Raw genomic sequence first — 57,671 nt, 5'->3', positions numbered from 1 at the left:
GCTCAACAAGGCGATTGAGGGAGAAAACCTGAACATTCTGGCTGGCAGCCGCCCGGTGCGTGCGGACGAAGGGGACAACCTCTTCAAACTGAACACCATGCGGTTGATTCATGAGAAATACGGGATGACGGAAGAGGATTTCGTCTCCGCCGATATTGAATTTGTCCCGGCATTCAAGGCGTCGGACGTCGGGTTTGACCGCAGCATGGTCGGCGGATACGGCCAAGATGACCGCGTCTGTGCGTACCCGTCCCTGATGGCGGTGCTGAATGCGAAGAATCCGCAGCACACCATTATCACGGTTCTCGCGGACCGTGAGGAGATCGGCAGCGACGGCAACACGGGCCTGAATTCCGAGTTTATGCGGTACTTCATCGCAGACCTGGCCCAGGCGGAGGGCTTGGAGCCGCGCCATGTGCTCAGCAAGTCCAAGTGCCTTTCCGCAGACGTCACGGCTGCATACGATCCGACCTATGCAAGCGCTTATGAGAAGACCAATTCTACTTTCCTGAACAACGGCATTGGAATGAGCAAATACACCGGTTCCCGTGGGAAGAGTGGCACTTCGGAGGCTTCGGCGGAGTTTGTTGCAGAGATCCGCAGCCTCTTCGAAGAGAACGATGTGCTTTGGCAGATCGGCGAGCTGGGCAAGGTCGATGGCGGCGGCGGCGGAACGGTCGCTATGTTCATTGCCAACCTGAATGTGGATGTGCTCGACGTCGGCGTGCCGGTGCTTTCCATGCACTCCCCGTTTGAAATTGTCTCGAAGACGGACATCTATATGACCTATAAGGGGATTAAGGCGTTCTTCGAGTCTAAAGTGTAAGGAAAGGGCCGTTGCGCTGCCCGGTTTTTAAAAGGGTTTAGGTGAACGCTAAGCTCTAAATAGATCAACCCCCTGGGTTCCATCTGAACACAGGGGGTTGATGGGTAAAAGAAGGAGCTCCATTTCATAGAGAAATGGAGCTCCTTCTCTTTGGGTGTATGGAAATCACAGTGTGATGGAATCAAGGATGCCGTTTAGTTTGGCCAGAAGGACGCCATAATTGGTGATGGGGACCTGCGCTTCCTCTGCACGCGCAATGCGCGAGAGCAAATATTTGCGGTTGAACATACAGCCGCCGCAATGGACAATCAGATCGTAGGGGGTGAGGTCGTCCGGGAAATCCGCGCCGCTCACCACCTGAATGTCCATATCCTTTCCATACTTTTTGCGCAGAAGATTGGGAATCTTCACACGCCCGATATCCTCGCTCAAAGGGGCATGGGTACACGCTTCCGCGATGAGCACATGGGATTGGCCGTTCAGGCGCTCTACGGCTTGTGCTCCGCGCACATAGGCGTCTAAATCGCCCTTATAGGCGGCAAATAGCACGGAAAAGGAGGTCAGCTTGCTCTCCTTTGGCGCCTTCTCATAGACCGTTTTGAAGGCCTGGGAATCGGTGATGATAAGATCCGGCGGCGCTTTCAGCGCGGCCAGTGCGCCCTCCATCGTGTCCGGCGTCACGTTGATGGAGATACAGCGGTTGTCCAGCAGGTCGCGGATGGTCTGCACCTGTGGGAGGATCAGCCGCCCTTTGGGGGCTTCGCTGTCCTGGGGCATCACCAGCATCACCACGTCGCCGTCCTTTACCAGGCGTCCGGTAATGCTCTCCGCACCATATCCCTCCGGCAGCGCGCGCGTCAATTCCGCCAGCAGTGCAGGGATCCCCGTGCGGTCCACGGCGCTCACCGCCAAGGGGGAGAGGGAGAGTTCGGTCCGGATGCGCTCCATCAGCGGAGCGGGGTCCTGTAAATCGCTCTTGTTGACCACGGCGATCACCGGGACGCCGCTGCTTTTGAGCGCTTCCAGCCAGGACTTTTCCAAGGAAAAATCTGTGTCGCTGAATAGCATAATGGCAATATCGGCTTTGGGAAGCGTTTCGCGCGTCTTCTGCATGCGCAGTTCTCCCAGCGCGCCTTCATCGTCAAAACCGGCGGTGTCGATAAATACGCAAGCCCCCAACCCGCGGACCTCCATCGCCTTGTAGACCGGGTCGGTCGTTGTGCCGGCGATGTCCGATACCAACGCCACCTGCTGGTTGGTGAGTGCGTTAATCAACGAGGATTTCCCGCTGTTCCTTCTGCCATAGATGGCGATGTGCAGCCGGTTCGCATTTGGGGTTTGGTTGAGATTGTTCATAAGAATCCTCCTACAGAGAGATCAAGTCCGTATCGCGGTTGCGCTCCGGCTGTAATCCAGACGCAAACGGGATTAGAAGCGGAAATCGCGAAGGCCCTCGTCGAGTCCATGGAGATTCTTGAGCGCGATTTCGCGCACTTTGTCGTTGGGAATGGTTTGGACTTCCTTCTCGATCATTTCCAGGGCAAGGCGCTTTGTCTCCGGGCTGGCATAGTCCTCCGCATATTCTTTCAAGGTCATCAGGGCGTTGGGGAGGCAGCAGTTCTTAATCTGCCCGGCCTTCACAAGGGTCATAAAGCGGTCACCCGTGCGTCCTTCGCGATAGCAGGCCGTGCAGAAGCTCGGGATATAGCCCAGCTTCAGCAACCAGTTGACAACTTCGTCCAGCGTGCGGTGGTCGCTCACTTCGAACTGGGCGGAATCCTCTTCCATGCGGTCCTCCTCAGCATAGCCGCCGACGCTGGTGCGGGAGCCGCCGCTGATCTGGGATACGCCGTATTTGATGACCATTTCGCGGGTGCGCTGCGATTCGCGCGTGGAGACGATCAGGCCCGTATAGGGGACGGCGATACGCAGGATGGCCACGATCTTCTGGAAGAGCTCGTCGGAGATGGCGTTGCTGAAGTCGTTCACGTCGATGTCATCCGCATTGCGCAGACGGGGGACGCTGATCGTGTGCGGCCCGACGCCATAGACCGCTTCCAGGTGTTCAGCGTGCATCAGAAGGCCGACAAAATCATAGCGGTACAAGTTCAAGCCAAACAGGACGCCGCATCCCACGTCGTCGATGCCGCCCTGCATGGCGCGGTCCATCGCTTCGGTGTGGTAGGCGTAGTTGCTCTTCGGCCCTGTGGGATGCAGCTTTTCGTACTGCTCCTTGTTATAGGTCTCCTGGAACAGGATGTATGTACCGATGCCCGCCTCCTTGAGTTTGCGGTAATTTTCCACCGTGGTCGCTGCAATATTGACGTTTACCCGGCGAATGGCGCCGTTTTTATGTTTGATGGAATAGATCGTCTTGATGCTCTCCAGAATGTATTCGATCGGGTTGTTGACAGGGTCTTCGCCGGTTTCCAGCGCCAGGCGCTTGTGGCCCATGTCCTGCAGCGCGATGACCTCGCGGCGGATCTCCTCCTGCGTCAGCTTTTTGCGCGCGATATGGCCGTTTTTCTTATGATAAGGGCAATAGGTGCAGCCGTTTACACAGTAGTTGGAGAGGTACAGCGGTGCGAACATCACGATGCGGTTGCCGTAGAACTCCTGCTTGATCTTGGCAGCCTGTGCAAAAATGCGCTCCAGCGCGTCCTTGTCCTCGCAGGCAAGCAGGACGGCCGCTTCCCGGTGCGTCAATCCCTTGAGTTCGTCGGTCTTGTCGATCAAGCGGTTGATCAATTCCAGGTTGTCTTTGTTTTCGTCCGCATAGCGGAGCGTATCGCGAATTTCTTGATCGTCGATAAATTCGGTTGCAATGGTGGACTTTGGATTATACATATTCCATCTTCCTTTCAATCAGTTGAAATCCATACAGAAAAATTTGAAATTATACAGGCGTCCGCTGCATCGAACGGATTTCCGCTTCGGTTTCACGCCGGCCGGTGCGGATATCCACATCGGAAAAAGACGCCGGATAGATTTGGTAGAGTTTTTTGAGGTTGTTGGGGGTCACTTTGCGCATGATGACGTTGGCGCCGCAGGAGAAGACGTTCTCCTTTTGCGCGCCGTCCAACACGCCGAGGGCGGTCGTAGCGGGAAGATTGGCCTTTGGAAGCAGCAGGCGCGCCAATGCCACAGCGCGCTTGGTCAGTTCCGTACTGCCGTGCGGTGCATCGTGGAGGGGGGTGTCCGGATGGGGGATAAACGGGCCGATCCCCGCCATGTCGCACCCGATGTCCTGCAAGAGGAGTAGATCCCCCGCAATCGTAGACAGCGTCTGCCCAGGAAGCCCGATCATAAAGCCTCCACCGGTCTCATAGCCGAGCTTTTTTAACGTTCGCAGGCACGCCACGCGCGCGTCCAGGGAGCTATCGGGGTGCAGGGAGGCATAGAGCGCTGGGTCGGATGTTTCGTGTTTAAGCAAATAACGGTCCGCGCCGCAGTCCCGCCAGTACTGGTAGACGTCTTCCGGAAACTCCCCACAGCTCAGTGTGATGGCCATGCCGGTTTTTTTGATCTGTTTGACGATGTCGCCGATCCGATCCGGCGTGTACCAGGGGTCCTCGCCCGATTGCAGGACGATGGTTCTGTAGCCCGCCTGGGCAGCTTCCTGTGCGGTGGCGATCATATCGCGGGGGTCCATACGAAAGCGGGAGAGCTTTTGATCGGTCGCATTCAGCCCGCAGTAGGTACACAGCCGTTTGCAGTGGTTGGAGAACTCCAGCAGTGCGCGGATATGAACCACATCGCCCACCGTTTCCCGGCGGAGCGCATCTGCCTGTGCGTAGATGTCATGGAAATCCTCCAATGCGAGAAGCGACTCCAATTGTTCACGTGTATAGGTCATTCTGCCTGCCCAGCCTTTGAATAGATGGTTTTGACACTGAGGCCCTTGAGCATTCCCAGTTTGCCGGAAATAGTGCTGATGACATTCATCGGGGCGTCCACAGCAATGCTGATGATAGAGATCCCACGGCAGCGGTAGGGGATCCCCATGCGCCCAATGATATAGTCGCCGTATTCATGCAGGATATGATTGAGCGCTTCGACGCTCTCTATATCCTCCACCACGATGCCGATTAAGGCTACACGCTTTTCCATATCGTTTCCTCCCAGAAATCAAAAAGCTCCGCGCAAAAAAGCGCGGAGCTACCCTGATCCTTCAGTCATAACAACCGCCTTCTTTCTCGGGAAACCTCCCTCGTAAATCAGAACGTATTTGTGTTTTGGTCCATCCTCGCCCGCGGAAAGACTCCTTGGGGTAGGAAGTTTGTTTCATTCTACCAAGATTGCGAAAAAAAGTCAATAGACAGTAGAAAAACAATACAAAATTTGTCTATTTCAAATGAGAGCCGTTTCCCTTCGGCATGATCTCGTCCGTATCCAGCGGGATGGTGACGGGGCCGTCGTTTTCGATGGAGACGAGCATGTCCGCTCCAAATTCACCGGTGGCGGTGCGGATTCCCTGCGCCTGGATCTGCGCGATAAAACGCTCGTAAAGGGGGATGGCCTTTTCCGGGCGCGCTGCGCGGACAAAGGACGGCCGCCTTCCTTTCCGGCAATCGGCACAAAGAGTAAACTGCGAAACAATCAGCATTTCGCCTTGGATATCCAACAGAGAACGGTTCATTTTGCCTGCGTCGTCTTCAAAGATGCGCAGCCCTGCAATTTTATCCGCAAGATAATCGCATTCCCGTTCCGTATCGTCTTCCGATACGCCGAGCAGGACCATCAGTCCCTGCCCAATTTCCCCAACCATTTTTCCGTCGATTGTCACGCTGGAACGCTTGACGCGTTGGACAACTGCTTTCATAAAAGAAGTTCCTCCCTGCTACAAAGTTACTGTTATTGTAGACTGCAACGGAGAATTTGGCAAGTGCGGGCTCTTTCTGGTAAAAATTGCACGGGGTAGATTCGGCAAAAAAAGTAGCTTTTTTGCAAGGCAATGTAGTATAATAGAAATGTTCGCGAATGGGTCGCTTTGTTAAAAAGGAGTTTTTATCTATGTGGAATAGCAGCAATCGAATGCTTTTTCGTGCTTGCATTGCGGATTTGATCGATACGCCCAGTGTGCAGGCCATGCGAAATGTCAGCCAGCATGTGGATATCAACTGTCTGGAGCACTGTGTTTTTGTGGCATATGTGAGTTTCCTGATTTGCCGGCGCATGGGATGGGATTTTCGTGCGGCAGCGCGGGGAGGGCTGTTGCATGACCTGTTCCTCTATGATTGGCACCAAAAGGGAAGCCACCAAGGATTGCATGGGTTTACACATCCGGAGGCGGCGCTGCGCAATGCCAGCCAGATTTGTGTGTTGACCGAGGTCGAACAGGACATCATTGTGAAACATATGTGGCCTTTGACTTTGCGGAAGGTGCCAAAATATCGGGAATCGTTTGTAGTCAGCAGTGCGGATAAGATCTGTGCGTTGGCGGAAATGTTGCAGATCTATCGCTTGATGCGCGTGGCGAAAAAGCTAAATGTCTGTTGCAGCCAAGCGTGAGGAACGCTTGGCTGTTATAGCACAGAGATTGGCCGGTCGAGCGCAGTGGAAGTATATGAATTGGACCATTCGAAATCTCCAAAAATTGGACCTGCAAAAAAAATTCCATTTTTTTTAAAAAAAGACTTGCTTTTTTTGAAATGGTGTCATATAATAGTCAAGGCGATTCGCTCCAAGGGTTTTCAAAGAGAGTGAATTGTGGACAACTTCATAATGCGGAATTGTGTAATGGTAGCACGGCAGACTCTGACTCTGTTTGTGAGGGTTCGAATCCTTCTTCCGCAGCCATCGAGGTGTGGCTCAGTTTGGTAGAGCGCTACGTTCGGGACGTAGAAGCCGGAGGTTCAAATCCTCTCACCTCGACCAGCAAAAAGCCGAGTACAATCTGTACTCGGCTTTTTGCGTCTTGATTTATAGGCTGTATGGCGCTGCTCGTTTGGTTATTTGTTCAGATAAAAGGCGGTTTGGTAGGCCAAAAATAGAGAGGATACGCTCTCGCAAAGTTTAAATGTAATCGGGATACAAAAGTCCTTATTGGCTGGCGAATCGGAAAGGCATTCATTCACATAATGTTTAGATTTGAAAATGCACATCCGCAAGAATAGACAAGAAAATCGAAGGATTTCGAAAAATCAAAAAGATAATTTAAAAAATCCGCGAATTTTACAGAAAAATACAATCATATATTGACAAATGACGGTTTTACTACTATATTAGATTCGTTGCGTTTGCATCTAATACGGCGCGATGCAAATGTCCGCGCGGCGTCCTGCGAAGGGTGCCTGCTTTTGCGGCGTTTGTATGGGGCCGGAGGGGATGGGGCAGGTTGCCGGCATTCCCGAACCGTCAGCCTCGCTTCATTGCCGCAGTCATGTTTGATTGTGAAAAATCCTTTGCGGAGGGCAATGGGAACGGCACGGCTGCGCTTGCGTTTAGTACCGTGAATCATTTTAATCGTTGTTCCGGCTTTCACGCAACGAATTTTACCGCAAAGGGGATGCACTTTTCCAATGGGAGAGACACCAATCATCGAATTAAAAAACATCGCCGTTTCCTTTGATGGCGAGGCCGTTCTGAAAGATTTCAATCTCCGTATCCGGGGAGGCGAATTTGTCACCCTGCTTGGTCCGTCGGGATGTGGAAAGACCACTACCCTGCGGATTGTCGGCGGCTTCGTTCATCCGGACCAGGGCGATGTTTTTTTCAATGGCCAGAAAATCAACGATGTTCCACCGCACAAGCGCGAGGTCAACACCATTTTCCAAAAGTATGCGCTGTTCCCGCATTTGAATGTTTATGACAATGTGGCGTTTGGAATGCGGGTCCATGGCAAAAGTGAAAAGGAAATCAAATCGACCGTGAAGAACATGCTGAATATGGTCAATTTGAATGGCTTTGCGCACCGCAATGTCAATCGCCTGTCCGGTGGCCAACAGCAGCGCGTCGCCATTGCCCGTGCGTTGGCAAACCATCCGAAGGTTCTTCTTCTGGATGAGCCGCTGGGCGCGCTTGACCTCAAGCTGCGCAAGGATATGCAGGCCGAGCTCAAGAAGATTCAGCAGCAGACGGGCATCACCTTCATTTTTGTCACGCACGATCAGGAAGAGGCGCTTTCGATGTCCGATACCGTCGTGGTGATGGATAAAGGAGAGATTCAGCAGATCGGTTCTCCGCAGGATATTTATAACGAGCCAAAGAACGCGTTTGTGGCAGACTTTATCGGGGAAAGCAATATTTTGGACGGCGTGATGGTTGACGACTATCTAGCCGAGTTTGCGGGGCAAAGGTTCCGCTGTGTGGACAAGGGGTTTGCGAAAAACGAACCCGTGGATGTGGTCATCCGCCCGGAGGACATCGATGTGGTGGCGCCGGACGAGAGCCCCCTCTCCGGTGTGGTGACCAGCGTGACGTTCAAGGGCGTGCATTACGAGATCATTGTGGATGTCGCAGGGTTTAAATGGATGATTCAATCGACCGACTTCCAGGAGGAAGGCAGTAAGATCGGTTTGCTTTTACAACCCGACGATATCCATATCATGAAAAAATCGGAATATTCCGGAATGTTCGGAGATTATACGACGTTCAGCGATGAGATGGATGAGGATATCCTTGCATCTCAGAGGGAGGAGGCGGAAGAAGAGGATGAGATCTAAAACCGCTTCCATCCCATATGGAATTTGGATGGCTATTTTTATTGTTGTCCCCATGATTTTGGTGGTGATTTTCGCATTTACCGATAAAAGCGGCCGGTTCACGCTGGAAAATATCGCAGCTGTAGGACAGTATTCCAATGTTTTTTTGCGCTCCATTTGGCTGGGTGCAATCGCCACAGGGATCTGCCTGCTGGTGGGGTATCCGCTGGCCTATATCATCTCACGCACCGGCGCACGTGTGCAAAGCGTACTGGTGATGCTGGTGATGCTGCCCATGTGGATGAACTTTTTGCTGCGCACCTATGCGTGGATGACGCTCTTGGAGGACAACGGCATCATCAATACGGCGCTTGCCACGCTGGGATTGCCAAAGCTGCATATGATCAATACGTCCGGCGCAGTGGTGCTGGGCATGGTCTATAACTATATCCCCTATATGATCCTGCCGTTGTATTCCGCCCTGGCCAAGATGGACCATTCCGTCATCGAGGCGGCGCAGGACCTCGGCGCCAACCAACGCCGTGTGTTCACGAAAGTGATTTTCCCGCTCAGCATGCCAGGCGTCATTTCGGGGATTACGATGGTGTTCGTCCCCGCAGTGAGCACCTTCATCATCTCCAAGATGCTGGGCGGCGGATCAAACCTGTTGATCGGCGACCTGATCGACATGCAATTCCTTGGAAGCGCGTACAATCCCAATTTGGGGTCGGCTATTTCCCTGGTGCTGATGGTGCTCATCCTGATTTGTATGGGTATCATGAATCAGTTCGACGACGGCGAAACGCGCGGGGGAGGGCTGATGATATGAAAGTTGCATCGAAAGTATATACCTTCCTGGCTTTTCTCTTCCTATACGCGCCGATTTTTGTCTTGATTATTTTCTCCTTCAACGATTCGGATACAATGAGCCGTTCGGTGTTTTCCGGCTTTTCCCTGCGGTGGTACGCCCGTCTGTTTGAAGACCGCATGATTATGGATGCGCTCAAAAATACGCTGATCATTGCGGTTGTTGCGGCCGCGGTAGCGACCGTACTTGGCACGGTTGCGGCCATTGGGCTCAATGGGATCCGCAACAAATGGGTCCGCCGCATGATGATGAATGTCACCAACCTTCCGATGGTCAATCCGGAAATTGTAACAGGCGTTTCCCTGATGCTCTTGTTCGTCTTTGTGGCTCAAAGCTTGGGAGGGCTTTCTCTCGGGATGTTGTCCCTGATTTTGGCGCATATTACGTTTTGTACGCCCTATGTGGTGTTGTCCGTCCTGCCAAAATTGCGGCAGATGGACCCGCACCTCTATGAAGCGGCCCAGGATCTGGGCTGTGACCCGCGGCGGGCGTTTTTCAAGGTGGTCCTTCCGGAGATTATGCCGGGCATTGTGACTGGCATGATTATGGCTTTCACCCTTTCCATCGATGACTTTATCATCAGTTACTTTACAAGCGGCACCACCCAGACGCTGCCGATCTATATCTATTCGATGACCCGGAAGCGGGTAAGCCCGGAGATCAATGCACTTTCCACCTTGCTGTTTGTGGCCGTTTTGTTTTTGCTGGTGATTGTCAACCTGCGCCAGGCAAGGGACAAGCGCGCACAGGAGAGAAAGGAGGGCCTGGAACCGTGAGTTTCAAAAAGCGTTTTCTGGCTCTTTCTGCGGCGGCGCTCCTTTTGCTGGGCATGTCCGTCCCCGCTGGGGCTTCCTCTGAGGAAGAGGAACCGGCTGCACCGAAGCGCGGTGTCACCATCAATGTCTACAACTGGGGGGAATACATCTCCAACGGTGTGGAAGGGACGTTGGATGTGAACGCGGAATTCACCCGCCGCACGGGGATTGACGTGAACTACACCACCTTTGATACGAACGAATCCCTCTATTCTAAGCTGGCCGGCGGCGGGGCCAATTACGATGTGATTATCCCTTCGGACTACATGGTTTCCAAGCTGATCGAAGAGGGGTATTTAGAGAAGCTGGACTTCGATAACATCCCCAACTTCCAGTACATTGACGAGCAATACCGCAATCCCGATTACGACCCGACCAACGAATATTCCGTGCCTTACACTTGGGGTGTCGTGGGAATTTTCTATAATAAGAACTATGTGAAAGAAGAGGTCAACAGCTGGAAGATCCTGTGGGATGAACAGTATGCAGGAAAGATTTTGATGTTTGACAACCCGCGGGATTCCTTTGGCATTGCGCAGAAACTGCTGGGATACTCCTTTAACTCCACGGACGAGCGCGAGTGGCAGGAGGCGGCCATGCTGCTGAAAGAGCAGAAGCCGTTGGTGCAGGCGTATGTGATGGACCAGATCTTTGATAAGATGGCGAACGGCGATGCGTGGTTGGCGCCGTACTACGCGGGAGATGCGGCCACGCTTGTGGAGGATAACCCAGACATCGGTTTTGCGATTCCCACCGAAGAGGGGACAAACTTCTTCGTGGATGCACTCTGCATCCCAAAAGGGGCTGCTCATAAAAAAGAGGCCGAAGAGTACATCAATTTCCTCTGCGATCCGGAGATTGCCGCCGCAAATGTGGATTACATCGGCTATTCAACCCCGGAATCGGCGGCAAAGGAGTTGCTTCCGAAGGAGACCGTAGAGAACCCGATTTTCTATCCGCCGCAGGAGATTCTGGACAATTCCGAGGTGTTTGTCAACCTTCCGGAGGAAACCAGCTTACTGTTGGATTCCCTCTGGGCAGAGGTAAAGATGGGCGGTCCTGGAGAGACAGCCACGCTAGTGGCAATATTGGCAGGTTTTTTACTGCTCTATATTGGGATTGTCGTCTATAAAAAGATCAAGGCAAAGCGAGAATTGCAATAGATATATCCCCCGGCTTTGGCTGGGGGATTTCCATTTTGGAAAAGGCTTTCCGGCAGGATCCTGATTCCTGCCGGGTTAGAAGTCGTACGTTTGAAAGGATGGTACAACATGGAGCGATTGACCAAGAGAGAACTCCCTGAAAGCCCTTGGCGGGTAGAGCCCGCCGCAGTGGAGCGCACGGAATTCGGCTACAGTGGGACGGCAATCGAACGATTGGCCAAGTTTGAAGACATCTTGGAAGCGGTTTTGGAGGAGCAGGGGCGTTTAGGGCCGAAACTGGAACAAATGCGCATCGATGGAAAGACCCATTCGTATCAGTTTAAGGAAATGATGGGAAAAAAGCTGATGAATGCACATCTGTTGGCGCTTTTCAAAACACATGGGATTATGGACTGAGAAAGAGGATTGCGGTTTCTATAGGAGAATGATACAATAAGAGGGACAAGACGTGTAATGGGGCGTTTTCCGGCCGCCCAAAAGACGCGCGAAATTAGAGAAAGGGGAAGGAACCATATGCGCACAAAGATTCAAAACAAAACGGCCAGTGCAGAGATCGAGTCCCTGGGTGCCCAGCTGATGAGCCTCAAAAATGCGGAGGGGACGGAATACCTCTGGCAGGGAGACCCTGCATTTTGGAGCAGCCGCGCGCCGGTGCTGTTTCCTACCGTGGGAAACGTACGCGGTGGGACAACGATTATCAATGGAAAGCCCTATGCGCTGAAGCGCCATGGGTTTGCCCGCAATCTGGAGCACTCGGTGTTGGATTCCGGCGCAAATTTTATTGCGTATTCCCTCAAAGACTCAGAGGAGACAAGAAAGCTATATCCGTTTGTCTTTGAACTGCGGGTCACTTACCGGTTGATCGAAAACGGACTTACAACGGAATTTGCGGTGTTTAACCGGGGGGATGAGGAGCTGCCGTTTGGGATCGGCGGCCATCCGGGATTCCGTTGCCCGCTGGTTCCGGGGGAGCGCTTTGAGGATTACCGCATCCTGTTCGAAAAAGAGGAGACGGCCGATTGCCCGACCATTGACATCCAGACAGGTTTGATCGACTTCAATAAGCGCCATACGGTTCTGCGCGGGGAGCGGGAGATCTCCCTGCGGCACGATTTGTTTGTCAACGACGCGCTGGTATTTGATGCGCTTCAATCCACCAAGGTGAAGGTGGTCAGCCGTGTTTCGGGCCGGGGAGTAGAGATGGATTTCGCTGGCTATCCGATGTTGGGCATCTGGTCGCCGTTGGGGGAGGCGCCGCTTGTTGCGCTGGAGCCCTGGGCGGGATGTGCGACGGCCAAGGATGAGGACGACGTGTTTACCCATAAACGTTATCTAAACGTATTGGAGCCGGGAGAGAGTAAAGTCTTCACCTTTACGGTCAAGCTTTTATAAAAATTTGAAATTTGGATAGATTATCCCTGCCATTTTACAGAAATTCCTGTAAAATGGCAGGGATTTTTGATGTACCTTCTCTTTCCCGCAAAACCAATCCCACCCAAAAACCTCCTGAGAATGCCGTAAACCTGCGCCGCTTTGCCAAATTGTGACGGAATAAAAGAATATTGCTAACATATCTTTCACGCAGCGAGGCAAAGTAAGAGATGCCGGTTCGGATAAGAGCCGGCAGGCGGCGTCGAAGGAGGTGAGACCAATGAGACCGTCAAGGAAACATTATGGGAAATATCTGGTTTTTGCGCTGACCGTGACAACCGGTCTTTTGGTGAGTATGGTCGGCGTTGCGCGTTATTTTACCCCGAACGAATATTATGTGAAACGAGGAAACCAATTGCAGTGGGATTCACAGTGGATTTCCCTGGAAGACCCTTACAACGAAGGCGATTTGCCAGCGGGGACAGCGACTTCGTCGAACGAGACCTATCGTGCGGAGTTGATGCTCTTTCACACGGTTCCGGTTAAAACCGTGGACGTAAAGGTGGTGGAAGATCGGGAAGTAGCGCTTTGCGGCACACCGTTTGGGATCAAGATGTTTACCAATGGTGTGATGGTTGTCGGCGTGGCAGATATCCAAGGGGAAGACGGAACGGCGAATCCCGGGACGGACGCCGGATTGGAAGCGGGCGACATCATCACCGCTCTGAATGGGCATCCGGTTAACCGAAACGAAGAAATCGCACAGGCGATGGAAAAGAGCGCGGGAAAGCCTGTGAAAATTGCTTTTCTGCGCGAGCAGGAATCTATGGAGACGACGCTTCTTCCAGTCCGCTCCAAAGTAGATGGGACCTATAAGGCAGGCCTTTGGGTCCGCGACAGCACGGCGGGAATTGGTACGCTGACCTTTTACGATCCCTCCACGCAGGAGTTTGCAGGCCTTGGCCATGGAATCTGCGATACGGATACCACCGAGCTGATGCCTCTGCGCAACGGGGAGATCGTACCTGTTACCATCAATGGCGTGGTTAAGGGACAAAAGGGCGCCCCAGGAGAGCTGCGCGGATATTTCAATACGGATGTCCCCATGGGGACACTGCACGCCAATCTCGATCAGGGGGTCTACGGGCAATTGAATAGCGGCGCTGTGGAAGAACAAAAGCTGGCCGGGGATACGGTCTGCGTTGCCATGAAGCAGGAAGTTCAGGCCGGGGCCGCGCAGATTTTGACCACTGTGGACGGCGGCGAGCCGCAGTTTTACGATGCTGTGATCGAAAAAATTAGTTATCACGATACGGAAAGCAGCAAAAATATGGTCCTCCGGATTACGGACCCCACCCTTTTGAGCACCACCGGAGGCATTGTGCAGGGGATGAGCGGAAGCCCGATCGTCCAAGATGGCAAATTGGTGGGCGCCGTTACCCATGTATTTGTCAATGATCCGACACGCGGATATGGGATTTTTGCAGAGAACATGCTCGGCACCTGTCAGAGCGTGTTGGGAGAGGTAGAAACAACGGTTGCGTAAACGAATGTTTCCAGAGTATATTTCCCCCTAATAAGAAAAATATTTTTACAAGCTATTGCCAATTTTACCAATATATGGTATTATATCAGCACAATCAATCTATTAGGGGGATTTCGTATGGAAAAGCGGTTAAAGGTATTGGTTTCAAATGACAGTGTAGAATTTCAGCAAGAATGCGGCCAAGTTCTGGAGGATTCCGGGATGGAATTGATTTATACGCAAAAAGATGGCGTAAAATTGCTGGAGAAAATCGAAGCAATCCACCCCGATGTGGTCCTTGCCGATCTCTTCATGCCCCGTCTGGACGGCATCGGTGTGATGCATGCGGCGGACAAATTGGGACATCAAAAGCCATTATTTGTAATAATTTCCAATTTTACCAGCCCAACTTTAGAGCGTGAAGTGATGACCTCCGGCGCTGCGTATTTTGCGGTTTCTCCGTTTAATGCATCGGAACTTGCAGAACGCATCGTTCAGATTGTTGGTTTGACGGAAGGTGCCCTTCAACCGGAATCGGAGCCATCTTTGGAAATCCAAGTCACGGAAATTCTGCACCAGATCGGCGTTCCCGCCCACATCAAAGGATACCATTACCTGCGTGACTCCATTATCATGGCAATTGAAACACCGGAAATTATCAATGCGGTGACGAAGCAGCTCTATCCAAGTGTTGCAAAGAAATACGACACGACCAGTTCCCGCGTAGAACGCGCCATTCGCCATGCGATCGAGGTTGCATGGGATCGCGGAGACGTCGATATTCTCAACAGCTATTTCGGCTATACCATCCACAACACGCGCGGGAAGCCAACCAATTCGGAATTTATCGCAATGATCAGCGACCGTCTACGCCTGCATATGAAATCTGCCAGCTAAGTTGCGAATACTCGCTTTTTGGGGATAAGTTGTATTCAAAAAGGCCCTCTCTTCTGTGGAAATCGTCCACGAAGGGAGGGCCAAACTTTTTAAATTGGACAGTTTTATGGTTCTTTGATGGCTTCCATCTTTTGATAAAGCTCTGGAAAATGTTTTTTCATACTCATGGGACGGAACGTTTTGGCGTTGACCCAAGCGTGGAGGGTGGAGCCGGTATTGATCGGCTTGTCCTCGCCCTGCTTGAAGACGCGGTAGGCAAAACGGATTCTGGATGGGGTCAATTCGGCGATGGATGTTTCGACCGTCAAGACGTCCTCATAGCGGGCGACTCCGATGTACCGGCAGCTGAGTTCCACAAGCGGCGTCATTACCCCCATGCGCTCCAATTCCGAATACGTGATGCCCGTCTCTTTAATGAGGTCCGTCCGGCCGATTTCATACCAAACCGGATAATTCGAATGGTGTACAATGCCCATCTGGTCCGTTTCCGCATAACGGACGACCACTTGGCTTTTGCTAATCATAGAATCCCTTCTTTTATCAATAATTTCAAGATTACGATCCGATTTTATCATATTTCCCCGTATGGAATCCAGTATAAAATCTATCATAAAAGTGATATTTCCTGTTGGATATTTTGTAAAGGGAGGTCCAAAAAGTAAATAGGAATCCGGCAAAAGATAATCGCATAATAAGAATATAGATTTATAAATATAATGAAATAATTATAATTATTGACTGTTTTACTATAATATGTTAATGTTTAACTGTATGAAAAGCTGGTAAAATATTTTTTACGAGGTCTCAAAAGAAAGGAGGTACTTGGGATCTCAACTTTGCGAATTTTTAAGAAGAAAGGGGAAATTGTATGAAAAGGTGGAAAAAATTTATCAGCTCCATACTCGCAATTGCCATAGCCACCAGTACCCTTCCAGCTTCTTTCGTATCCTTTGCACAGGATAATTCCTTTAAGATTGAAGCGGAGACGGGCTATATGGTGGACCGCGACGGCGAGAAGCTTGATCAGGCACCTGCAACGGATGATCAACATGCCAGCGGAGGGGCGTACTATGGTCATTTTGATGACGGTGCTGGCAGAGGGCTTATCCTGGAAAATGTATCCGAGACGGATGCAACATCGCTTTCCATCAAGTATGCTTCTTATAACCAAGGGACCTTCGATATTTATATCAATGCGTCCGAGGAGGCGTACCAACTAGCATTTATCGCTACGGGTGACTGGTATATGGACACCGGGAGAGAGGTTTCTGCGAACATAGAAATTCCGGCCGGTGCAACCATTAAGATTGTCCCCAGCCGGCCCGCCAATATCGACTACATAACGTTGGGGAGCCGGGCGGCGGACTCCGAGTTGATCGAAGCGGAAACAGGGTATATGGTCGACCGCAACGGCAATCAAATAGATCAAGCACCTGCTACAGATGACCAATATGCCAGCGGCGGCGCCTATTACGGCCATTTTGACGACGGAGAAGAGAGAGGCCTTGTGCTGGAAAATGTGACCGATACCGCAAAGACATCTCTTTCTATCGGATATGCTTCCTACAATCAGGGGACCTTCGATATTTATATCAACGATTCGGAAAGCGCTTATCAGCTTTCTTTCACCGCGACAGGCGATTGGTATATGAATACAGGAAGGGAAGCCTCCGGCCGCATTGAAATCCCTGCTGGTGCAACCATTCGAATTGTCCCCAGCCGTCCTGCCAACATCGACTATATTGTCTTGGGAACCGAGACCGATCTCCCTGCCATTCCCAATGAGGATGACTTTGTCTTGATTGAGGCGGAGACGGGCTACATGGTGGATCGCGGTGGTAATCGAATCGACCAGGCCCCCGCGACCGATGACGAGTATGCCAGCGGTGGCGCGTATTACGACCACTTTGACAGCGGCGAGCGCAAAGGTTTGATTTTGGAAAACAATACCGGCGAAGATAAGACTTCCATTGCGATTCGGTATGCTTCCAAAGGGTATACGGGAACCTTCGACCTCTATATCAATGATTCCAAAACCGCGCGCCAGCTCGCATTTACGTCGACCAGCGACTGGTATATGAATACGAGCAATATCGTTTCCGGCCGCATCGACATCCCGGATGGCGCAACAATCAAGATTGTCCCGAGCAATCCGGCGAACATCGACTATATCGTTCTCGGAAATGACGAGACGCTCCCGGTGATCCCGGAAGAAACGGTTTCCCGTGAGCAGGAGCTTGCCCGTCAGATGGAAACCGAAAGCATCGTCCTGGCCCAAAATGACGGCGTCCTGCCGCTCTCTGAGGACACCAAAATCGCGGTATTTGGAAGCGGACAGCTGGCGCCAGCTACCGGCGGTTCCGGCTCAGGAGCAGTCAACGGGGAATACACCTCCAACTTTATTGATGGGCTGTATGAACTGGGGATCGAACCGTACCAGGAGCTTTTGGAGTATTACGAAGCGCGCGTCCACTCCAACAACGACATTGACCATGGCTGGGATACCAGCACAGAATATCCGGACGAATGGGGTACCCCTGTGTATTCCGGGACAAGCTGGTCGCACGCCGCAGGGGTCAATACGCCCGACGTCAAGTTGGATAACGGGGAAATCACCGACGACGGAATCGTCGCAAGGGCTGCGCAAGAGAGCGATGTCGCCATCGTCTACATCACCCGCACTACCGGCGCAGAAGAGATGGACCGCATCGAGCAACCGGGCGACTGGAACTTGAACGCATCCGAGCGGGTGCTTCTGGAACAGGTTTCGGACAAATTCGATCGGATTGTCGCCATTCTCAGCATCAATGGGCCGATCGAAATGTCGTGGGTGAAGGAATACGGCGTGGATGCCGTCATGATCTCCTATGCAAGCGGTTCCCAGAATGGGTACGCCATGGCGGACCTCGTTTTTGGCAAAGAGAACCCGAGCGCCAAGCTTGCGGATACCATTGTCGAGACTTATGACGAACATCCTACAGCGGATACCTTTGGCTACATTACATATTCGGAGATGGGTCTGGATGGCGAAGCCAACCATACTGCGTTTGGCGATGAGGACCCGATCAGCCCCTATCTGGAAAATATTTATGTCGGCTACCGTTACTTCGATACCTTTGGCAAAGAGGTGCTCTATCCCTTCGGAAGCGGGCTTTCCTATTCGGATTTTGCCTTTGAGGATATGGACGTCGGCTTGAATGCTGCGGACAAGAGCATCACTGTCAGCGCGACGATTGAAAATGTCACGGAGGACCCGTCCATTGTCCCCGGCAAAGAGGTAATGGAGGTCTACGTGTCCATTCCAGACGGGAAACTGGAACAGCCCTATCAGAAGCTGGTCGATTACGAAAAGAGCGAAGAGCTTGCAGCGGGCGAATCCCAGCGGATCTCCATCAATGTCCCGCTGAAAGACCTTGCCTCTTATGATGAGGAACGCGCTGCCTATATCCTCGAGCCCGGCACCTACTATCTGCGTGTTGGTTCCTCTTCGCGGGATACCCATATCGCAGGCGCGTTTACAATCGAGGATACCATCGTCGTCGAGCAGTTGACCAATCAATTGGTCATGTCCGACGATGCAAAGGCGTTGTTTGAAGAAAAAGCGTTGACAAAAGAAGAGGCGACCCCCATCACGTATGACGGCGAAGCGGAGGAGATGCGGAAGGCGGAGGCAGAAGCGTTTACCGTCACCGCAGACGATGTGGAGGTAAGCCTGGAAGTCCCCACAGTCACGGAACCAAGCTTCCGTGAGCTTCCGGAGGATGAACCGGTCCATAAATTCTCCGAAGTGCAGTCCGGGGACATTTCTCTGGAAGACTTTGTCGCGCAGATGACCGAGGATGAGCTCATCACCTTCCTGTCCGGCGGCAACTACCGCAAAGACGATGGCGTGGGCTATTCGGACGACAGCGGCATCCCGGAGAATTTTGCTTCCAAGGCTTCCGGCGTTGGCGGCGCAGGGCAGACCCGCAACATCGAACGCTTTTCCATCCCGTCCATCACCTTTGCCGATGGTTCGGCTGGAATTGGTTACAGTGCGATCCCAGGCGTCCGCGATAAAAACATCGGCTGGCCGCGCGCAGCAGCGATGGCCTGCATCTGGAACAAGGAGCTTCTGCGGGAATTCGCGGTCGAGATGGGTAAGGCGATGCTGGACATCAATGTCGATGTATGGCTGGCACCGAGCATCAACTTGCACCGCAATCCTCTGGGAGGACGCGGCAACGAATACTATTCGGAGGACCCGATCCTTTCTGGCCTCGTTGCATCGGTCGTTGCGGAAGGCGTGGCAGAAAGCGGTGTGACAGTCTGCTTAAAGCATTTTGCTGGAAACGACCAGGAGTATTACCGCCGCGGCGTCATCAACGATACCACAGAACAGAATGGCACCAGCCGGGATGCCATCAACGTGATTGCCACCGAACGGACCTTGCGTGAGATCTATTTGAAACCGTTTGAGATGGCTGTAAAGACCGGCAAGGTCATGAATGTCATGTCCGCCTTTAATAAGATCAATGGACAATACTGCGCGTCCAATGAAGGCCTTCTCACCGATATTCTGCGCGGGGAATGGGGCTTCCAGGGCTTTGTAGTGACCGACTGGGGCGACTATGACGTCCTTGCGCATGAAGGGCATGCTTTGGCGGCCGGCAATGACTTGAACATGCCGGGCGGCCACAGCCGGTACTGGATTACAAATAAATACCGCGAGAGCTTGGCGGATGGCAGCCTGACGCTGGATCAGATGCGGCGCAGCGCCTATCGCCTGTTGAACACCATTCAATCGAGTGCACTTTCCTCCATGCCGGAAAAGCACAATTTTGCAAGCAATCTGTCGATTCAATCCACAACCTTGCCCGATGCAAAGATCGGGTTTGAATATTCGGAGAGCAAGGTCAACCCGTTGATTGCCGCCGGAGGGAAAGGCTCGCGCTATTCCTTCCAGGTTGCTGCGGATTCCCCGGCGCAATTGCCAGAGGGCATCACGCTGCGGCCGAACGGAACGTTAACCGGCATTCCCGCCGCTGGGACGGAGGGAAGCTACGACATTAAATTCCAGGTCACGGATAATACCGGCGCCTCGGCAACCAAACAGCTTACCCTGACGGTGAACGGCGAGCTTTCTATTGCTCCGGAAGAACTGCCGGTTGTTGTGCTGAACGAAGCTTACGAACAGAAGCTCACCGCAAGCGATGCGCAGGGAAATCCCGTGGATGCGATTTTTACCACCACGGATGCTCTTCCCACTGGATTGACCCTTTCCGAGGATGGCACGATCCGCGGAACCTGCACCGATATTGGCGACGGGGTATTTGATATCACCATTTCGGTCGTTTCCAAGGACGGCAGCAAAACCGGAACGGTGTCCTATAAGTTGGACGCCATTTCGAGCACGGCGCAGATTGCCACGGAGTCCCTCGAAGATGCCGTTCCCGGCGAATTCTATAGCTTTGCGCTGTCGGCGGACGGGGGCGTCCAGCCCTATACCTGGGAAGTGAGCGCTCTGCCAGAGGGCTTCGTCCTGCACGACGGCGCCATCAAGAGCGGAAGATTGTCCGGAAAGGACTTCTTGGAGCAGACGGTTCCGGAATCTGCCGAAGGTGTTTATGAAATCGAGGTCAAATTGACCGATTCCATCGGCTACGAGGATACCAAGACTTTCCTGTTGAAGGTTGGAAACCCGGACGAAGAGGCCTTTGCGATCACGACCGGCTCCCTGGAAACTGGACGGGTTGGCGCCAGCTATGAAACGGTGTTGACTTCGATCAATGGGGAAGGAGACGTTCGCTATACCTTGGCGGAAGACAGTGATTCTTTGCCAGATGGAATGACTCTTTCAGAGGATGGAATCCTTTCCGGCACACCGTCCCTGTTGTCTTCCAATCTGTATCGCATCGTCATCCACGCAACCGATGGGAGCGGCAGCACCTGCGATCGAACCTATTCGCTGTATATTGCAGGCCAGCTTACCGCCGATCCTGCCGCCTTCCAAGTGCTGAATGCATCGGAAGGAAAAGCGTTCAAGCAGAGCTTTTCCGCGACCGGTGGGTATAACAATGAGTACAAATTCGAACTGGCGGAAGGAAGCAGCGCGCTGCCGGCCGGCCTGTCGATGACTTCCGACAGCTCCGGTATGACCATTTCCGGAACGCCAGAACCGGGAACCGCCGGCACGTATGAGCTCCTCATTTTGATGGATGCTGCGGAATTTGGAGGAAACCCGGTCACCAGCGTGATCCCCTACACGCTAGTTGTGGAGCCGGAGGAGATCAATCTGGCACTCGAAAAAGACGTCTATGCCAGCTCCTACATCGACATGCCGCCGGAATGGGCGGTCGACGGCAATATGGGTACCCGCTGGTCCTGCTACTGGCAGGATGGGGACGTTGACACGCCGTGGCTGACTGTAGACTTGGGCGCAGACTATGCTATCTACCGGGCTGTCATCTACTGGGAGACCGCACAGGCGAGCGAATACGTGATCCAGGTCTCGGACGACAATGAGACGTTCACCCCGGTGGACGTGGTCGGGCGTTCTCTCAATGGCAACACCCATACGTGGGAAATCGAGGCTACCGGCCGCTATATCCGGATGCAGAGCATCAAAGCGGCTACGAAGTGGGGATCGTCCATCTTTGAATTTGAGGTGTACGGAACTCCGGCGGAAGAAACGGATTATAGCATTGCCTCAAAAACCTATGCGATAGATGCAGAAAACGCCATTGTTTCTGGCATCCCGGCGAAGACGACCGCAGAGGATGTCCTGTCCGAATTGACTTGCCAGGCACAAGATGCAACGATTCAAATAGTTGATGCGTCTGGAGAAGCCCTAGATGGCGGTGGCATGGTTGCTTCTCAGATGAAGGTACAGGTTGTCGCTCACAATGAAGTCAGAAAGGAATATGTGGTTTCCGTGCTAGGCGATTTGGATGGATCTGGCGGCCCAAGTGAGGCGGCTATCGAACAAATCCAATCTTACATCCTCGGGGATGCTTCTTTGAATCTTCTCCAAGCATTGAGCGCGGATGTCAAGCCGGATGGAAAGATCAATGTGCAGGATCTTGTTTTGATAAAAAAATCGATCTTGCTCGGCCAATGACTCTTGCAAATCCTAGTTAGATAACCTTTAAATGGCCCCTAAGCCCCTTATACAAGGCTTGGGGGCCAGCTGAATGAAGCAGACCAATGACTATGCGGCGATTCCCTCTAAAATAGAACATCCAGATATGGAAAAAAGGCGGTATTCCGATCCCGTGCGAAGGGCACATAACCGGAATATCGCCTTTTCTTTTGAAGTTGATAGGAGAGAGGGCTGCTTTAAAAAGATCCTTGCTGTTTGTTGCTGGCACGCACGATTCCTTCCAGCGTGGCCAATCCATCGGATACCATGAGACCATTTCGTGGGATGGGCTCTTTTACATTGGCCCATCCATGTTCGTCCAGTTGTATACCGGCAATTTCCGGTTTATGATGGAATTACAAACGTAAAAACCGGCTTGCCTTAATCAAATCCGGACCTGTCCCCGGTTCTTCGTACCGCCGAAGAAGCAGGGAATGGCAAGAGATGTTCTGGCCTTGTTTGAACCGTTTATCTGGCTAAGGACAGCGCAGCGTTCGCCGTTTGCCAACAGTTGCAATTGATCGTTTAATCCCGAAGATCCGCGTTCCAATCGAAGATAATCCCTGTTTTGGGGTCCATTTCAAATTCATATTTCATGTTGTTATAGGACAGTTCACCCTCGTACCGGCCGCGGCCATCGCCATGTTCTTCCCAAATTTGAATCATATCTGGAGAGGCACCGGGAACTTTTGCTTGGATAATAGCACGGGCTTCCTCTAATGTTACGGCCTTTCCGCCAAGTGCGTCCAGCCATTGTTCATCAACCTCATAATCGGCCCCCACGATCTGACCACCGGAAATTGACACTTCGAAGTCGTAATCTCCATAATCAGTTTCAAATTCAATATCATAAATAGGGATGTCATGATCTCCGTCCCGCTCTATCTTTACATGATAAGCATCTTCCTCTGGAACACCAGCGTTGGCAAGGGCAATGGATAAGGCTTCTTCTTTGTCAATTGCTGAGGAGAAGATCTCTTCCTGCGAACCGCTGTTTCCTTCAAGTAGCACAGAACCGGCTGCTTCACTCTCAATAGAAGCATCATCTAGGGTAGATGGGATGTCCGATAAATTCACAGAGACAGGATTCCTTCCTGTATTTTGGAAGAATGTAGCCCCTTTTAGATGACAACCTGTAAAAGTGGTGGAAACGAAAAGAAAGGCTAGCGCTGTAACCCATATATGTTTTTGCTTGTTCATGAAATTCTCCCCTTACTCGTTCAATTGACCAGTAAAAGCAAAATAACCGGATGTACAAGTTTATGAGGCCACGCAACAGGCTGGAACAACTATTTATTCGCAGATCGCGCCATAGCACTCCGGCCGGCGGTCGCGGAACATCCCCCAGGAAAGCCGCGCCTCCCGGATCGCGGCAAAATCGTACTGTGCGCACAGCACGGCGTCGCCTTCGCGCCCGGCCTGCTGCAAAATGGCGCCGGTCTCGTCGGTCAAAAAACTGCTGCCATAAAATTGCAGTGCAGAAGTCTGCCCGCCGTTTTCGGGGCAAGGGGTGACACGTTCGAGCCCATAGCGGTTGGCCGCTACCACGGGCACGACATTTGCCGCCGAATGGCCCTGCATGGCGCGCTGCCAATGGCCGGCGCTATCCACTTCCAAGATCGGTTCGCTGCCGATGGCGGTAGGGTATAAAAGCAAATCCGCACCTAGCAATGCCATGCAGCGCGCCGCTTCCGGGAACCACTGATCCCAGCAGATACCGACGCCGATTTTGCCATAGCGGGTGTCCCATACACGGAAGCCAGTATTGCCAGGCGTAAAGTAAAATTTCTCCTGATAATAGTGGTCGTCGGGAATGTGGGTCTTACGGTAAACGCCCAGGACGCGTCCATCGGCATCGATCATGGCGATGGAGTTAAACAGCCGCGTACCGTCGGCCTCATAAAAGCTGACGGGCAGCACAACGCCCAATTCTGCCGCCACAGTGCGCAGACGCTGCACAGCGGGATTTTCGCTGACAGGCGCGGCATAGCTGTAATATTCGTAACGGCGCTCTTGGCAGAAGTACGGGCGCTCAAACAGCTCCGGCAGGAGGATAATCTGCGCACCTTTGGTAGCCGCCTGGCGCACCAATGATTCCGCATGGGCCAAATTTTCGGTGGGGTCTTCGACACAGCGCATCTGCACGGCGCTGACAGTAGTAATGGGCATGGGTTCCTCCTTTTTGTTTACGGACGATTCAATGATAAATGTGGTAGTATCTACAATCTACGCGAAGGATGCTGCGTACCACAAGCGGACTTTTTGCGGCACAAAACGACATGGTTTTCGCCAAAACAGGCGGCCTTACCGCGCAACCTTGGAAAATATATAGGGCTATATAAAACTGGTTCTTTTACGAATAGAAATTCATAAGGCGGACATTCCGCCGTGGCTGTCCGTGGCCGGGACTTGCTGCGTAATGCAGTGGATGTTGCCCCCGCCCAGCAAGATTGCGCGCGCGTCGATACCAATGACACGCCGGGTGGGGAAGGCTTCGCGCAGGATCGCCAGTGCATGGGCGTCGCTGGCAGCATTTTCTCCGCCAAACTGTGGCACTAGCACCGCGCTGTTGGCAATGTAAAAGTTTGCGTAGCTCCCGGCCAGACGGTCGCCGGGTTCGCGCATGTCCTCGCCAGGGGCAAAATCGTAGGCGGCGCAATCGGCTTCGGTGCACAGGATTGGATGGTCGGGGATGGGCAGCAGACGCACCTTCAATTTGCGTCCCGCCGCATCGGTTACATCGTTTAGATAGTCCAGGCATGCCTTTGACATTGGATACTGCGGGTCAGCTTCGTCGCCGGTCCAAGCTAACACGACCTCGCCCGGCGCTGTGAATGCACAGACGTTATCGACATGCTCGTTTGTCTCGTCCAGGTAAATGCCGCGCGGCAACCACAGAATCTTGCGGATGCCAAGATAGGCAGCCAACTTCTGCTCGATCTGCTCACGGGTCAGGCTGGGGTTGCGTCCAGCACTCAGAAGGCAGGCTTCAGTCGTCAGAAGGGTACCTTCGCCGTCCACGTGGATGGAGCCCCCTTCCAACACAAAATCGCCTGCATCGTAGCAGTCGACGCCCAGCGCCTCGCATAGCGCGGCGGCTACAGCGTCGTCCTTATCCCAATTGGCATACAGGCCGTCGACCGTTCCGCCCCAGGCATTGAACCGCCAACTGATCCCGCGCAGCGTCTTGCCGTCGGTTACAAACGTCGGCCCTACGTCGCGCGCCCAAGCGTCGTCGCTCTCAATTTCGTGTACGGTTATGCGGGGGAGGTCCGCCACAGCTGCGCGGGCGGCGGCCGCATCTTCGGCGCCGGCAAGCAGATAGACATCCTCTTCCTTGGCAATCTCGCGGATCACGTCCAGAAAAGCGCGCTGTGCGACCGATGGGTCGCGTCCCCAACTGCCGGGGCGAACAGGCCAGATCAACACGGTGGCGCTGTGAGTGGCAAATTCGGCAGGCATAGTAAAACCGTCTGCGGTGGGCAGGGTGTGTAACAGTGCCATGTCAGGAAAGCCTCCCTTTGAAATCTTCATAGCCGAACCGCCGTACCATTTCGCAGCTGCCGTCTCTACGGCGCAGGGCGATGTCCGGCAGCGGCATGCCGTTAAAGGTGTTGTTTTTGACCATGGAATAGATGGCCATGTCGCCAAATACCAACCGGTCGCCGATTTTTGGCATCTCATCAAAGCTGTAGTCGCCGATCACATCTCCGGCCAGGCAAGTGCGCGCGCCCAGACGGCAAGTTACGGCTTTTTCGCCAGGCTCCCCAGCGCCGTACAGCGGCGGACGGTAGGGCATTTCCAGCACATCCGGCATATGACAGGCCGCTGATGCATCCAGAATCAGAATTGGCATCCCGTTCTCGACGACATCCATCACCGTGGTAATCAGTGTGCCGGAATTCAGAGCAATGGCCTCGCCGGGTTCAAGGTACACTTCAACACCGTAGGTTTCGCGGATGCGCCGGATCAGCGCCTCCAATGCGGCAAGGTCGTAGCCTTTCCGGGTGATGTGGTGCCCGCCGCCCAGATTCAACCAGCGCAGCCCGTGTAGAAATTGCCCGAACTTTTTCTCGAACGCTTCAAACGTCTCCACGAGCGGCGCAGCATCCTGTTCGCACAACGTGTGAAAATGTAGGCCCTCGACGCCCTCCGGCAAGATATCACCCAGTGCGGCGTGGGGAATCCCCAGCCGCGAACACGGCGCGCAGGGGTCATAGATGGCGTGGCCTTCCTGCGTCGAATGCTCGGGATTGACCCGCAGCCCAACACTAACCCCCGCCGCCTGCCAGACGGGGCGGTGGTGCTCCAGCTGGCGCAGCGAGTTAAAGCTGATATGATCGCAGATTTTGCACAGCTCGGCCATCTCTGCGTCGGTATAGGCGGGGCAGAAGACGTGGTTTTCGCCGCCAAGCTCTTCGTGTGCCAAGCGCGCTTCGTATAGGCCGCTGGCCGTTGCGCCCGAGAGATAGTGGGCAATGAGCGGGTAGACCCGAAACATCGAAAACGCCTTCTGCGCCAGCAGGATATGGCAGCCGGTGCGCTGCTGGACACCCTGCAAAATTTCCAGGTTGCGGATCAGCGCGGCCTCGTCAATTAGATAGACCGGGGTGCGCAGTTCTTCCATCGAGCAGTTTGCCATGGCGCTCACTCGACGGTAGCGGGGGCCTCATCGACCACCCACGGCAGTCCATACTGATTCAGCAGGTCCATGAACGGGTCGGGGTCCATCTCTTCCAGATTGAAGACGCCCGGCTTCTTCCACGCGCCGTTCACCACCAGCGCCGCACCGATCATGGCCGGTACGCCGGTGGTATAGCTGATGGCCTGACTGCCAACTTCTTGATAGCACTCCTGATGGTCGCAAACGTTGTAGATATAAATGGTCTTTTCCTTGCCGTCCTTGATGCCGGTAAAGATACAGCCGATGTTGGTCTTTCCCTTGGTGCGCGGGCCGAGGGTGGCCGGGTCGGGCAGAAGGGCTTTCAAAAACTGAATGGGCACAATCTCGCATCCCTCAAACATGACGGGGCTGGTCGACAGCATACCGACATTCTCCAGACATTTCATATGGGTCAGGTAGCTCTGGCCGAAGGTCATAAAGAAGCGGATGCGCTTGACGCCGGGGATGTTTTTTGCCAGCGACTCGATCTCCTCGTGGTGCAACAGGTACATGTCCTTTTCGCCAACCTGCGGGAAATCGTAGGTGCGGTGGATTTCCATGGGCTTGGTTTCCACCCAGTGGCCATCTTCCCAATAGCTGCCGTTTGCTGAAACCTCGCGCAGGTTGATTTCGGGGTTGAAATTGGTGGCAAAGGCATAGCCGTGGTCGCCGCCGTTGCAGTCGAGGATATCGATGGTATGGATCTCGTCAAAATAATGCTTGAGGGCATAGGCCGAGAAGACGCTGGTGACGCCGGGATCAAAGCCGGAGCCAAGAATGGCGGTCAGGCCAGCCTCGCGGAATTTCTCGCGGTAGGCCCATTGCCAGCTATAATCGAAGTAAGCGGTAAAGCCCTCCTCCTTGCAGCGCTTCTCATAAAGAGCGCGCCAGGCGGGGTCATCGGTGTTTTCCGGCTCGTAGTTGGCGGTATCGATATAGTCGACGCCGCAGGCCAGGCAAGCGTCCATGATGGTCAAATCCTGATAGGGCAGCGCGACGTTCAGTACGGCGTCGGGTTTGTACCCATTGATCAGGGCTTTGAGTTCTTCGACGTTGTCGGCGTCCACCTGTGCGGTGGTGATTTTAGTGGTGGTCTTTCCGGCCAACTTTTCCTTCAGTGCGTCGCACTTCGAGACCGTGCGGCTAGCAATGCACAGCTCCGTGAAAGTCCCGCTGTTTTGGCAACATTTCTGGATGGCGACTGAGGCGACGCCCCCGCAGCCGATAACCAACAGTTTGCTCATGAGATACACACTCCTTTTATCATTAGCAGAGATTGGATAACGAATTCAGATGAAAAAGATATTTCCAGGACAGTATGGGGGAGGAAAACTGCCGTTCAACGATCTGGCCTACCCGTTCTCTTCTTCCTCCAAAAGTTCTTCGACATAACGTGGCAACATAAAAGCCCCACGGTGCAGATGGGTTGAGTAATACCACGTTTTGATGTGGCGGGCATTCCAGCGAGCTGCGTTAAAATCCTTCAGTGGATGATATTTTTTCGACGCAAAGCCGAATAGCCAGTACCCCGCCGGGCAGGTGGGAATATGCGCCTGGTATACACGGCTGATAGGGAAGCTGCGGTAAGCACGCTTGTGCATAGCGCGGCAAGTTTCCTCGTCCTCGTCGTAGAAGGGGCTGCCGTGCTGATAGACCATGATGCCATCCTCGTGCAGCGCTTTAAAGCAGCTGCCGTAAAACTCTTTTGTGAAAAGCCCGGCCGCGTGGCCTAAGGGATCGGTACAGTCATTGATGATCAGATCATAATCGTCCGATTTGGTTCGCAGGAATTTCAGCCCGTCCTCGTAGAAGATACGCACACGGGAGTCGCGCAGGCCGCAGGCATTATCCGGAAAATATTTACAACAGACGTCCACGAACAGCTTATCCGGCTCGACGACGTCGATTACTTCGATCTCGTCATACTGCGAAAGTTCGCGCGCGACGCCGCCGTCACCGCCGCCCAAAACCAGGACGCGGCACACATTGGGGTGGACAGCCATCGGGACATGTACAATCATTTCATCATAGGTGAATTCATCTTTTTCGGAGAAGATGACGCTGCCGTCCGACGTCAAAAAGCGACCGAACTCCGGTGAATCAAACACGTCGATGTGCTGGAATTCGCTCTCACCGTGGAATACCTGTTGCTCGACGCGGATGCTCAACTTGACGTTGTCGGTGTGCAATTCACCGAACCAGAGGTCCATATTCTGCATACGATCACTCCTTCAATACATACAGATGGGAGATATCCGAACTAGCCGGCCCCTGCATCGAACAGCCTTTTTCCTTTGCAAATTCGATGTAGTCGATGATCTCCTGGGTGATGACCTCGCCAGGAGCCAAGATGGGGATGCCCGGCGGGTAACACATCACAAATTCGCTGCAAATGCGCCCGGCTGTCTCGTCGATGGGTAGGCATTCCTTTTCCGCATAAAATGCCCGCTGTGGCGTGGCTGCCACCGTGGGGGAGATATACTCTGAGGTGAAAATATTTGTCTCCGGCTTTGCGTAAAGCCGCTTGATATCAGCCAGCGCACCGACCAGACGCTCGATGTCCTGAATGCGGTCGCCAATCGATATGTAGGCCAACATGTTGGACAGGTCGCCGAATTCGACCTGAATGTCGTATTCATCGCGCAGCAAATCGTATACCTCAATGCCGGTCAATCCGATGCCGCGGGTGTAAACGGCCAATTTGGTTACATCAAAATCGAAGATGCTGCCGCCATTAATTAATTCCGAGCCATAGGCATAGTATCCACCGATTTCATTGATCTCGCGCCGGGCGTACTCGGCCATGTCGACCACGCGGGAAAAGCTCTCGGCACCGCGCAGCGCGAGGTTGCGGCGGGAAATGTCGAGGCTTGCCATCAACAGATATGAGGCGCTTGTCGTTTGGGTCAAGTTGATAACGCTGCTGACATATCCAGCATCGACATTTGGTCCAAGGAGCAAAAGCGAACTCTGCGTCAGGCTCCCGCCGGATTTATGCATGGAGATGGCGGCCATATCAGCGCCCACGCGCATGGCGGGGCGGGGTAACCCGGGGCCAAAATACAGATGGGTACCGTGCGCTTCATCAACCAGTGCCAGCATGTTGTGTTCGTGGGCCAGATCGACCAGCGTTTTTAGGTCGGAGCAGATGCCGTAATAAGTGGGATTGTTGATAAAAACGGCCACCGCATCGGGATTTGCCTCCATTGCTGCGCGCACGTCCTCGACTTCCATGCCCAGAGGGATGCCCAACCGTTTGTCGACTTTGGGATCAATATACACAGGGGTTGCCCCACACAGCACCAGTGCATTAATGGCGCTTTTGTGGACGTTGCGCGGCAGGATGATCTTGTCGCCGGGCTTGCAAGCAGCCAGCACCATCCCCTGCACAGAGGAAGTCGTACCGCCCACCATCAAGAAAGCATGTGCCGCATCAAAGGCGTCGGCGGCCAGTTCTTCGGCTTTGCGGATGACGGACACCGGGTGGCATAGGTTGTCTAGCGGTTTCATCGAGTTGACATCGATACTGACACACTTCTCGCCCAGCAGTTGTACAAGTTCGGGATTGCCGCGGCCGCGCTTGTGGCCTGGCACGTCAAATGGCACTACACGTTGACGCCGGAAGCGCTCAAGCGCAGTATAGATCGGCGCCTGCTTTTGGCGTTCCTTGTCCAATGTTCATTCCTCCTGTATCTATCCTTACAGTATCCCGCAAAATGGCAAAAGAAAAAGCAGACAGTGCCCGCCACACGCGACAAGCACTGCCTGCGAAACGATCTATAGGACAGAACAAGCCCCCTTACCATTGCGCGTAAGGCGCACAGGGGGATTTTAGTATCCGGCTGCCTGATCCGTACACTTCAGAGTTTCCGGCGCGCACTAAAGAGGCGCGGCCTTAGCAAATATACTTTACCTACTCTTATTGACGTTTCACAAGTGGTGTGCGATCGCACGGGAAAGAAAGGACCAACTTATAAAATTTGAACCCTGAAAGGTCCATCAATAATTGCGGTGCATTACACCGCACGCGGCAACGGCCAGCCCTGTCCGATGAGCTTTAGGCGGGATTCCCGCCCGGCCAAATATATTTGCATGAGAAGTGCCGTGGCAACATCTATGCATAGCACTTTTATTGTAACATAGATTTGGGCAATGTCAACCGTTTTCGGCGTGATGCGCCATAAGAAACCGGAATGCTACACGAAACCAGCCTGCTTGGCGGCTTCTTATGCGCTATGTGGTAAATGAGAATCATAAAACACAACTTTAGGATCTGCTTTTAAGAATTTATATTGGGAGATCACCGCACAAAATGCAAGAAAAAATCAGACTTAGAACACTCTACCCGCTCCCGATAAAGGATGGAATGCCTTTAAAAGAAGGATTAGACATCCCTAGAAAGATGTAGTATTCTATAGTAGGAGCAGCGCATATGGGCAACGCTTGCAAAACCGGCGGCCGGTTGGAATTCCGGCCGCCGCCGTTGTTAGACTGGAAAGGCCCATGGAAGTAGATCCTACCAGTTGTTTCCGCGAGTTTATTTGTGCGTAAATATTTGGTGGGATCAGTTCAAGTGTTTTTATGCGCACTGGGAAGCCTTTTCCCGTGTGGGAAAAAATTGTGCGAAGGCCTTGGGCCCCCATAAATCTGGATTCAAACATGTGCGCTCCTCATTATACCGGTAAAGGTAAAAGGATTCTAACAGAAGGGATCACGGAACGTTTTCCTAACCAAAAGTTGGCAGAGACGGTCCAGGAATTATAAAATATGAAACAGAAAAAATGGCCTTTTTTTGTAGTAGGCATACTTTTGCTGGTTGGGATTGTAGGGAGCATTTTCGTGCTCCAACAACCGGATACCCAAATCGTGGAAATCGTTCAAGATGGGGAAGTGCTCTATCAGTTTGATTTGGAACAGGCCAGCGATCAAACCATCGAGGTGCAATATGAAGGCCGGGTTAATACCATAGAGATCAAAGACCATCGAATCCATATGTTGGCGGCAGAATGCCCCGACCAGACATGTGTGCATATGGGATGGTTGGATTCGTCCGTGCCAATTGTTTGCCTGCCGCACCACCTGGTGATTCAGTTTGCAGAGAATGGGAATGCATTGGATGGAATGGTTGGCTAATGGGGGTGACAGGTTTGAAAGTAAGAAAGTTGACGGAATTGGCGATGCTTACAGCAGTAGCGCTGATTCTTTTTGTTGTGGAACTCCAAATACCAAACCCTTTTCCAATTCCCGGTGTGAAACTGGGGTTGGCAAATATCATCACTGTCTATGCGGTTTACCATTATCGCGTAAGAGAAGTGTTCCTTTTGGTAGTAGCCCGCATTTTATTGGGCTCTTTTTTTGGTGGAGGGATGATGACCCTTATGTACAGTATGGCAGGAGGTTTATTTTGCCTTGTTGGGATGCTGTTGTTAAAGAGGTTCCTTTCAGAAAAGTATATTTGGATTTGTAGCGTGTTGGGCGCTATATTTCACAATATTGGTCAGATGACTGTGGCCTGTATGGTCGCAGGGTGGGGGATATTGTTCTATCTGCCGTTTTTGCTGATTTCTGGATGCTTGGCCGGGGGATTTACAGGGGTGTGCGCACAATTGATTTTACGCAGAACATCTTTAGAAAAGCAAACCCGTCATTTAGATTGATTAGAGATCAAAACAGGAACAATAGGATGTATTTTGGTAGTGTCTAAAGAACATGACCTTAAAAAGTGGAGCGGGGAAAAACTCCAGAGGCTCTTAAGAAGAGTACCAACGGTTTGAAGACAAAATATGGGGGTGTCAAACAAACGGAGTGCAGATCTTAGGATGGCTTAGGGGAGGGGAACCATTTAGGAAAGCATTGGTAAAATCAATCCCTGCAACAACGTTGAGAATCCCTCATCGAATGGGCAATTCTTTCTTCAGGTCTTTTGCCCGAAACGGCCTTAAAACATTATGCATGACAAAAAAGCCAAACCTGGGATGCTTCCTGCATCCCAGGTTTGGCTTGGTGCCGCTAACCGGACTTGAACCGGTACGGAATCACTTCCGAAGGATTTTAAGTCCTTTGTGTCTGCCAATTCCACCATAGCGGCAAATAACGGTAATTATTATAGCACAACACTCGCCCAAAAGCAACGGTTTTGTGCCGGCGAGCACGGGCGACAAGGGGGAAAATAGCATCTCCTGAATGGCCCGATGGGAGGGGGAGGCCATTCAGCCCCCTTGAAAAACCTCCTCAAGGAGACGGATTTCTTCGGCATATCCGTTGAGGTCATTTGGTGTTTCCAATTCAAAGGGTAATGTACAAAGCACAGGATGATTGATGATTTTGGTTAGAGCAGGTAATCCAATATGTCCCTGGCCAATTTTGGCGTGCCTGTCCTTATGGCTGCCAAGCGGATTCAGGCTGTCGTTTAGGTGAATTGCACGGAGCCGGCCTAGCCCGATGACCTTGTCAAACTCCTCTAAGACACTCTCAAGATGATCCACTATGTCATATCCAGCGTCAAAGACGTGACAAGTATCCAGGCAGACCCCCATTTTATCCGTGAGTTCTACCCGGTCGAGGATTGCACGGAGCTCTTCAAATGTACGGCCGACTTCACTACCTTTTCCAGCCATCGTTTCCAAAAGGACCGTTGTATGCTGATCTGGGCGGAGAATGCGGTTCAGACCTTGCGCAATGAGCTGAATCCCTATCTCCGTTCCTTGCTTCACATGGCTTCCCGGATGGAAATTGTAAAGGTTTCCGGGAAGATATTCCATCGTAGCGAGGTCTTCCGTCATAGCTTGGACGGCAAACTCCCGGAGGCCCTCGTCTGCGGAACAGAGGTTGAGGGTATAGGGTGCGTGCGCGACCAATGTAGAAAAATGTTCTTGTTCTGCCAAGTTATTGAATGCAGCGATATCCGCAAAGTTGACCGCTTTTGCTTTGCTGCCGCGCGGATTGCGGGTAAAGTATTGGAAGGTGTTTGCTCCAATGGAAAGGGCCTCCTTTCCCATGTGCAGATATCCCTTTGAAGAGGATAGATGACATCCAATGTTCAACATAGTATTTCCCTCGCTTGATAAAAGTGAATCCAATCTTAATGAAGTCCGTGTGGATACCTGAAATATAAAAAATACGGCCGTCCAAATCGGGTTCATAACAGGAAACATCAAGAGCAGTCCGGCCAGAAGATCCCCTTTGTAGTATATCATAGGGGCCTGTATCTGTTAAGATATACGGCTACAGGAAAATCAAAAATAGCAACACAAAAAAGCCCACAGGGAAATGTGAGCTTAAATGGACGCACAATCCTGTCAGATTGAATCGAAAAGGACATCTAATAGATGGTCGGGGCTTAATTGTCCTCTCGTACAGCGTTGAGCAAGCGCAGTTACGAAAGATGGATCTGTGGAAACATCTGAAAAGAAGCTTTTACGTTCCCAGCCTTTTTCTGTATATTGGAAGACGGCAATACCAAAAGAACGGTAATGTCCAATAAAAGGGGAAAAGAGAAATTCTTCAGAAGGAACGTATCGATACATGGGCATTTGCTTCCTCCAGATAATCTTTGATATCCAAGTCGAAGAAATAGACAAGGCGAAGAAAAATTTCTGTACCAGGCAAAATGTCCCCTTTTTCGATCTTCTGATATTCGCGTAATGAAATGAAGACAGCATCAGCGGCTTGCTGTTGCGTTAACTTGCGGTCGTCCGTTCGTGCGTGAAAGATATCGTGGGAAAGACGCTTTTTAAGAGACATGAATATTCCTCCTCAAAAAGAAGAATATTCCAGTCTGCTCGATAAGGCGACGAATGATCATTCATATTGTGAAAGATGTAAAATTACATCACTAGATTTTTGTGAAATATCGAATAAAGAAAGATTTATACATAAATATTTGTAAAAATTAAAAATATTTATGTTTATAAAGTAAACAATTGAAAAATTACTTACAGATCTTTGAATGAAACGATTTAGAAAGTAACAAACGTGTTCGAAATGCAAAAGATTCTATGAACCATTAAGTTAGGTCTTTATGGTGGAGAGTAGGGCTTCAAATTCGAACCGAGAGCCGCAGAAAAACGTCCGCCACCGCCTATCTCACTTCTAAGCTGTAGCCAATGCCGCGGACACTTCGGATATAGAAATCGGAGGCGTTGCCCAAATTCAATTTACAGCGGACTCTATATACATGGTGGTTGACAATCTCCCGGCCCGTTCCATAATCTGGTTCTTTCCGTATGTGCTCATAGATTTGGATAAACGTAAGGACTCGGCCAGTGTTTTGAGTAAGGCATGGAAAGATATCGGATGCTCTCCTTGATAAGGATCACGTCAGAATCACTTGGATATACACAGCACAGCGTTCAGATTGGTGTATGGTGAGATCCGTGATAACACAGATTTTGGCATCCATCCTCCGTTAGGCTTTGGACATCTACATCATGAAATGCAAACAGTGAAAGCCGAATGGCAGAAGAGGTACCGAGATCATCTTATATGGGTTTTCTTCGCATTTTTATCATTGGCTAAAAAGATATGCCGCATTATAAGCACACATCGATAATGGTTTATCTATTTTTTCTATCCAGCATTATGACGAATAACGCCCGTAAACACAGGAGTTTCTTGTGGCGGCAGAGGAATCATTTTACTGCCAATCTCCTTGCATTTCAGGAAATATGCCATATTGTGCCCCAGGATTCGCATGGTCTGCATTCCTTCCAGATCCTGTTTTACTTCTTCTGGCGTCGTGCCATGCACCATATTCCAATAACGGGAAGTGATGATGGGCATCTGCATCAGGCCAAAATATTTGTTTATCTGATCCCAGGTGGCAGTAGTACCAGCCCTTCTGGCCGATATGACCGCTGCTGCAGGTTTCAGGTAAAACCGGTTGGCGCCTCCGTTCAGATCGGCATAGAACGCTCTGTCTAGGAAAGATGTAATTTCGCCGGCTGCGGCGGCGAAATACACCGGTGTGCCAAAAACAAATCCGTCGTAATCGCCTGCCAGATCAAGAAAATCATTGACGGTATCCTGCATCACGCAGTGATGCAACCGATCGCATTGATGGCAGGCAATGCAGCCGGAAAAGGGGGGATTGCCGATCCAAAAAACATCCGTATCAATACCGTTTTGGTTCAGCGAGCTGGACACTTCACATAGCGCTGTATAGGTGCAGCCCTCCCTGTGGGGGCTTCCATTGATAAGCAAAACTTTCATTTCTGTGTGTTTCCTCCTTTTTGATGGTTGGTCACCCACTCTAAAATCTCTGTCTCGTCAAATACCAGATTGCCTCCGCCGTGGTAGTTCCCGGTGACGCCACGCTGGGCAAACCAATTGTTATCCGGGGTTTGGATTTGCAGGACAATATCGATCTCATTCCATCCAGCTTCTACATAAGCGTCACGGAGGCTGTTGTAAGCGCTCCAGGCCCGTTCAGAGCCATAATATTCGTCGTTCTGTGCCATGAAAATATAAACCGCTACGCCATTTTCTGCGATAGGGGCATATTCTCCGTCCCATTGGGATGCGCCGTGTAGATATGCCGCATACAGATCCGGGCGCATGGAGACAGCCTGGGACATGGTTTCCCCGCCTGCAGAATATCCGGCTGCATAAACACGGGTTTTATCCACAGAAAAATGATCGATAAAGTATTCTGTCAGCTCAATGGCCTGCTGTGCCGAAGTATCGTGCCAATCTGTGAGCTGGGCAGAGACGACAATCATATCCTCTGGAAGTTCTGTCCAGCATAAAAAGCCTCTCCAATTCAAATTAGAGCCGGAGGATTCTTCCCCGAACCACATCATGTCGTACCCTGGCATGACCATCATCAGGGGATATTCCTGGCGCTCATTGTAGCCGTGGGGAAGGTAATAGCTGTAATGGATCGTCCCTGTTTCGCCCTCCAGAATCTGCTCCGGGATGATCCCTGTCTGTACCGGCAGCTCCGTAGGAAGCGCCATGTCCGGCTCATCGGGAACGTCCGCCTGGGAGGCTTCCTGCAGGGTTTCACTATCCGATGCTGAACTTACGTCGGGCAATGATTGGGGTTTGGCAGCGCAGCTACTGAGAATCGCTAAAAAGGCTATGCCACACAAAAGCAGGCAAAAGGGAAAATGCGTGTTCATTGGCAGGACACCTCCTTGGTGGCCTGCCTCAGGCATTTTTGCACATCCATCTCACCGGTGATCAACTGGTTTCCACCTGCGGAATTGGAACGAATCGCCCCTTCGCAGCAAATCTTTGCGCCCTTATAGGCGGCCTTCCAATCCTTCAGCGCATAGCCTGTCCATCCTTCGTGGGCCTGGAAGGGGATCACCGTCTTGTCTATCCAATCGTGTTTCGAGGGGAAGGTAGCCACAGTGTGCCACCGGATAGGGGCCCCAACAACAGAAACAATGGGATCTTTTCCTAAAATGTGTGTCTTCATCTTGTATACCACTTTCTTTCCTTTGCATCTATTGTAATTCCGTACAGAGGAGCGCAGAAGTCTCCGTTTGTTATGCGGTAGAAACCAAAAGGTTACATGCACGGCTTTCCTTTGGCGTTCAATCCCCGGAAGGTGTGGGAGTACATCCCCAGGGATACCGGCAGCATAATAATCTCCACCACAAGCTGAGTCCAGATCATACCATATAGACCAAAGACCAAGTCCATTACGATCAACATCGGAATATTGAGCAACCCCTGGCGGCAAGAAGTAAGGATCGCAGACTGTATGCCTTTCCCCATGGCTTGTAATGTGTAGCTGATGAGAAAGTTCACGCTCGTTAGCGGCACCGCCAGGCAGGCAATCCGCAAAAAGGAAGCGCCCAAGGTGCTGGTCTGTGTCTCCGGGATAAAGAGATGCAGGATCTGCGGCGCAAAGATGGCAAAGCAGGCGATGAAACAGGCGGACATCACTAGGGCTATCTTCCAGGAGAAAATGGACACCTTGCGCATCCGCCCATAATCCTTGGAAGCAAAATTATACCCCACCAGCGGCATAAAGCCCTGGCACAGCCCCATAGAAACATTCAGAGGGAACTGATCGATGCGCTTCACAACACCATAGGCAGCCACGGGGATGTCACCGTAACCGGAGGCAAGATGGACCATTACCATATTGGAAGCGTTGCCCAGAGTGGTCGCTAAAGCCGATGCCAGCCCTACGGAGAAGACAGGTCGTACAAAGCGGAATGTAAAGTGCCGAGGATTCAAAGAAATGGCAGTCTTGTCCTTCAGCCGGATATACTGGATGATGAAGAACGCCACCGAGACAGTGTTGGAAAGCGCCGTGGCGATAGCGGCTCCCGCCACATCCAGATGGAATGCAAAGATAAAAACTGGGTCCAGCACCACGTTGAGGATGCCGCCGAACATCATGCCGGCACTGGCCTGTTTCGCATGTCCTTCACTGCGCAGCAGATGGCCGAGGGCCAGGTTCACCATGGTTGGCACGCCGCCCAGAACCACTACCCACAGGAGATACTCTTGGGCGTATCCATAGGTATCCGGGCTTGCTCCCAGAAAATTTAATAGGGGGAACCCGCGCAAGCCAGGTGGCCAGGGAAAAGAGAAGTGTCACAGCCGTCCCGCCCCAAATACTGAATACGGAAACATATTTGATGTCCTCGTGGTTTTGCGCCCCCATCATCCGGGAGATCAGGCTGCTGCCGCCCAGGCCGAACAGGTTTCCCAGAGCAGTCAGCAGGTTGAACCAGGGCGATACCAGCGAAACAGCGGCAACCATCAGCGGGTCACCGATCTGTCCCACAAAGAAGGTATCCGCCAGGTTGTAAATCATCGTGACCACCTGGCTGATGATGGTGGGGATGGCCAAAGTCGCTACCGCTTTGGGAACCGGCATTGCTTCAAACAGGTATTTTTCCGCGTCTTCCTCCATTGCTTTCATTGCTTCCTTTCAAAAATAAGCAGGTCCCTCCTGAGAACGGAGAAACCTGCCGATATAGAACAGGCGGGATAAGCCGCTCTGGGTGGTCAGTTGTCTGCGAAGATGGCGCTTAACCATTGGTCATAGGTGGGAATCCAATCCCCGCTGGCTCCAAAGCCATGGGGCATTCCATCAAGCTGCAGCCGTTCTACCGCTACACCCGCTTCCTCCGATGCGTCTGCATTAGCTAAAAACTGTTTGTAGAATGGGTCACGTGTCCCATAGCAATAGAAGGTGGGGGGCAGATTGCCGGAGTGCAGCAGATCCACGTCGGTGGTGCCCACACTTAGGCGCCCATAGAAAGAGTAAATCATGCCGCAGGCCGCGGCGTCAGCAGAAACGCTGTCCAGTTCATCCGGCTGATACTTGGGATCAAAAGTAGCTGGGTTTACATCTTCATCAAAATTCAGCAGCATTTCCCCGCTTAAGATCCCGCCCGCTGAAAAGCCCATAACGGCAATGTCCCGTGGGTCAATACGGTATTCCTCTGCATGGGAGCGGACAAACCGCACGGCTCTGGTCAGGTCAAGCGCGCCTTCTTGCTGGGTATAGGGCCGCAGGCGGTAGTCTACCACAAAGCTCTGATAGCCCAAAGCACTGAGCGCTTCTGCAACATCGATCCCTTCCGGCTGATCGCTGCGAAACTGGAATGCCCCGCCGGGGCAGACGAGTATAGCGCCTTTTGCATCCACACCGTTCGGGACGGGAAAGCTGGTGATGTATGGCCGGAAGTCCGGGCCATCGGAATAACCGCCGTTGTTGACGGTATACTCTGTTTGTGCCGGGGCATTGCCTTCCTCCCACAGATACAGAACCTGCGGTTCCTTAGGTGTGACGGCGGCAGTTGCCACTGTATTGGCAGGGGTATTTTCCGGCACAGCGGCAACACGGTTCAGTCCAAGGCTTTCCGCCCAGGCTCGGATTGCATCTTTTGTCATATCAGGCGATACCATCAAGACATCATTTCCCATCAAAGCCCCCGGCTGAAGCTGTGAGATGGAGGAGTACAAGCCGGCAGAGGAAATCACATCTTCGTCACTGCCTCCCAGAACAAAGGGGTAGATGGTACGTGCGCCAAAATCATGGCGCTGGAGGAATGCCTCTACTGTTTGGGGGAGTGTATCCCCATCTGGCGCAAACCCCAGCAACACATATTCATACGCATCTGCATGAAGCCCGCTGTCATCCTCTATTTCCTGCAAATCGCCGGAGAGCGCGTCCGCCAGAATATCTGCTGCCTGCGCCACCGTCTCCTGTGCGGGATCGTAAGCAATTAGAATGCTGTTGCCGCTTGGTTTCGTATAGTCATCGTCTGAACGCTCGGTTTGTGAAGAGCTGTTGCCCATATCTAGCGCAAAGTGTCCGGCATCCTCAGACCCGCAGGCGCAGAGGGAAAGCAGAAGCGCCATGGCCGAGAGTATGGATAAAAGCCGTTTCATAGCCAACGCCTTTCCGTCTGTCAGGACAGGTTCAGGCTGTCGAGCCACTCCTGCACATCCGCTTCGCTGACATTGGAGGAGAAACGCTGACCTTCCTGCCAATCGCCTGTGCCAGCCAGCTCGGCCAACAGCTCACCGCTCTCCCCAATACCGGAGCTGGAAGAGGTGCAGAAGGGAATCACGGTTTTGCCAGTGAAATCGTTGGCCTCCACAAATCCATCCACCGGCCACGCGGCGATGCCCCACCAGATGGGGTAGCCGATAAACACAGTGTCATAACTGTCCCAATTGTCCACAGTGTCGGCTACCAGTTCAATATCCCGCAAGGATTCGTCATCATGTTCCTGGTTTACACGGCTGCCATCCACTGTCCAGTTCAGATCATCATCGGTATAAGGATCGGTGGGTTCCAGCTGAAACAAATCGCCTCCGGTGATGTCAGCAATATAGTCCGCCGCTTGTTCCGTGTTGCCGGTGGCAGAGAAATAAACTACCAGAGTGCTGCCGTTTTCCCACTCAGTTCCTTCAGAGTTTTCCGGCTGAGAAGAAGGCGTTTCGTTCTCTGCCGGCACTTCACTGGGAACAGAGGGGGTGGAGGAAGGCGTACCACTGTTGCAGGCGGCAAGGCCCAATATCATGGCCAGGCTTAAAAACAATGCGGTTAATTTTTTCATATGGATCGTTCCTTTCTTTGTCAAAGAATTTTATTTATAGAATTCCTGGATGATTGCCAGGATTTTCTTATGAGCCATAGGCTTGTAGTTACCCTAGGAGATGCCAGGAATCTACGTTCTCTTTTGGCTGTCCCTTGCCCACGCCTGACTCTTTGAAAGTGGTAGGGTGGCCAAGCCTTTTGATAAAATCGGCCGGAGCGTCGAGGCCAGCCAGAGGAGCTCCTCATCAGATTTCCCATCGCAGGCGATCCCCCTACATTTTCGGCGAAGCGGACGAATTTGGGAAGCCTTTCTTTATAGATGTACCGCTAATATATCGGAAGGCATTCTGCTAGGCCGCCGCCATAGGGCAAGCAAAATGGCATGGGCATTTTGCGCCAGGCTGTCCATATGCTCTTTTGCACAACCCTTGCTGAAATAACCCCTTTTGTGTTTTAGAAAATAACGTTGTTCGTGATCATACATTTTTCTATAAGATGTTTGTTATATCCATAGGATGCTTACCTTTGCGCTTCCCAAAAGGCAACCGCTTCGTCCAACCATCCCTCCGCCACCGTACCGGTTCCCAGGCCGAAGCCATGAGGCAGTCCGGGATAGTGGTGAAACTCCGTTGGAATGCCCAGAGCACTCATAGCGTCCAGGCGGCGCTGCATGGTACGCCAGTTGGCGATGCCATCGTTTTCGCCGGCGCAGGCAAAGGTGGGTGGATCATTTTCTGTGTAGTCGCTGTGGCCGGTGTACTGCATAATCACTGCACCCGGCTGAGGGAGATCGTCCCCGCCAAAAGCTGCCGGGCCGTAAGAGCCAAGCCAAGCCGCCATCCGCGCCCCTGCAGAACCGCCCCAAAGGGAATAGCAATCGGTGTCTACTTCCAGTTCTTCTGCGTTTTCAAAGATAAAGCTGATTGCCCGCGCCAGATCTTCGCAGGCTGTTTGATCCCCAGGGCGGTAGATGAGGGCAAAGGCGTTATAGCCCTGCTTAGATAATTCCAGCGCATGGGGAAAACTATCTTGCATGGCGCCTACATAGGCAAATCCGCCTCCAGCATTGCACACGGCAAACTTTTCTCCCGGCTCACCCTTAAAGAAGAACAACCCGGTGTTCTCCTTTTCGGGGTCTGCCAATTTTTCTTCTTCGGTGTAAATATCGTAGAAAACCGTTTCACCCGCATCGGCCCGTTTCCACAAAGTATTGACGATCTCCACTGTTTCTGCCGGATCGATGTTGTGATACCAGGTCAACTGCAAATCTCCAAGGGTGCTTCCACTCATATACCAATCATCTGTGGGAAACAGCAGGCGGCCATAATTGCCAAACACTGGATCGCTGCGCACCATATCAATCTCTGTATTTTCATCAAAAGGTTCCTGTGTCACATCTATATCCACATCCGGCACAGAACTTTTTTCTAAGGTTTCCCACTCTTCATTGGGAATAGCGGAAACATCGCGGAGGGTTTTCTCTTCGTTACCACACCCTGTCAGGCAGAGCAGGATACACAAAGCTGACACAAATATTTTCTGTACCTTCATGTCCTTCACCTACCTTTCCTTTTGCTGGTTTTATTATAAAAAAAACGAGACCTCCGCAGAAGTCTCGATTGGTTATTCAGTATTTACCGTTAGGTTAACAGTGGATTTTTCTTTTGATCCTATGCATTTGTGCTGTAAAGATCCATATCCATAATTTGCATTTGAGGATGCTTTTCCAGAGATCCCCTCTGAACAGACCAACATAGTGGTTTCATTTGCATTTCATAAGCATCATAAGCATCAGCTTCTCGATGTACAAATTCTGTACAGTCAGTTTGTCCTTCTGAACCAACTTGTGGTGGATAGAAACGGCGCAGAATAATATGGCAACTCTTTTTGTCTGGAAGATCAAAATAAAACACACAGCGCTCCATAAAAGAGGCCATCGCGTTTTATGGCGGATATGGGATAAATTTCAGGGCGATAAAAATAAATCCGAACCCATCGCCTAACGGCACAAGGTTCGGATTTGTACGATGTGGTGGAGCATAGCGGGATCGAACCGCTGACCTCTACACTGCCAGTGTAGCGCTCTCCCAAACCCATCGGTTACATACCCCCGTAACCGGGTCTGCGAGATGCGCTTCAATACGCAATACCACCAAAACAAGCCACAGTTTCTTGTTGCTTCTGATTATAAGCTATTTGAAAGTGCATAGCAAGCCCATAATTTTATGGTAAGAACGCCGCCCAACGGGACTATGGGCGGCGTTTTCATATATCCTACCGAGAAAGGAGGAGTGTTCCCCCACAGGCCAGCCATCGGGCTGGCTTTTTCTATTTCACAACGAAGGAGGTTTTTAGGTGGCTGACGATAAAAAGAATATTCCCGACGCTGGGAAGGTAGACGATTCCCCCAAGCCGGGAACGGTAGAGCCTGCCAAAGCTGCTCCCCCGGTGCAGGATCAGCCCTCCCCGGCCAAGGCGGAGGCTCCCGTGATAGAGGATGCGTCCAAGGTGGTAACGCCCCCTGTGGCGGAAAAGCCCGTTGAGGGAAAGACAGCTCCCGACCCTGCGGCGGAGCAACCGGCTCCGGGGGGTAAGGAGGCTCCCAAAGACAAGGACGCTCCCGCCCCGTCTAAGGAGGGTGCGCCGCAGCCGGGCAAAGACGAGAAGCAGACCACGATCCCCGGTATGGGTGATCCTACCCCCGCTGGAAAGATGGTGGATTTTACCGCTGCCCGGGATGGGGCGACGAAGGTCAAGCCCCCGGAAAAGGCTGTTGCCCCGGATAAGGACAAGCAGGCGGATAAAGCGAAGGATGCGGCCAAGCCCCGCAGGGGCCGCCCGGCCAAGGCTGACAAGGCGGCCCCCGACAAGGCCAAGCCGCAACCTCGGGACAAAATGTCCCAAAGCAAACCGCCTGCCGGGAAAGGCGCTCCCGCTACGGCGGAGGCCCCGGCTGCAACCGAGCAGCCGCCTGCCCCTCGGGATGCCACCCGTGGCGTGAAAGAGGAGATTGTCTATCTCAATCTTTCCGATCTGCACCCATTCAAAAATCACCCCTTTGGCGTCCGGGACGATGCGGAAATGCAGGGGCTGGTGGAGTCGATCAAGGCCGCCGGGGTCAATCAGCCTGCGCTGGTGAGGCCCCGTGAGGGCGGCGGATATGAGATCATCGCCGGACACCGCCGCCAGCGGGCCAGCGAACTGGCCGGGTTTGCCAATATGCCCTGTATCGTCCGCAACATGACCGATGACGAGGCTATCCTCGCCATGACGGACGACAACCTGCGGCACAGGGAAAAGATTTTGCCGATGGAAAAGGCTCAATCTCTCAAAATGCAGGTAGAGGCCATCAAGCACCAAGGAGCCCGGCCCGGTGAGGACGATAAGAGCGCCGGAAAACGCTCCACGCAGGTTGTGGGGGATCGCAACGGCATGAACTACAAGCAAGTGCAGCGGTATATCCGCCTGACCGAGCTTGTCCCCGATCTGCAAAAGATGGTGGACGAAAAACAGCTCGCTTTTACCCCTGCTGTGGAGATTTCGTTTATCCGCCCCAAGCACCAGAAGTATATCGCCGTTGCCATTGAGGGGCAGCAGTCCTCTCCCTCCCTTTCCCAAGCCCAGCGGCTCCGTGAACTGGACAAGGAGGGCAAGCTGAACGGCGATGTGATCGACGGTATTTTGAGTGAGGAAAAGAGGGAGGTTGACAAGGTGATCATCAACAGTGCCGAACTGGAAAAGTATTTTGGCAAGGACAAGTCCCCCCGGGAGATGAAGGACACTATTCTGGCCCTGCTGGACGAGTGGAAGGAGAAGCAGCCCCCGGAGCTGGGCAAGCCGGAGAAAAAAGCTGATAAATCCCTGTAACTTTGGGACAGCTTGTCCCGAAGTGCTGCGCTCCCCTATAAGGGGCTCTGGTGCTTAATCCCCCGTCGCCGCCTATTACACGGCATGGCCGGGCGCTGTCCGTCAAGGGTGCATGGCACCGCCGCCCTGCGGCGGCTTGCCCTTTACGGGCGGCCCCGGCTGTGCCATTCCCGGAGGCGTGACGGGGGCATATCCTCCAGAGCCGCCCCCTTTCCCATGAATGGGAAAGGGCGGGGGGATAGGGTTGAACACCATGAAACGGAGGTTTTCTATGAAAAGACCCCTTGCGTATATCACCGCCGCATGGTGCGGCGAGGACTACAAGAACACGGAACAGGCGGCCCGGTATTGCCGGGCGGTGTATGAGGCGGGCTTTTCGCCCATCTGCCCCACGCTGTATCTGCCTTTGTTCCTCAACGACGCCGTTCCCGAGGAGCACAAGAACGGCATCGACATGAGCCGTGACCTGCTGCGGCGCTCCCATGTGCTGGTGGTGTGCGGCCATACCGTCACCGAGACCATGAAAAACGACATCGCCGTGGCCCAACGGCTGGGGATTACCGCCACAACGCTGGATGGCATCCTCACCGTCAAAGGACAGGGACGGCGCTGATATGGATACCCCGTTTGAAGCGTATGTCACCAACTTGGGGAAATACAACGAGGGCAGGTTGGTAGGCGAAAATCTAAAATTCCCCACTACCACCGAGGAGGTGCAGGCCCTCTTAAAGCGCATTGGCATAGATGGGGTGCGGTATGAGGAAATCTTTATCACCGACTACGAGGTGAACATATCCGGGCTCTATGACTGCCTTGGCGAATATGAGAGCATCGACGAGCTCAATTATTTGGCCAGCCTTATCTCCGAGATGGATCAAAGTGACCGTGAAAAGTTTGAAGCGGTTATTGACAGCGGCGAATACTCCGGCAGCGTCAAGGAATTGATCAACCTGACCCAAAACCTCGACTGCTTCGAGTTTTATCCAGGTGTGACAGACGATGAAACGCTGGGACGCATCTATGTGGAGGACATGGAGGCCATCGATGTGCCGGAGCACCTGCTCAACTATTTCGACTACGAGGCATACGGGCGGGATATTCGGATCAACGATGATGGGCATTATGCCAATGGCGGCTATATGTTCAACAACGGGAGCCAGTTTATCGAACACTATACCGGGCGGGATGATATTCCTGACGAGTATCGGGTGTTTTCCATGCCCAAGCTCAACATCCGGGAACAGATGGCCGCCTATAAGGAAGTAGCGGATCGGGCTGCGCCGGAGAAAGATCATCTTTTGCCTAAAAAGGAGGTGCCGGAGCGATAACAACACTTCGGGACAATTTGTCCCAAAGAAAGGGGTGGTTTGACTGGTAGATGAAGATATTTCCCGGCGCACGATAGCCGTTTCTGTGAAGGCGTCCAAGCTGACCGCCCGGGGCCTTGCCTATGTGCTGCGGGCCATTGGCCGAAAAATAGCCAAGCACCACCGGGCCAAGCAGACGCCCCACGGCAAGCAGAGCGTGAAAAAGCTTATGGCCCACGGCGCATCGGCATCCAGCATTGAGCTTTCCGGCGATACCAAGCTGTTTGACCGGGTAGCCCGGAAATGGAATGTGGACTACGCCTTTTACAAAACCGGGCCGGACAAGTATCTGCTGTTCTTTAAGGCTGGGCAGGCCGACGCCATGACCGCCTGTTTCTCGGAGTACTCCCGCAAGGTGCTGAACAAGTCCAAGTCCCGGCGCATCCCCATCCGGGATCATCTCAAACGGGCGTCGGAGCAGCTTGCCCAGGAGCGGCCCCGTCCCAAAGAGCGGGTACAGGAGGTGGCTCATGCCGACAGATAAGATCCGAAAATATATTCTTCCCAACATTCCCTATCTGTTCATTGGCTGGGCCTGTCTGAAACTGGGGACGGCCTACCGTCTGGCGGCTGGGGACGGGTTTGGTGAAAAGCTGCTGGGGCTGGGCCGGAGCATCGGCCCGACCTTTGCCGACTTTGCGCCGGGGCTTGATCCCTTTGACTGGCTCATCGGCGTTGTGGGTGCGGTTGGCTTTCGCCTGCTGATCTACTTCAAAAGCAAGAGCGCAAAGAAGTACAGGCGGGACGAGGAATACGGCTCCGCCCGGTGGGGAACGGAAAAGGACATCAAGCCCTTTGTCGATCCCAAGTTTGAAAACAATATCATTCTTACCGGGACGGAGCTGCTCACCATCAACACCCGGCCCAAAAATCCGGCCAACGCCCGCAACCTCAACGCCTGTGTCATCGGCTCGTCCGGCTCCGGCAAGACCCGGTTCTGGCTCACGCCCCAGCTGCTTCAAGCCCATTCCTCGTATGTCTGCGTCGATCCGAAAGGGGGTGTCCTCGGGCAAGTCGGTCACTTTCTCCAGCAGCGGGGGTATAAGATCAAGGTGTTCAACAGCATAGATTTTTCAAAGTCCATGCACTATAACCCGCTGGCCTACATCAAGAACGAGGCGGACATCTTGAAGTTTGTAAACGCCCTGATTTCCAACACCAAAGGCGAGGGCAAAGAAGGCGATCCGTTCTGGACAAAGGCGGAAACGCTTTTGTACTGCGCTCTGCTGGGGTACATCATTTTTGAGGGCTCCGAGGAGGAGCGCAACATGAATACGCTGGTTGACATGATCTCCGGCATGGAAGTGAAGGAGGATGACGAGGACTTTCTCAACGCCGTGGACTATATGTTCAAGGGGCTGGAACAGCGCAAGCCGGATTGCTTTGCGGTGAAACAGTACAAGAAGTACAAGCTGGCCAGCGGTAAAACCGCAAAAAGCATTTTGATTTCCTGCGGCTCCCGGCTGGCCCCCTTTGATATTCCCCAGCTCCGGGAGATCATGTCCTATGACGAGCTGGAGCTTGACCGCATGGGTGATAGGCGCACGGCCACTTTCTTCTGTATCAGCGATACCGACAGCACCTACAATTTTCTGGTGGCGCTGGCCTTTTCGCAGATGTTCAATCTGCTCTGTGAACGGGCGGACAATGTTCACGGGGGCCGCCTGCCCCATCATGTGCGGGTGCTGTGGGACGAGGCGGCCAACACGGGACAGGTGCCAAATCTCGAAAAGCTGGTGGCCGTGATCCGCTCCCGGGAGGTCAGTCTGACCCTCTTTTATCAACAGTTGGCCCAATGCAAGGCCATCTATGATAAGAACGCTGAAACCATCCTCGGCAACATGGACAGCGTGATTTTTCTCGGCGGGCGGGAAAGCTCCACCATCAAGGAGATTTCCGAAAACTGGCTGGGCAAGGCCACGATCTCCATGCAGACGGATGGCCGGACACGGGGGCAGTCGGAAAGTTACAGCCAGAATAACCAACGGCTGGGCCGGGAGCTGATGACCCCCAGCGAACTTGCCACCATGCCCGGCGACAGGTGCATCTTGCAGCTCCGGGGCCTGCCCCCGTTCTATTCCAAGAAGTACGATTTGAAGCAGCACCCCAACTACAAGTACACGGCGGAGGCCGACAAACAGAAAAACGCCTTTTCCCTCGACAAGCTCATTAACCGCCGCAGGCGGCCCGGGCTGGCCGAGGAATGTGAGGTGTACGAGGCGACCGTGCCGGACGAGGCGCTCACAGACGAGGACGAGGACATCCTCAACTATGACGATCTCGATGACCCGGACGCCTTTGTATAAAGACTTTGGGACAAGTTGTCCCGAAGTTGTGTAAGCGCCGCCTGTATGGGCGGCTTTTTTCATGTCCGGGGCATCCCCGGAGAAAGGGAGGCTATATGCAGTTTTTCGCTTCTGCTATCAACACTTTGCAGACCCTCGTTGTGGCCCTCGGCGCTGGCCTTGGCGTGTGGGGCGTGGTGAATTTGCTGGAGGGGTACGGCAGCGATAATCCCGGCTCCAATGCTCATGTACGGTAAGGAAGCAAGCAACCGAAAACAAGAGATAGACCGCCAGCACTACACTATTCCGAACCAAAGACCAAAAGATAAGCATTGTGGGAAAATCTAAACTTTTGGATTTTCCTACAATGCCAACTACGGCGGAATCCCTCCCACTCCTTATATCTTTCTGTATACATTGAATTTGTATTTAGTAAAATGCAGACAACACCCCGGATCAGCTTTTGGTTGGACAATTCCAACCAAACACCACAGCAAACAGCAGAAACTATTCTGAACGCCAAGAAGCCGGTATGATTGTTAACATATAAGAGGAAGAAAAATTTCTTTTAGGTACTTGCTTTCCTAAAGCTGATGTGATATAATAGTTTCATTCCAGAAAAGGAGTAAAAAAATATGCGGCAAGGTATTCTTAAATAAAACTATAATCAAATAGTGGGAACAAAGAATTATGATAGTCCCTTTCACGGGGGCTTAGTTTTTTGTACCCAATTTAAGAATACTTTTGCCTTATCAATTTTGACATATCCCCAAAAACAGCAATCACAAACAGGTGTATGCTGTATATGTGTATGTCCGCAACTTATAATCCCCAGTGGTAAAAGTATTTTACTGCTGGGGATTTTTATGCCCTTTGGGGCTGTAAAGGGAGGACAATCACATGAAAATAATCAATATTGGAATTCTTGCCCATGTAGACGCTGGAAAGACGACCTTGACGGAGAGCCTGCTATATGCCAGCGGAGCCATTTCAGAACCGGGGAGCGTCGAAAAAGGGACAACGAGGACGGACACCATGTTTTTGGAGCGGCAGCGTGGGATTACCATTCAAGCGGCAGTCACTTCCTTCCAGTGGCACAGATGTAAAGTTAACATTGTGGATACGCCCGGCCACATGGATTTTTTGGCGGAGGTGTACCGCTCTTTGGCTGTTTTAGATGGGGCCATCTTGGTGATCTCCGCTAAAGATGGCGTGCAGGCCCAGACCCGTATTCTGTTCCATGCCCTGCGGAAAATGAACATTCCCACCGTTATCTTTATCAACAAGATCGACCAGGCTGGCGTTGATTTGCAGAGCGTGGTTCAGTCTGTTCGGGATAAGCTCTCCGCCGATATTATCATCAAGCAGACGGTGTCGCTGTCCCCGGAAATAGTCCTGGAGGAAAATACCGACATAGAAGCATGGGATGCGGTCATCGAAAATAACGATGAATTATTGGAAAAGTATATCGCAGGAGAACCAATCAGCCGGGAAAAACTTGCGCGGGAGGAACAGCAGCGGGTTCAAGACGCCTCCCTGTTCCCAGTCTATCATGGCAGCGCCAAAAATGGCCTTGGCATTCAACCGTTGATGGATGCGGTGACAGGGCTGTTCCAACCGATTGGGGAACAGGGGGGCGCCGCCCTATGCGGCAGCGTTTTCAAGGTTGAGTACACCGATTGCGGCCAGCGGCGTGTCTATCTACGGTTATACAGCGGAACGCTGCGCCTGCGGGATACGGTGGCCCTGGCCGGGAGAGAAAAGCTGAAAATCACAGAGATGCGTATTCCATCCAAAGGGGAAATTGTTCGGACAGACACCGCTTATCAGGGTGAAATTGTTATCCTTCCCAGCGACAGCGTGAGGTTAAACGATGTATTAGGGGACCAAACCCGGCTCCCTCGTAAAAGGTGGCGCGAGGACCCCCTCCCCATGCTGCGGACGACGATTGCGCCGAAAACGGCAGCGCAAAGAGAACGGCTGCTGGACGCTCTTACGCAACTTGCGGATACTGACCCGCTTTTGCGTTGCGAAGTGGATTCCATCACCCATGAGATCATTCTTTCTTTTTTGGGCCGGGTGCAGTTGGAGGTTGTTTCCGCTTTGCTGTCGGAAAAATACAAGCTTGAAACAGTGGTAAAGGAACCCTCCGTCATTTATATGGAGCGGCCGCTCAAAGCAGCCAGCCACACCATCCATATCGAGGTGCCGCCCAACCCGTTTTGGGCATCCATAGGACTGTCTGTTACACCACTCTCGCTTGGCTCCGGTGTACAATACGAGAGCCGGGTTTCGCTGGGATACTTGAACCAGAGTTTTCAAAACGCTGTCAGGGATGGTATCCGTTACGGGCTGGAGCAGGGCTTGTTCGGCTGGAACGTAACGGACTGTAAGATTTGCTTTGAATACGGGCTTTATTACAGTCCGGTCAGCACGCCGGCGGACTTCCGCTCATTGGCCCCGATTGTATTGGAACAGGCATTGAAGGAATCGGGGACGCAGCTGCTGGAACCTTATCTCTCCTTCATCCTCTATGCGCCCCAGGAATACCTTTCCAGGGCTTATCATGATGCACCGAAATACTGTGCCACCATCGAAACGGCCCAGGTAAAAAAGGATGAAGTTGTCTTTACTGGCGAGATTCCCGCCCGCTGTATACAGGCATACCGTACTGATCTGGCCTTTTACACCAACGGGCGGAGCGTATGCCTTACAGAGCTGAAAGGATATCAGGCCGCTGTCGGTCAGCCGGTCATCCAGCCCCGCCGTCCAAACAGCCGCCTGGACAAGGTGCGCCATATGTTTCAGAAGGTAATGTAAAGATACATAATCGTCAAGACGGCAACAATCAGAAGTTATGGAGGGTAACAATGGAATATAGTAAGGAAGATTTAATGGAAGCAAAAAAGCAAATTTGGGGAGTGGGAGAGAACATGGGAACAGAGGAAAGTAAAAAAATCTGGGAGGAGAACGCACAATTTTGGGATAATGCAATGGGTGACGAATCTAATGAATTTCACAGAGAGGTAGTGCGTCCCAAAGTAACGGAACTTCTATCTCCTAATCCTGCGGATTACATTTTGGATATTGCGTGTGGCAATGGAAATTATTCTTCGTATCTTGCACAAAGAGGCGCTTCGGTTGTCGCTTTTGATTACAGCAAAAAAATGATAGAATTGGCTAAAAGACGGCAATCACAATATGCAAAACAAATTGAATTTTGTGTGGCGGATGCGACCGATAGAAAAAGTATATTAGAATTAAAAAGAAATCGAGCCTTTACGAAAGCAGTTTCTAATATGGCAATTATGGATATTACGGATATTGAACCACTTCTTATGGCTGTTTATGAACTGTTGCAGGAAAGCGGAATTTTTGTCTTTGCAACGCAACACCCTTGTTTTGTCACGTTGACTGAAAAATATATGACACCGCACAGTTACTATGATATAGCGATTGAAGGGCAACCGAAAGAGCAGATTTATTATCATCGTTCCATACAAGATATTTTTAACCTTTGTTTTAGAGCTGGATTTGTCATTGATGGATTTTATGAAGAATGTTTTAAAACCAACAAAGAAATTCCTATGGTAATGATAGTAAGGCTTAAGAAGGTAAAACGTGATAGCTTAAAATAAGGCTCTGTCACAACAAATGGTTGATTTTTGACGAGAAATAGCGTATAATAATAGTAAGAAACAGTACCACCGAAGGAGGTAATTGGATATGCCTACTATCAAAGACGCATTAGATATTATCGGTAAGTTGACTGTCGCAGAGCAGGAAAGCCTTAAAACAATGCTTTTAAGTCCTGCCTTTGTAAAGTCTTTGAATATTGAAGATTTCGTAGCAAAGGAACGCTTTGCAAATGGTCGTGTATGCCCTCTTTGTGGCTGTATCCATGTGGTTCGCAATGGTCATCGTAAAGATGGCACACAGCGATATGTATGTAAGGATTGTGGCAAGTCCTTCGTGATTGCTACGAACTCCATTGTGTCTGGTACAAGAAAAGACTTGTCCGTGTGGGAGCAGTACATTGATTGTATGATGAATGGCTTATCCATTCGTAAGACTGCTGTTGCTTGTGGGATTCACAGAAACACCGCATTCCTTTGGAGACACAAGATTTTGGATGCACTTCAGAATATGGCAGACGATGTTACCCTTGACGGCATTATTGAGGCTGACGAAACTTTTTTCGCCATCTCGTACAAGGGCAATCATAGCAAGAGTAAGACATTTGCTATGCCACGCAAGGCTCATAAGCGTGGTCATTCTACACATATCAGAGGCTTGTCCCAAGAAAAGGTATGTGTTCCTTGTGCGGTTAATAGGAATGGCTTGTCTATCTCCAAGATTACGAATACTGGTAGAGTTTCTACAAGAGATTTACATCATATTTATGATGGTAGGATTAAGACCAATTCCACTCTTGTTACGGACAAGATGAACTCCTATGTGAGATTTACAAATGCCAATGGCATTGACCTTGTGCAGTTAAAGACTGGCAAAGCCAAGAAAGGCATTTATAATATCCAACATATCAATAGCTACCATAGCCAGCTAAAGAGGTTTATGCGTGGCTTTAACGGTGTTTCTACCAAGTATCTGAACAACTATCTTGTGTGGAATAACCTTGTAAATTACGCCAAAGAAAGCGACATGGAGAAAAGGAACATCTTCTTAACTTTTGTTTTGGCAACATTGAAAACTGCTAAATGCAGAGATTTATCAAACAGACCAGCAGTTCCTCTGGTCGCCTAATTAGAATTTGTGGAGATGATAAGATGGTCAATATAACAGATGTAAAACAGATTCTTCAATTTGCAATAGATGCGGAGATTAAAGTCTTTCTTGATGGTGGCTGGGGTGTAGATGCTCTTCTTGGATATCAGTCAAGAGCCCATAATGATATTGACATTTTTGTAGAAAAGAACGATTATCAGAACTTTATAGAAATAATGAAAGCTAATGGCTTTTATGAGATTAAGATGGAATATACAACATTGAACCATACTGTATGGGAAGATTTGAAAAACAGAATTATTGATTTGCATTGTTTTGAATATACGGACGAAGGTGAAATTCTTTATGATGGGGATTGTTTTCCGGTAGAAACTTTTTCGGGTAAAGGAAGAATTGAGGAAATAGAGGTTTCCTGTATTGAACCATATAGTCAAGTAATGTTCCATCTGGGATACGAGTTTGATGAAAATGATGCACATGATGTGAAGTTATTGTGTGAGACACTTCATATCGAAATTCCAAATGAGTATAGATAACTGCAAATAACAGTTTGTAGGGGAGTTCTGATACTCCCCTATAAAAATGGCTATTTATCAACTGTTTGTTGTGACATAGCCTAAAATAAATTCAAGTTTGTCGGGTAAATAGCAAACCCAGCCGAGCCAGTCAACGGTCAAGATGAACGGCGCATATGCGCAGCCGTTGACAGCCCCGCCCGCCTTTGCTGGTAGGCAATCAAGGGGCGACAGCAAGAAGTGCCACCGCCCCGCACTATTATTCAGAAAGGGGAATTTCCATGACCGACCAGATAGCCTATCAAGAATATATCCAGCGCAGGTACAACGCCTTTTGCAAGACTGTTATCCGCTGTGCCGCCTTGGACAAGATTTTGAAGCTTAAACGGCAATGGGAACGGCAAGTTTCCCTTGACTATCTGATGAACGAGAAGTTTGTCCAGTTTGCCGCGTCGGAGCCGGACGAGGAATACCCATTTACCGTCTGCGGTCAGACCGTCCTGCTCTGCAACGCCGCCCTTGCCGACGCGATCTCTGTTTTGCCGGAGCAGACGCGGGAAGAAATCCTGCGCTATTACTTTCTGCGCCAGCCGCAGCGCGTGATCGGCGCGTGTATTGGCCGGTCACGCAGCACAGCGGGGCGGCATATCCAGCTTGCCTTGCAGCGGCTACGCGAAGAAATGGGGGTGAGCCGGTATGAGTAGACTTCTCCCCTATGAAACAATCCTCAAAGCCCGTGAGGGCGACCCAGAAGCCGTGAACGCTGTCCTGCTCCACTACGCCGGATATATCCGCTATTTCTCAAAAGTGAACGGGCAGGTCAACGCCGAGGTGGAGGACTATGTAAAGCAGCGGTTAATTGACTGTCAATTCAAGTTCCGGCTTGACGAACCACCGGACAAGTCATAAAAACTGAATACCAGCCGCCACCGACGCGGCCAGCGAAAGCAGTAAGTCTTGAAAAAGATTTACTGCTTTTTTTGTTGTCCGGCTCCGCTCCCGGCCATTTTGCCCCCTGCCGGTTGTAGTAGTAAGCGAGGAGGGAATTTTTCTGCCCTGGTGTTTGGCATTTGGAGCATTTACCCGTAGTAGAGGGCAAAGAGAAAGGATTTCTCCAACACCGGGTAGAAACCACTGCGTCCGGTGTCATTTTAGCGAAAGCGGGCAGGAATGCCCTTTACAGGATTAGTAGTAGCAGAAAAAGAGAAACAAACTTTTGTGGTTGCAGTTTTCCAAAAAAGTGGCGGACGGAAGTGAGAGAAAGTTTGCAGTCACGGAGAGCAAGTTTCTACCACGGTGCCAAAATCCGCAATTCTGCAGTTTTGCCCCTCGCGGGAAACTTGTTGGGGAGTGCCTTCCCCAAACCCTGCTCATGCGCCCTTACGGGCGAGAAAGGAGGTCACACCATGCGAAAGAAATACAACACGCCCCACCGCAGCCGCGTTGTGAAAACCCGGCTGTCCGAAGATGAGTATGCCGACTTCACAGCGCGGCTTGCGCCCTATGGTATCAGCCAGTCCGAATTTCTCCGGCAGGCGATACGGCGGGCGACCATACGCCCGGTTGTCCATGTGTCGTCGGTCAATGACGAGTTGCTTTCCGCTGTCGGGAAGCTGACAGCCGAGTACGGCAGGATCGGCGGCAACCTCAATCAGATTGCCCGGTATCTGAACGAATACGGCGTACCCTACAACACCCTTTCCGGCGAGGTACGCGCCGCCATATCCGACCTTGCCGTCCTCAAGTATGAAGTCCTCAAGAAAGTAGGTGACGCGGTTGGCAACACTCAAGCATATCAACTCTAAAAACGCCGACTACGGAGCCGCCGAGCAATATCTTCTCTTTGAGCATGACGAGTTTACCATGAAGCCCGTCCTTGATGAAACCGGCAGGCTTATCCCCCGCGAGGACTACCGGCTGTCCACGCTGAACTGCGACGGGGAGGATTTTGCCGTTGCGTGTATGCGGGCCAATCTCCGCTATCAGAAAAACCAGCGGCGGGAAGATGTGAAAAGCCACCACTACATCATCAGCTTTGACCCGCGGGACGGGCCGGACAACGGCCTGACCGTAGACCGGGCGCAGGCGTTGGGGGAACAATTCTGTAAAGAGCATTTTCCCGGCCACCAGGCCCTTGTCTGCACCCACCCGGACGGGCATAACCACAGCGGCAACATTCATGTGCATATCGTCATAAACAGCCTGCGGATTGAGGAAGTGCCGTTCCTGCCCTACATGGACAGGCCGGCCGATACGAAAGTCGGCTGCAAGCACCGATGTACCGACGCTGCCCTGCGCTACTTCAAATCCGAAGTCATGGAGATGTGCCACCGGGAGGGGCTTTATCAAATCGACCTCTTGAACGGCAGCAAGAACCGCGTCACCGACCGGGAGTATTGGGCGCAGAAAAAGGGACAGGCCGCGCTGGACAAGCAGAACGCCCCCATGATTGCCGATAGTATCACGCCCCGGCAGACCAAGTTTGAAACGAACAAGGAGAAGCTGCGGCAGACCCTACGGAAAGCCCTTGCCACCGCCGCCAGCTTTGACGAGTTTTCCTCTCTGTTGCTGCAGGAGGGTGTGACCGTCAAGGAGAGCCGGGGGCGGCTTTCCTACCTCACGCCGGACAGGACAAAGCCAATTACCGCCCGGAAGCTGGGCGACGATTTTGACCGCGCCGCTGTCTTTGCCGTTTTAGAGCAAAACGCCGCCAGAGCAGCCGAAGCGCCAGCCAGATCCCCCGATCCCCCACGCACCATAAAAGACCGCTTGCAGGTTGCCAGAGCCGAGATAGCCGCCCCGAAACAGGACGGAGTGCAGCGGCTTGTGGACATTGAGCAGAAAATGGCCGAGGGCAAAGGCCGGGGCTATGAACGCTGGGCGAAGATACACAATCTGAAGCAGGCCGCCAAAACGCTGTCCGTCTACCAGCAATACGGCTTTACTTCCCCGGAGCAGTTAGAAGCCGCCGTTGACACCGCCTATCAGAAAATGCGCCAGACCAGCGGCGAACTGAAAGCACTGGAAACGAAGCTGCAAGGGAAAAAGAAGTTGCAGCGGCAGGTGTTGGCCTACGCCCAGACCAAGGCCGCCCGCGACGGGCTGCGGGCACAGAAATCCGAGAAAGCCCGCGCCGCATACCGGCAGGCCCATGAGAGCGATTTTATCATAGCCGACGCAGCAGCCCGGTATTTCAAGGCGCATGGCATTACCAAGCTGCCCGCCCGGAAAGCGTTGCAGGCCGAGATCGAGCAGCTTATCTCCGAGAAAGACGGCCTGTATAACACCTATCACGAACAGAAACAGCGGTTCAAGGAGTTGCAGACCGTCAAGCGGAACATCGACCAGATTTTGCGCCGGGACGAGCCGCACCGCAGAAAGGAGCAGAGCCATGAGCGATAACCTGCCCCACATGGACTACCGCCAGCACCGGCGGGCGCGGCGGCTGGTACATGAGTGCTGTAACTACGATGAGGGGAACTGCCTGCTATTGGACGACGGGGAGCCTTGCGTGTGCGTCCAGAGCATTTCCTTTTCCCTCATGTGCCACTGGTTCCGTGTGGCTGTCCTGCCCCTTGACGGGGAGCTGGCCGCAGCCCTCTTGTGCCGGGGAAGCCGGAAACGGTGTGCCGTCTGCGGGGCGGCCTTTGTCCCCAAATCCAACCGGGGAAAATACTGCCCCGACTGCGCCGGGCGCATGAAGAAAATCAAAGCCGCCGAGAGAAAGCGGAAACAAAGGCAGAGATGTCACGCTTTAGAGCCTTTCAAACCCGCATAAATCAAGGCTTTTTTCGTGGGTGTCAAAGGGTACGCGATACATTTATCCTTTTCCCCCGGAAACGGCGTTTTAATGCGTGACAATACGCCAAAATCAACCCGAACACAGGGAGGTGATCCTACCCTGACAGGCTGGAACGGTTCATCGAGGAAATGAGCCGCTACCTTGCCGCCAACGGGAAAAGCTACCAGAACTATGCCGC

53 protein-coding genes, 3 tRNA genes and 2 pseudogenes (1 of these 58 running past the window's edge) are annotated in these 57,671 nt (G+C 52.1%); 30 read left to right on the top strand and 28 right to left on the bottom strand.

Features of this window, described 5'->3' with window-relative positions:
* On the top strand, nucleotides 1–826 hold the 3' portion of the coding sequence (locus I2G69_RS09590; RefSeq protein WP_087228872.1) for an aminopeptidase. It extends 590 nt beyond the left edge of the window; the window shows 826 of its 1,416 coding nt (coding positions 591–1,416); the start codon falls outside the window, past its left edge; it ends in the stop codon at nucleotides 824–826.
* A gap of 165 nt (nucleotides 827–991) precedes the next feature.
* Here I2G69_RS09590 and hydF read toward each other — a convergent pair whose 3' ends face one another.
* The 5 genes from hydF to dtd form a co-directional block, all read right to left on the bottom strand.
* Nucleotides 992–2,182, bottom strand: coding sequence for a [FeFe] hydrogenase H-cluster maturation GTPase HydF (hydF, locus tag I2G69_RS09585; protein WP_195560701.1), 1,191 nt, complete (start codon nucleotides 2,180–2,182; stop codon nucleotides 992–994).
* Nucleotides 2,183–2,254: 72 nt separating this feature from the next.
* Entirely contained in the window at nucleotides 2,255–3,673 is a 1,419-nt protein-coding gene (gene hydG / locus I2G69_RS09580; RefSeq protein ID WP_191520968.1) for a [FeFe] hydrogenase H-cluster radical SAM maturase HydG, read from the bottom strand.
* 49 nt (nucleotides 3,674–3,722) lie between these two features.
* Nucleotides 3,723–4,682: a [FeFe] hydrogenase H-cluster radical SAM maturase HydE gene (gene hydE, locus I2G69_RS09575; protein ID WP_195560700.1), complete on the bottom strand. Its 960-nt coding sequence runs from the start codon at nucleotides 4,680–4,682 to the stop codon at nucleotides 3,723–3,725.
* A complete protein-coding gene (locus tag I2G69_RS09570) occupies nucleotides 4,679–4,936 on the bottom strand; it encodes a TM1266 family iron-only hydrogenase system putative regulator (protein ID WP_087228861.1) in 258 nt (85 codons plus the stop codon). Before I2G69_RS09570 ends, hydE begins: the two co-directional genes overlap by 4 nt.
* Before the next feature lie 235 nt (nucleotides 4,937–5,171).
* Nucleotides 5,172–5,648: a D-aminoacyl-tRNA deacylase gene (gene dtd / locus I2G69_RS09565; RefSeq protein ID WP_191362355.1), complete on the bottom strand. Its 477-nt coding sequence runs from the start codon at nucleotides 5,646–5,648 to the stop codon at nucleotides 5,172–5,174.
* 191 nt (nucleotides 5,649–5,839) lie between these two features.
* Here dtd and I2G69_RS09560 point away from each other — a divergent pair, with 191 nt between their 5' ends.
* The 11 genes from I2G69_RS09560 to spo0A all read left to right on the top strand — a co-directional run bounded on the left by I2G69_RS09560 (nucleotide 5,840) and on the right by spo0A (nucleotide 15,108).
* Nucleotides 5,840–6,337 (top strand): HD family phosphohydrolase, encoded by a 498-nt coding sequence (locus tag I2G69_RS09560; RefSeq protein WP_195450942.1) that lies wholly within the window; start codon nucleotides 5,840–5,842, stop codon nucleotides 6,335–6,337.
* Nucleotides 6,338–6,551: 214 nt separating this feature from the next.
* A tRNA-Gln gene (locus tag I2G69_RS09555) sits at nucleotides 6,552–6,625 on the top strand.
* 1 nt (nucleotide 6,626) lies between these two features.
* Nucleotides 6,627–6,703, top strand: a tRNA-Pro gene (locus I2G69_RS09550).
* Between the two features lie 644 nt (nucleotides 6,704–7,347).
* Nucleotides 7,348–8,490: a spermidine/putrescine ABC transporter ATP-binding protein gene (gene potA / locus I2G69_RS09545; protein WP_087228852.1), complete on the top strand. Its 1,143-nt coding sequence runs from the start codon at nucleotides 7,348–7,350 to the stop codon at nucleotides 8,488–8,490.
* Nucleotides 8,480–9,298, top strand: a complete 819-nt coding sequence (locus tag I2G69_RS09540) for an ABC transporter permease (protein ID WP_191362353.1) — start codon at nucleotides 8,480–8,482, stop codon at nucleotides 9,296–9,298. Before potA ends, I2G69_RS09540 begins: the two co-directional genes overlap by 11 nt.
* Nucleotides 9,295–10,113: an ABC transporter permease gene (locus tag I2G69_RS09535; RefSeq protein ID WP_195560698.1), complete on the top strand. Its 819-nt coding sequence runs from the start codon at nucleotides 9,295–9,297 to the stop codon at nucleotides 10,111–10,113. The genes I2G69_RS09540 and I2G69_RS09535 overlap by 4 nt, the downstream gene beginning before the upstream one ends.
* The gene (locus I2G69_RS09530) at nucleotides 10,110–11,315 is read left to right on the top strand and encodes an ABC transporter substrate-binding protein (protein ID WP_330610162.1); all 1,206 of its coding nucleotides are present in this window, start codon (nucleotides 10,110–10,112) and stop codon (nucleotides 11,313–11,315) included. The genes I2G69_RS09535 and I2G69_RS09530 overlap by 4 nt, the downstream gene beginning before the upstream one ends.
* Before the next feature lie 108 nt (nucleotides 11,316–11,423).
* Nucleotides 11,424–11,711 carry a hypothetical protein gene (locus I2G69_RS09525; protein ID WP_087228846.1) on the top strand — a complete coding sequence of 96 codons (288 nt, stop codon included), beginning with the start codon at nucleotides 11,424–11,426 and terminating at the stop codon, nucleotides 11,709–11,711.
* Nucleotides 11,712–11,828: 117 nt separating this feature from the next.
* Nucleotides 11,829–12,707: an aldose 1-epimerase family protein gene (locus I2G69_RS09520; protein WP_191395517.1), complete on the top strand. Its 879-nt coding sequence runs from the start codon at nucleotides 11,829–11,831 to the stop codon at nucleotides 12,705–12,707.
* A 259-nt stretch (nucleotides 12,708–12,966) separates the two neighbouring features.
* Nucleotides 12,967–14,232, top strand: a complete 1,266-nt coding sequence (gene spoIVB / locus I2G69_RS09515) for a SpoIVB peptidase (protein WP_195560697.1) — start codon at nucleotides 12,967–12,969, stop codon at nucleotides 14,230–14,232.
* Between the two features lie 117 nt (nucleotides 14,233–14,349).
* Nucleotides 14,350–15,108: a sporulation transcription factor Spo0A gene (spo0A, locus tag I2G69_RS09510; protein WP_087228838.1), complete on the top strand. Its 759-nt coding sequence runs from the start codon at nucleotides 14,350–14,352 to the stop codon at nucleotides 15,106–15,108.
* A 104-nt stretch (nucleotides 15,109–15,212) separates the two neighbouring features.
* Here spo0A and I2G69_RS09505 read toward each other — a convergent pair whose 3' ends face one another.
* The gene (locus I2G69_RS09505) at nucleotides 15,213–15,632 is read right to left on the bottom strand and encodes an acyl-CoA thioesterase (protein ID WP_087228835.1); all 420 of its coding nucleotides are present in this window, start codon (nucleotides 15,630–15,632) and stop codon (nucleotides 15,213–15,215) included.
* 344 nt (nucleotides 15,633–15,976) lie between these two features.
* On the opposite strand from I2G69_RS09505, the gene I2G69_RS09500 reads away from it, so the two are divergent.
* Complete coding sequence (locus I2G69_RS09500) at nucleotides 15,977–22,207, top strand: putative Ig domain-containing protein (RefSeq protein WP_195560696.1); 6,231 nt, start codon at nucleotides 15,977–15,979, stop codon at nucleotides 22,205–22,207.
* Nucleotides 22,208–22,753: 546 nt separating this feature from the next.
* Here the strand turns inward: I2G69_RS09500 and I2G69_RS09495 are convergent.
* The 7 genes from I2G69_RS09495 to I2G69_RS09465 form a co-directional block, all read right to left on the bottom strand.
* Complete coding sequence (locus tag I2G69_RS09495; protein WP_191362351.1) at nucleotides 22,754–23,428, bottom strand: PepSY domain-containing protein; 675 nt, start codon at nucleotides 23,426–23,428, stop codon at nucleotides 22,754–22,756.
* A gap of 93 nt (nucleotides 23,429–23,521) precedes the next feature.
* The gene (gene aguB / locus I2G69_RS09490; protein WP_191405273.1) at nucleotides 23,522–24,397 is read right to left on the bottom strand and encodes an N-carbamoylputrescine amidase; all 876 of its coding nucleotides are present in this window, start codon (nucleotides 24,395–24,397) and stop codon (nucleotides 23,522–23,524) included.
* A 198-nt stretch (nucleotides 24,398–24,595) separates the two neighbouring features.
* Nucleotides 24,596–25,732 (bottom strand): agmatine deiminase, encoded by a 1,137-nt coding sequence (gene aguA, locus I2G69_RS09485; RefSeq protein ID WP_243254934.1) that lies wholly within the window; start codon nucleotides 25,730–25,732, stop codon nucleotides 24,596–24,598.
* Between the two features lies 1 nt (nucleotide 25,733).
* A complete protein-coding gene (gene nspC, locus I2G69_RS09480; RefSeq protein ID WP_195560694.1) occupies nucleotides 25,734–26,870 on the bottom strand; it encodes a carboxynorspermidine decarboxylase in 1,137 nt (378 codons plus the stop codon).
* Between the two features lie 5 nt (nucleotides 26,871–26,875).
* Nucleotides 26,876–28,135, bottom strand: coding sequence for a saccharopine dehydrogenase family protein (locus I2G69_RS09475; RefSeq protein WP_191395510.1), 1,260 nt, complete (start codon nucleotides 28,133–28,135; stop codon nucleotides 26,876–26,878).
* A 108-nt stretch (nucleotides 28,136–28,243) separates the two neighbouring features.
* Nucleotides 28,244–29,101 carry a polyamine aminopropyltransferase gene (gene speE / locus I2G69_RS09470; RefSeq protein ID WP_087229551.1) on the bottom strand — a complete coding sequence of 286 codons (858 nt, stop codon included), beginning with the start codon at nucleotides 29,099–29,101 and terminating at the stop codon, nucleotides 28,244–28,246.
* 13 nt (nucleotides 29,102–29,114) lie between these two features.
* Nucleotides 29,115–30,566, bottom strand: a complete 1,452-nt coding sequence (locus tag I2G69_RS09465) for an aminotransferase class I/II-fold pyridoxal phosphate-dependent enzyme (protein ID WP_087228816.1) — start codon at nucleotides 30,564–30,566, stop codon at nucleotides 29,115–29,117.
* 1,092 nt (nucleotides 30,567–31,658) lie between these two features.
* Between I2G69_RS09465 and I2G69_RS09460 the strand changes: the two genes are divergently transcribed.
* Both I2G69_RS09460 and I2G69_RS09455 read left to right on the top strand, forming a co-directional pair.
* The gene (locus I2G69_RS09460) at nucleotides 31,659–32,024 is read left to right on the top strand and encodes a NusG domain II-containing protein (protein ID WP_087228813.1); all 366 of its coding nucleotides are present in this window, start codon (nucleotides 31,659–31,661) and stop codon (nucleotides 32,022–32,024) included.
* 14 nt (nucleotides 32,025–32,038) lie between these two features.
* Nucleotides 32,039–32,548, top strand: a complete 510-nt coding sequence (locus tag I2G69_RS09455; RefSeq protein WP_087229548.1) for a Gx transporter family protein — start codon at nucleotides 32,039–32,041, stop codon at nucleotides 32,546–32,548.
* Between the two features lie 344 nt (nucleotides 32,549–32,892).
* On the opposite strand, the gene I2G69_RS09450 is transcribed toward I2G69_RS09455, so the two are convergent.
* The 14 genes and pseudogenes from I2G69_RS09450 to I2G69_RS09385 form a co-directional block, all read right to left on the bottom strand.
* Nucleotides 32,893–32,979, bottom strand: a tRNA-Leu gene (locus tag I2G69_RS09450).
* A 121-nt stretch (nucleotides 32,980–33,100) separates the two neighbouring features.
* Nucleotides 33,101–33,937, bottom strand: coding sequence for a deoxyribonuclease IV (locus I2G69_RS09445; RefSeq protein ID WP_191362346.1), 837 nt, complete (start codon nucleotides 33,935–33,937; stop codon nucleotides 33,101–33,103).
* Between the two features lie 252 nt (nucleotides 33,938–34,189).
* Nucleotides 34,190–34,417 (bottom strand): DUF6514 family protein, encoded by a 228-nt coding sequence (locus tag I2G69_RS09440; protein WP_140400293.1) that lies wholly within the window; start codon nucleotides 34,415–34,417, stop codon nucleotides 34,190–34,192.
* The gene (locus tag I2G69_RS09435; protein ID WP_087228807.1) at nucleotides 34,395–34,634 is read right to left on the bottom strand and encodes a helix-turn-helix transcriptional regulator; all 240 of its coding nucleotides are present in this window, start codon (nucleotides 34,632–34,634) and stop codon (nucleotides 34,395–34,397) included. The genes I2G69_RS09440 and I2G69_RS09435 overlap by 23 nt, the downstream gene beginning before the upstream one ends.
* A gap of 337 nt (nucleotides 34,635–34,971) precedes the next feature.
* Nucleotides 34,972–35,190, bottom strand: a pseudogene (locus I2G69_RS14550) (winged helix-turn-helix domain-containing protein); the annotation flags it as partial.
* A gap of 269 nt (nucleotides 35,191–35,459) precedes the next feature.
* Nucleotides 35,460–36,101, bottom strand: a complete 642-nt coding sequence (locus tag I2G69_RS09425; RefSeq protein WP_195451286.1) for a flavodoxin family protein — start codon at nucleotides 36,099–36,101, stop codon at nucleotides 35,460–35,462.
* Nucleotides 36,098–37,012: a prolyl oligopeptidase family serine peptidase gene (locus I2G69_RS09420; protein ID WP_243254933.1), complete on the bottom strand. Its 915-nt coding sequence runs from the start codon at nucleotides 37,010–37,012 to the stop codon at nucleotides 36,098–36,100. The genes I2G69_RS09425 and I2G69_RS09420 overlap by 4 nt, the downstream gene beginning before the upstream one ends.
* Nucleotides 37,009–37,314, bottom strand: a complete 306-nt coding sequence (locus tag I2G69_RS09415; protein WP_191362345.1) for a hypothetical protein — start codon at nucleotides 37,312–37,314, stop codon at nucleotides 37,009–37,011. Before I2G69_RS09415 ends, I2G69_RS09420 begins: the two co-directional genes overlap by 4 nt.
* Nucleotides 37,315–37,406: 92 nt before the next feature.
* Entirely contained in the window at nucleotides 37,407–38,315 is a 909-nt protein-coding gene (locus tag I2G69_RS09410) for an MATE family efflux transporter (RefSeq protein ID WP_087228798.1), read from the bottom strand.
* On the bottom strand, nucleotides 38,278–38,778 hold the full coding sequence (locus I2G69_RS09405) for an MATE family efflux transporter (protein WP_087228795.1): 501 nt from the start codon (nucleotides 38,776–38,778) through the stop codon (nucleotides 38,278–38,280). Before I2G69_RS09405 ends, I2G69_RS09410 begins: the two co-directional genes overlap by 38 nt.
* 86 nt (nucleotides 38,779–38,864) lie before the next feature.
* Nucleotides 38,865–40,304 (bottom strand): alpha/beta hydrolase fold domain-containing protein, encoded by a 1,440-nt coding sequence (locus I2G69_RS14445; protein ID WP_207740576.1) that lies wholly within the window; start codon nucleotides 40,302–40,304, stop codon nucleotides 38,865–38,867.
* Entirely contained in the window at nucleotides 40,277–40,930 is a 654-nt protein-coding gene (locus I2G69_RS09395; protein WP_191362342.1) for a flavodoxin, read from the bottom strand. Before I2G69_RS09395 ends, I2G69_RS14445 begins: the two co-directional genes overlap by 28 nt.
* 500 nt (nucleotides 40,931–41,430) lie before the next feature.
* Complete coding sequence (locus I2G69_RS09390) at nucleotides 41,431–42,462, bottom strand: alpha/beta hydrolase (protein WP_191362341.1); 1,032 nt, start codon at nucleotides 42,460–42,462, stop codon at nucleotides 41,431–41,433.
* 119 nt (nucleotides 42,463–42,581) lie between these two features.
* The gene (locus tag I2G69_RS09385) at nucleotides 42,582–42,824 is read right to left on the bottom strand and encodes a hypothetical protein (protein ID WP_191362340.1); all 243 of its coding nucleotides are present in this window, start codon (nucleotides 42,822–42,824) and stop codon (nucleotides 42,582–42,584) included.
* 442 nt (nucleotides 42,825–43,266) lie between these two features.
* Between I2G69_RS09385 and I2G69_RS09380 the strand changes: the two genes are divergently transcribed.
* The 15 genes and pseudogenes from I2G69_RS09380 (at nucleotide 43,267) to I2G69_RS09310 (ending at nucleotide 57,469) form a co-directional block, all read left to right on the top strand.
* Nucleotides 43,267–44,778, top strand: a complete 1,512-nt coding sequence (locus I2G69_RS09380) for a ParB/RepB/Spo0J family partition protein (protein WP_195560691.1) — start codon at nucleotides 43,267–43,269, stop codon at nucleotides 44,776–44,778.
* A gap of 271 nt (nucleotides 44,779–45,049) precedes the next feature.
* Entirely contained in the window at nucleotides 45,050–45,391 is a 342-nt protein-coding gene (locus tag I2G69_RS09375; RefSeq protein WP_195560690.1) for a DUF7768 domain-containing protein, read from the top strand.
* A gap of 1 nt (nucleotide 45,392) precedes the next feature.
* Nucleotides 45,393–46,106, top strand: coding sequence for an antirestriction protein ArdA (locus I2G69_RS09370; RefSeq protein ID WP_195560689.1), 714 nt, complete (start codon nucleotides 45,393–45,395; stop codon nucleotides 46,104–46,106).
* 85 nt (nucleotides 46,107–46,191) lie between these two features.
* Complete coding sequence (locus I2G69_RS09365; RefSeq protein ID WP_442858892.1) at nucleotides 46,192–46,629, top strand: PcfB family protein; 438 nt, start codon at nucleotides 46,192–46,194, stop codon at nucleotides 46,627–46,629.
* Nucleotides 46,616–48,451, top strand: a complete 1,836-nt coding sequence (locus I2G69_RS09360; protein WP_195560688.1) for a VirD4-like conjugal transfer protein, CD1115 family — start codon at nucleotides 46,616–46,618, stop codon at nucleotides 48,449–48,451. The genes I2G69_RS09365 and I2G69_RS09360 overlap by 14 nt, the downstream gene beginning before the upstream one ends.
* A 95-nt stretch (nucleotides 48,452–48,546) precedes the next feature.
* Nucleotides 48,547–48,675, top strand: a pseudogene (locus tag I2G69_RS09355) (Maff2 family mobile element protein); the annotation flags it as partial.
* Nucleotides 48,676–49,330: 655 nt separating this feature from the next.
* Nucleotides 49,331–51,250, top strand: coding sequence for a tetracycline resistance ribosomal protection protein Tet(W) (tet(W), locus tag I2G69_RS09350; RefSeq protein ID WP_002586627.1), 1,920 nt, complete (start codon nucleotides 49,331–49,333; stop codon nucleotides 51,248–51,250).
* Between the two features lie 50 nt (nucleotides 51,251–51,300).
* A complete protein-coding gene (locus I2G69_RS09345) occupies nucleotides 51,301–52,068 on the top strand; it encodes a class I SAM-dependent methyltransferase (RefSeq protein WP_002586626.1) in 768 nt (255 codons plus the stop codon).
* Nucleotides 52,069–52,156: 88 nt separating this feature from the next.
* Nucleotides 52,157–53,194, top strand: a complete 1,038-nt coding sequence (locus I2G69_RS09340; RefSeq protein ID WP_002837184.1) for an IS1595-like element ISSag10 family transposase — start codon at nucleotides 52,157–52,159, stop codon at nucleotides 53,192–53,194.
* A gap of 23 nt (nucleotides 53,195–53,217) precedes the next feature.
* Nucleotides 53,218–53,712 (top strand): lincosamide nucleotidyltransferase Lnu(C), encoded by a 495-nt coding sequence (lnu(C), locus tag I2G69_RS09335; RefSeq protein ID WP_019543803.1) that lies wholly within the window; start codon nucleotides 53,218–53,220, stop codon nucleotides 53,710–53,712.
* A gap of 260 nt (nucleotides 53,713–53,972) precedes the next feature.
* Nucleotides 53,973–54,395 (top strand): sigma-70 family RNA polymerase sigma factor, encoded by a 423-nt coding sequence (locus I2G69_RS09330; protein WP_002586616.1) that lies wholly within the window; start codon nucleotides 53,973–53,975, stop codon nucleotides 54,393–54,395.
* Complete coding sequence (locus tag I2G69_RS09325) at nucleotides 54,388–54,600, top strand: helix-turn-helix domain-containing protein (protein WP_002586615.1); 213 nt, start codon at nucleotides 54,388–54,390, stop codon at nucleotides 54,598–54,600. The genes I2G69_RS09330 and I2G69_RS09325 overlap by 8 nt, the downstream gene beginning before the upstream one ends.
* 497 nt (nucleotides 54,601–55,097) lie before the next feature.
* Entirely contained in the window at nucleotides 55,098–55,496 is a 399-nt protein-coding gene (locus tag I2G69_RS09320; RefSeq protein ID WP_002596229.1) for a plasmid mobilization protein, read from the top strand.
* Nucleotides 55,468–57,093, top strand: coding sequence for a relaxase/mobilization nuclease domain-containing protein (locus I2G69_RS09315; RefSeq protein ID WP_002596230.1), 1,626 nt, complete (start codon nucleotides 55,468–55,470; stop codon nucleotides 57,091–57,093). The genes I2G69_RS09320 and I2G69_RS09315 overlap by 29 nt, the downstream gene beginning before the upstream one ends.
* The gene (locus tag I2G69_RS09310; protein WP_002596231.1) at nucleotides 57,083–57,469 is read left to right on the top strand and encodes a cysteine-rich VLP domain-containing protein; all 387 of its coding nucleotides are present in this window, start codon (nucleotides 57,083–57,085) and stop codon (nucleotides 57,467–57,469) included. Before I2G69_RS09315 ends, I2G69_RS09310 begins: the two co-directional genes overlap by 11 nt.
* Here I2G69_RS09310 and I2G69_RS14545 read toward each other — a convergent pair.
* On the bottom strand, nucleotides 57,439–57,671 hold a 233-nt coding region (locus tag I2G69_RS14545; RefSeq protein ID WP_207740575.1), incomplete at its 5' end, for a hypothetical protein. The two genes, I2G69_RS09310 and I2G69_RS14545, sit on opposite strands and share 31 nt — an antisense overlap.

This window comes from Anaeromassilibacillus sp. D41t1_190614_C2, assembly GCF_015558525.1.
Lineage (GTDB): Bacteria > Bacillota > Clostridia > Oscillospirales > Acutalibacteraceae > Anaeromassilibacillus > Anaeromassilibacillus stercoravium.
The sequence above is the reverse complement of the archived record's forward strand: the minus strand, read 5'-3'. Positions and strand labels throughout refer to the sequence as shown.

Bases quoted from the DNA above. Each gene is read 5' to 3' on its own strand.
- I2G69_RS09375 (WP_195560690.1), top strand. From the start codon at position 45,050: ATGAAAAGACCCCTTGCGTATATCACCGCCGCATGGTGCGGCGAGGAC.
- potA (WP_087228852.1), top strand. From the start codon at position 7,348: ATGGGAGAGACACCAATCATCGAATTAAAAAACATCGCCGTTTCCTTT.
- I2G69_RS09390 (WP_191362341.1), bottom strand. From the start codon at position 42,462: ATGAAGGTACAGAAAATATTTGTGTCAGCTTTGTGTATCCTGCTCTGC.
- I2G69_RS09320 (WP_002596229.1), top strand. From the start codon at position 55,098: ATGCGAAAGAAATACAACACGCCCCACCGCAGCCGCGTTGTGAAAACC.
- I2G69_RS09415 (WP_191362345.1), bottom strand. From the start codon at position 37,314: ATGAAGACACACATTTTAGGAAAAGATCCCATTGTTTCTGTTGTTGGG.
- spo0A (WP_087228838.1), top strand. From the start codon at position 14,350: ATGGAAAAGCGGTTAAAGGTATTGGTTTCAAATGACAGTGTAGAATTT.
- I2G69_RS09420 (WP_243254933.1), bottom strand. From the start codon at position 37,012: ATGAACACGCATTTTCCCTTTTGCCTGCTTTTGTGTGGCATAGCCTTT.
- I2G69_RS09475 (WP_191395510.1), bottom strand. From the start codon at position 28,135: ATGAGCAAACTGTTGGTTATCGGCTGCGGGGGCGTCGCCTCAGTCGCC.
- I2G69_RS09570 (WP_087228861.1), bottom strand. From the start codon at position 4,936: ATGGAAAAGCGTGTAGCCTTAATCGGCATCGTGGTGGAGGATATAGAG.
- I2G69_RS09360 (WP_195560688.1), top strand. From the start codon at position 46,616: ATGCCGACAGATAAGATCCGAAAATATATTCTTCCCAACATTCCCTAT.
- I2G69_RS09425 (WP_195451286.1), bottom strand. From the start codon at position 36,101: ATGAAAGTTTTGCTTATCAATGGAAGCCCCCACAGGGAGGGCTGCACC.
- dtd (WP_191362355.1), bottom strand. From the start codon at position 5,648: ATGAAAGCAGTTGTCCAACGCGTCAAGCGTTCCAGCGTGACAATCGAC.
- I2G69_RS09405 (WP_087228795.1), bottom strand. From the start codon at position 38,778: ATGAAAGCAATGGAGGAAGACGCGGAAAAATACCTGTTTGAAGCAATG.
- I2G69_RS09340 (WP_002837184.1), top strand. From the start codon at position 52,157: ATGCCTACTATCAAAGACGCATTAGATATTATCGGTAAGTTGACTGTC.
- I2G69_RS09330 (WP_002586616.1), top strand. From the start codon at position 53,973: ATGACCGACCAGATAGCCTATCAAGAATATATCCAGCGCAGGTACAAC.
- nspC (WP_195560694.1), bottom strand. From the start codon at position 26,870: ATGGCAAACTGCTCGATGGAAGAACTGCGCACCCCGGTCTATCTAATT.
- I2G69_RS09460 (WP_087228813.1), top strand. From the start codon at position 31,659: ATGAAACAGAAAAAATGGCCTTTTTTTGTAGTAGGCATACTTTTGCTG.
- I2G69_RS09540 (WP_191362353.1), top strand. From the start codon at position 8,480: ATGAGATCTAAAACCGCTTCCATCCCATATGGAATTTGGATGGCTATT.
- I2G69_RS09500 (WP_195560696.1), top strand. From the start codon at position 15,977: ATGAAAAGGTGGAAAAAATTTATCAGCTCCATACTCGCAATTGCCATA.
- I2G69_RS09435 (WP_087228807.1), bottom strand. From the start codon at position 34,634: ATGTCTCTTAAAAAGCGTCTTTCCCACGATATCTTTCACGCACGAACG.
- I2G69_RS09325 (WP_002586615.1), top strand. From the start codon at position 54,388: ATGAGTAGACTTCTCCCCTATGAAACAATCCTCAAAGCCCGTGAGGGC.
- I2G69_RS09520 (WP_191395517.1), top strand. From the start codon at position 11,829: ATGCGCACAAAGATTCAAAACAAAACGGCCAGTGCAGAGATCGAGTCC.
- I2G69_RS09525 (WP_087228846.1), top strand. From the start codon at position 11,424: ATGGAGCGATTGACCAAGAGAGAACTCCCTGAAAGCCCTTGGCGGGTA.
- aguA (WP_243254934.1), bottom strand. From the start codon at position 25,732: ATGGCACTGTTACACACCCTGCCCACCGCAGACGGTTTTACTATGCCT.
- I2G69_RS09370 (WP_195560689.1), top strand. From the start codon at position 45,393: ATGGATACCCCGTTTGAAGCGTATGTCACCAACTTGGGGAAATACAAC.
- speE (WP_087229551.1), bottom strand. From the start codon at position 29,101: ATGGACCTCTGGTTCGGTGAATTGCACACCGACAACGTCAAGTTGAGC.
- spoIVB (WP_195560697.1), top strand. From the start codon at position 12,967: ATGAGACCGTCAAGGAAACATTATGGGAAATATCTGGTTTTTGCGCTG.
- I2G69_RS09395 (WP_191362342.1), bottom strand. From the start codon at position 40,930: ATGAAAAAATTAACCGCATTGTTTTTAAGCCTGGCCATGATATTGGGC.
- I2G69_RS09495 (WP_191362351.1), bottom strand. From the start codon at position 23,428: ATGAACAAGCAAAAACATATATGGGTTACAGCGCTAGCCTTTCTTTTC.
- I2G69_RS09345 (WP_002586626.1), top strand. From the start codon at position 51,301: ATGGAATATAGTAAGGAAGATTTAATGGAAGCAAAAAAGCAAATTTGG.
- aguB (WP_191405273.1), bottom strand. From the start codon at position 24,397: ATGCCCATTACTACTGTCAGCGCCGTGCAGATGCGCTGTGTCGAAGAC.
- I2G69_RS09440 (WP_140400293.1), bottom strand. From the start codon at position 34,417: ATGTATCGATACGTTCCTTCTGAAGAATTTCTCTTTTCCCCTTTTATT.
- hydF (WP_195560701.1), bottom strand. From the start codon at position 2,182: ATGAACAATCTCAACCAAACCCCAAATGCGAACCGGCTGCACATCGCC.
- I2G69_RS09445 (WP_191362346.1), bottom strand. From the start codon at position 33,937: ATGTTGAACATTGGATGTCATCTATCCTCTTCAAAGGGATATCTGCAC.
- hydE (WP_195560700.1), bottom strand. From the start codon at position 4,682: ATGACCTATACACGTGAACAATTGGAGTCGCTTCTCGCATTGGAGGAT.
- I2G69_RS09560 (WP_195450942.1), top strand. From the start codon at position 5,840: ATGTGGAATAGCAGCAATCGAATGCTTTTTCGTGCTTGCATTGCGGAT.
- I2G69_RS09310 (WP_002596231.1), top strand. From the start codon at position 57,083: ATGAGCGATAACCTGCCCCACATGGACTACCGCCAGCACCGGCGGGCG.
- I2G69_RS09535 (WP_195560698.1), top strand. From the start codon at position 9,295: ATGAAAGTTGCATCGAAAGTATATACCTTCCTGGCTTTTCTCTTCCTA.
- I2G69_RS09410 (WP_087228798.1), bottom strand. From the start codon at position 38,315: ATGGTGAACCTGGCCCTCGGCCATCTGCTGCGCAGTGAAGGACATGCG.
- hydG (WP_191520968.1), bottom strand. From the start codon at position 3,673: ATGTATAATCCAAAGTCCACCATTGCAACCGAATTTATCGACGATCAA.
- I2G69_RS09505 (WP_087228835.1), bottom strand. From the start codon at position 15,632: ATGATTAGCAAAAGCCAAGTGGTCGTCCGTTATGCGGAAACGGACCAG.